The organism is Candidatus Sulfotelmatobacter sp. (assembly GCA_035504415.1).
Classification (GTDB): domain Bacteria; phylum Vulcanimicrobiota; class Vulcanimicrobiia; order Vulcanimicrobiales; family Vulcanimicrobiaceae; genus Vulcanimicrobium.
The window spans coordinates 1-57671 of the sequence record DATJRY010000008.1; the positions used below are offsets into that span (position 1 = coordinate 1).

Consider the following 57671-nt stretch of genomic DNA (forward strand, 5'->3'; position numbering starts at 1 on the left):
GACGCCGTAGGGCCCCTCGCCTACGCGATCAAGGCGCGCGTGCAGCTCCTGCGCGACGTGGGGGCGGCGCTCTCGCCGTTCAACGCGTGGCTTCTGCTGCAGGGGCTCGAGACGCTGGGTCTGCGGGTCGAGCGGCACAGCAGCAACGCGCTGCGCGTCGCGGAGTTCTTGCGCGACCATCCGAAGGTGCTCTGGGTGCGGTATCCAGGGCTGCCCGGCGACCCTGCCTACGACAAGGCGCGGAAGTACTTGCCCGCGGGCGCCGGCGCGATCGTGACGTTCGGCGTGAAAGGCGGCGGCGAGGCGGCCCGCGCGCTGATCGACCGGCTCCAGCTCTTCTCGCTGCTCGCGAACGACGGCGATGCGAAGTCGCTGGTGATCCATCCCGCGTCGACGACGCACCAGCAGCTCACGCCGGCCGATCAGATCGCCAGCGGTGTGAGCGACGACCTGGTGCGCCTCTCGGTCGGGATCGAGTCGATCGACGATATCCTGGCCGACCTCGCGCGGGCGCTCGAGGCGGCGTGAGCGCAGCGGTCCGGATCGACGAGCGCGACGTCGCGATCGGCGCGCTGGAGCTGGCCTCGGGGACGGTGCTTCCCGAGGTCGTCCAGCGCGTCACGCGCTACGGCGTCGCGCCGGCCGCCGACGGTTCGAACGTCGTGCTGGTGCCGCACGCGCTGACGGGCTCGTCGCGCGTCTTCGAGTGGTGGGACGGCATCGTCGGCACCGCCGCGCTGTTCGATCCCGATCGCTGGTGCATCGTCGGCGTCAACGCGCTGGGTGGCTGCTACGGGTCGACCGGGCCGACGACGCCGGCGCCCGACGGCCGGCGCTGGGGACCGCGCTTCCCGGTCGTGACGGTCGGCGATCTGGTCGAAGCGCAGCGCCGCGCGCTGGCGCAACTGGGCATCGAACGGCTCGGCGTCGTGATCGGCGGGTCGCTCGGCGGGTTCCAAGCGCTGCAGTGGGCGCACGCGCACCGCGAGCGCGTCGGGCACGCGATCGTCGTCGGCGCGTTCGATCATCTGCGCGCGCAAGGCATCGCGCAGAACGGCGCCGCGCGCGACGCGATCGCGCTCGACCCCGCGTTCGCGGACGGCTGGTACGACGAGCAGCCCGTCGCGGGGCTCAAGCTCGCGCGCGCGATCGCGACGCTGACCTACAAGTCGGAGCACCTCTTCGAGGAACGCTTCCGCAACCGCCCCGATCGCGCGGGCGGCGATCCCTCGCGCGACCTGCTGCACCGCTTCGACGTCGAGGGCTATCTCTCGCACCAGGGCGAGCTGTTCGCCAAGCGCATCGACGCCAACAGCTATCGCACGCTGACGCGCGCGATGGACTTGTTCGACCTGCGCGGTGCGGAGCGCCCCGCCGGCCCGACGCGGTTGACGTTCGTCGGCATCGCCGGCGACCAGCTGTATCCGCCGGAGTACGTCTGGGCGTGCACCGCGCGCTGGGCCGAAGCCGGCTGGGATGCGGCCTACCGCCATCTGCCGAGCGACCACGGGCACGACGCGTTCCTGGCCGAAGCGGGAAACCTCGCCGACCTCCTGCGAGCCGACCTCGAGTCGGGCCGGCTCGCGGTGGCGCGCGGTTAGGGCGTCGCCGAGGGAAGCGGGGTCGGCGTCGGGCTCGGCGCGGTCGGGAAGATCACGTGGCGAATGACGTCGCCGGCCGCGATCGTGCCGTCGTCGTCCTTGGCGAAGGCGTAGAGCAGCTCGGCCTTGGGCGTCTTCACCAGGAACAGGTACGAGGTCGCCGGCGGGCGCCGGTCCGTGTCGATCAGGACGTACGTCCGCGGTCCCAGCTCGGCGAGCGCGCGCAGCGCGGCGCGGTGCGCGGGGATGAGGTGCGCGCGGAAATCAGGGCGCAGCTTCGCGTCGTCGATCCTGCCCGCGATCGCGTTCTCGAGCCAGGCTTTCGCCGCGGCGACGTCGGCCGGATTCGCCTTCGGTCCTTGCGGCGTGGGCGCTTTGGCCGCTGGCTTGCCGGTGGGCCCAGGCGTGGCCGGCGGGGCCGGGACGAGGATGCCGTAGATCGCCTTGACGGCTTCGTCGTAACTGTAGGCGCCGGAGTTCGCGAGCACGATGATCTGGAGGTGATCGTCCGGAAAGCGTGCGTCCTGTGTCGCCGCACCCATCGTGTTGCCACCGTGATAGATCTCGCGGTGTCCGTTGGGCAGCTTCGAGACCATGATCGCGAAGCCGTAGTCGGGGAAGGTCGCGTCGACCTTGACCGGCGTCATCATCTCGCGTTGCGAGCGCGGTGAGAGGAGCTTCCCACCGTCGAGCGCGGCGTTCCACTTCGCGAGGTCCTCGGGGTCGGTGATGATCGAGCCGGCGCCTCCGAACCACGTGTAGCTGATGTGGTCGGCATGCTCCCACGGGCCCAGCGCGTAGTCGTCGTACTCGGTGGCGACGTCGGGTCGCGTGTCGTCGTAGGTGCGCACGAAGCTGTGCGTCATCCCCAGCGGCTCGAAGATGTGCGTGCGGATGAAATCGCCGTAGGACTGGTGGCTGAGCCGCTCGATGACCATCGTGAGCAGCATGTAGCCGGTGTTGGAGTACTCGCGCTTGGTACCGGGCTTGAACGCCAGCGGCTCCTTCACCGACGCGGCGACGACTTGCGCCGGCGTCGCCGGCCGTGCCCCGACCTCGTCGAAGTCCTCACGCGCGGTGAACTCGGCGTAGCCGCCCGTGTGCATGAGCAGGTTGCGCAGCGTCACCTGCTTGGCATGCGGAATCTCGGGCAAATAGGTCGCGAGCGGCGCGTCGACGTTCAGCTTCCCCCGATCCTGCAGCATGAGAATCGCGACCGCGGTGAACTGTTTGGTGTTCGAGCCGATGGGATAGCGGGTCTGGTCGTCGGGCACGACGGCGTCCTCGACGTTGCTCACCCCGAACTGCTTGCGGTAGACGAACGTGCCGCCGCGCAAGACGGCGATCGAGACGCTCGGCGCGCCTCCTTGGTCGATCGAGGCGCGGCCGATCGCGTCGATGGCGGCGGTTTGCGCGGCGCTCAGCGCGCCGGGCGCGGGTTGGGCGAGCGCCGGCGGCCCGGCGCAGAGTGTGGCGGCCGCCGCGAGGGCGAGCGCGGAAAAGAGCGTGTGGTTCATCGTCCTCGTGCGGGTGGAGAAGGGCGAGTTGGAGGCGTTCACTGGCCGAAGTGACGGCGCAGCGAGAGGCGCACCGTCGGCGGCCCGTAGTTACCGGTCGTGCTGGCGCCGAGCATCCCGTTGACGAGCGGGACCGGAACGCCGCCGAAGTAGAGCCCGTACGGCTGCGCGTACGCGCCGAGCAAGTTGTCGCCGCTGATCGTCAGGCTCGTATCCTTGGCGAGCGCGATCCGCAAGCCGGCGGAAAGCACCGCGAACGGTGGCAGGTTATAGCCGTTGTTCGGCCCATAGTAGGTGGCGCCGATGGTGAAATAGGAGCCGTTGCGGGCCCGCCAGTTCAGCTCGCCGTATCCCATCGCGTACGGGATGCGACCACCCACGGTGCCGTTGTAGAAGCCGTTGCTCCCGTAGAAGTTGACGTTCGGAACGACGGCCAGGTTCGCCGTATCCGGGCCCACGGCGGTGTCGTAGAAGCCGGGCGGGAGATCGTAGGTGAACGCGCGTTCGAGCGAGCCTTGGAGGCGGAATCCGAAGCCGGCCGCCGGCGCGCGCTGCAACGCGAGCTCGATGCCTTCGTAGCGCGCCTGCGCCAAGTTCGTCGTTTGGGTGACATAGAGCGTTTGCGTGTTGCCGACGTCGGCGCCGCTGGTCGGCGTGTACGTGCCGTCGGCGAACGTGGTGGGGAGGAACAGGTTGTGCAAGCTGGTGAGGTAGACGTCCCCGGAGAGCGTCGTCGCGCGGTCGATGCGCTTGTCGGTACCGAGGTCGTAGCCGAACGCGGTTTCGGGGGCCAGGTCGCCGTTGTTCTGGTTGAGCAGGTACGCCGTCGCGGCGCCGGAGACGTTCGGAATCGGCGCGCCGCCGGGCGAGGAGAGGATGTCGATGTACGGCGGCGCGACCGACTCACCGGCCGAGAATCGCACGGCGAGATCGGATGACGGGCGCCACGCGAGTCCGAGCCGGGGCGCGTTGAGGCTGTGCGAGGCGTCGTGCCACGTCAGCGCGCCGTCGTCGGTGTAGTGGCTGGCGTACTGAATGAAGTAGTCGCCGATCGAGGCGTTCAGCGTCGGGGCGAGGACGAGCTGTCCGCGCAGGGCGATCGTGCTGAACGTCTGACTCGAGCCGGGGTAGAGCTGATAGCCGACCTCGCCGCCGACCGGGTCGTCCACGTATTCCTCGCCGTCATGGTACGAGCGGTCGTACGAGACGGAGTACACGTTGGACCCCGACGTGTGGTCGAGCTCGACGGAATACCCGCGCAGGTGGTCCTGCACGTCGGCCGAGTTGGGAACGGCCGCGTACGAGAAGACCGCCGGCGTCCCGCTGAAGTAGGTCAACGTCGGCGCCGTCGTCGGCAATCCCGGTCCGCCGCAGTTCCCGTTCGCCAGCACCCCGGCGCCGGCCGGACACAGGTACAGGCCGCCCCACGCGTTGCCCTCGTACGAATCCGTGGCGCCGGTGTTGCTTTGATAGACGTAGTTGTTGGTGGCGCCGGAGTAGAGGCGCGCCAGGATGCCGTTGTCGGCGCCGAGCGTCGTGCGAAACTCGGCTTGCAGGAGGTCTTGCTGTTGCGCCTGGTACTGGTTCGACCAGGCCAGCGTGTCGAATGGGATCGGCGTCCCGCTCGCGACCGAGCCGGTGTAGCCGGGCGGCGGCGCGAAGATCGAGAACGACTGGTTCGTGTTCCCGATCGGAAGCAGTGAGACGTCCTCGTTCGGATCGTTGAAAGCCGCCTGGCCGCCGAGATAGCTCAGCGTCAGCGCCGTCTGCTGCGAGAAGTTGATCCGAATCTTCGCCAGCTCCGAGTCGGAGTGGTAGCCCGAGCTCACGCTGTCGCAACAGGCGTAGATCGGTTCCTGATATTGCAGCGCGCCCGGCGTGGAGTAGAAGTACGGCACGTTGCTCGCGCCGAAGCCGATCGGGAGCCCGGACGGCGGCGCGACGACCCGGCCATTCACCGTCCACGGGGGCGAGCCGTAGAGGAACGGGAGCGCCGAGCCGGCGACCTTGTAGTTGTTCAGGCCGCTCGGCGTGCCGTCCGTCGCGGCGGCGAACGCGTAGTCGATGACGTGACTCGGCAGCGACCCGGTCGCCTGCATCGACGAGAACTGGCCGCCGAAGCCGTCGACGCCGTACTCGAGGTTCTCTTGCGGCGTACGCGTCGGCTCGAGCGTGCGGTAGTTCACGCTGCCGTTGATCGCATAGTTGATCTCGGTGGTCGACGAACCGGGGCCCTTGACGACCTCCACGTCCTGCAACAGCGCCGGGTTCAGCAGCGTCGGCGAAAACGAACCGTCGAGCCCGACCGAAACCGGATGGCCGTCGATCAGCGATTCCGTTTCGTACGGCAGCGCACCGCGAATCTGCGTGGTCTGCGGCGATCCTTGCGAGGTCCCGCTCGCGTTGCTGTTCGATGCCCCGGGCGTCGTGATGATCCCCGGCGTCTGGTTGAGCGCCTGGATCACTTGGACGGCGTTCTGCTCGCTGAAGACTTGCTGCGAGAGGATGTCGACCGAGGCCGGCGTGGTGTTGATCGTCGCGCGGCCGGAGCCGGTCGTCGAGACGCTGCCGATCGAGCGCAGCGAGGAGAACGACGAGGGCGCCAGCACGGGGCGGAGCGTGATCGCGGCGCCGTCGGTGACGAACACTTCTTCGACCTGCGTCGGGGTGAAGCCGGCCTTGGTGATGACCAGCGTGTACGTACCGGCCGGCACGCCCGCGAAGCGGAAGCGACCCTGCGCGTCCGAGGTCGCGCTGCGGTTGCCCGCGCCTTGCAGCGTGAGCGCGGCGCCGGCGATCGGCGAGCCGTCGGTGCCGTCCACCGTCCCCGCGACGACGCCGCCGGCAGCCGGCTGCGCGGCGCCCGTCACCGGCGCGGCGAAGAAAGCGGTCACGAGTGCAGCCGCCGCGAGCCGCTTCGCCAACAACGGGAGATTCACGGGCCGGCCCTCCTGGATGTGCGCGTCCACGCACGGTGAAGACGTGATGTGAACGTTATATCGTACAGTGTACGAGATTTCGGTCAGCAGCCGTTCTCTCAACCCGTGCGCCGTCCTGCTTCACAAGCGGCGCATCGGTATGATATGAGATTGTCCGAAGTGCGAAATATCGCGCCCTGTGCGATATAACGTACCGCCGCCGCAGCGCCTCCCTGGGAGCCCATGACGACCGTTCCGACCGCCCTGCGCTATGCCGTCCTGGCCGACGGCTTCCTGACGACCGTTTCGGGGAAGACCGCGCACGGTGTGCTGCGCTACCGTCCGGAGTGCGTCGCGGCCGTTATCGACGCGACCCATGCCGGCCGCACCGTGCGCGACGTGCTGCCGCACGTCGGCAGCGACGCACCGATCGTGGCGACCCTGGCCCAGGCGGTCTCGCACGGCGCGAACGCGCTGCTGGTCGGTGTCGCGACCGACGGAGGCCGCTTGCCGCCCGCGCTTCGCGGAACGGTTCTCGAAGCGGTATCGGCCGGCCTCAACGTCGCCAGCGGCTTGCACGAGCTGCTCGGCGAGGATCCGGAGGTCGCCGCCCGCGCGCGCTCGTCGGGTGCGACGATTCACGACGTGCGCGTGCCGCCGCGCGATCAGGCCACCTTCACGGGAGCGGCGTACGACGTGCCCGCGTTCGTCGTTCTCGCGGTCGGCAGCGACTGCGCGGTCGGCAAGATGACGGCGATGTTCGAGATCGAGGCGGCCGCGCGCGCCGACGGTGCGCGCGCCGTGCTGGCGGCGACCGGTCAGACCGGAATCCTGATCGCGGGCGACGGCGTCGCGCTCGACGCCGTCGTCGCGGACTTCGCCGGTGGTGCCGTGGAGCGGCTGGTGCTCGAGGTCGGTGCGAGCGCCGACGTCGTCCTGCTCGAAGGCCAGGGCGCGATCTCGCACCCCGCGTACGCGCCGGTGACGTTCGCGTTGCTCTACGGCGGCGCACCCGACGCGCTCGTCCTGTGTCACCGGCCAGGCACGACGCGCGTCGCCGGTTTCGCCGTTCCCATCCCGCCGCTCGCCGAGCTGGTGCGCGACCACGAAGCGCTGCTCGCACGGGTGAAGCCGGCCCGCGTCTGCGCCGTCGCGCTCGACACCTCGGCGCTCACGCCGGCCGCGGCCGCGGCCGCGATCGACAGCGCACGCGCCGAGACCGGGCTGCCCGCCGACGATCCGGTCCGGAACGGCGGCGCGGCCCTCTGGCACGCGATCGCGGCCGCGCTGCCGTCGACGGCAAAGGCTGCGCTGCGGCGCGCGGCGGTGACGGCACCATGATCGAGCTGCAGGTCACGGCGGTCGAGCTGCCGCTGCGCGAACCGTTCCGCGTCGCCGGGTTCACGCTGACCGCGGCGCAGACCGTCGTCGTCGAGCTCCGCTCCGACGAACACGTCGGCTACGGCGAGTCGGCGCCGCTGGCGCGCTACGGCGACTCGGTCGCGGCGATCCTCGACACCTTCGCGCTATACCGGTTGCCCGCAGGCGTGGGGCCGTTCTCCGGCGAGCGCATCACGGCGGGGCTGCCGCGGGCTGCGCGCTGCGCGCTCGACATCGCGGTCTACGACCTCCAGGCGAAGACGCTGGGCGTCTCGGTGACCGAGTTGCTCGGACTGGAAGGCCTCGCACGCCCGCGCACGTCGCTCACGATTCCGATCGCCGGCTTGGAGAAGATGCTCGCCGACGTGCGCGCGGTCCGCGACACGCCGATCATCAAGGTCAAGGTCGGCGCGCCGGGCGGCGACGATCTCGCGCTGATCGAGGCGATTCGCTCGGTCTACACCGGCACGATCCGCCTCGACGCCAACGAAGGCTGGACGCCCGAACAGACCGTCGCACTGCTGCGCGAGATGGACCGCTTCGAGATCGAGCTGTGCGAACAACCGATCCCGGCCGGCACGCCGGAGCGCCTGCGCTGGATCGCGGAGCGGTCGCCGATCCCGATCATGGCCGACGAGGACGCCGTCGTGGCCTCGGATCTGGGTCCGCTGCGGGGCTGCGTCGCCAGCGTCAACGTCAAGCTCGCCAAATGCGGCGGTATCGGACCGGCATACCGTATGATCGCGACCGCCCGCGCGCTGGGCTTCGGGGTGATGATCGGCTGCATGGCCGAGAGCAGCATCCTGACCACGGCCGCCGCGCACTTGGGGCCGCTGGTCGATCAGCTCGACATCGACGCGCCGCTGTTCCTCGCGCACGATCCGTTCAGCGGCGTGCGGTACGACAACGCGGCGCTGATCATGCCGGCGGGACCGGGCTTGGGCGTGCAGGCGAATGTATCGTCGCACTAGCAGAAGACCCTCCGATGCCAGCTCGGAGCCGAACCGCCCGTTCCAACGGCGAGCGCGCACCCGCCTTTACCGGCATGCCCGACATCGGCCCGATTCTCAAACGCATGCGCATGCAGCGCAAGCTTTCGATTCGCGACGTGGCCGACGGCAGCGGCCTGTCGGCCTCGTTCCTGAGCGCGCTGGAACGCGGGGAGTCCGACGTCTCGATCGGCCGGCTCGCGCGGATCGCCGAGTTCTTCGACGAGGACCTGGGCTCGATGCTCGGCTTCGGCACGCGCCTGGCGCGGCCGACGTTCGTCGGCAAGGCCGACCGCACGATCCGCAACCGCGGCCGCGGGATCCGCTACGAGCTGTTGCGGCTGCCGGGGCTGAACCTCGAGCTGGCGGTGATCACCTTCGAGCCGCGCTCCGCGATGCGCGACCAGCTCACGCATGAGGGAATCGACACCCTGTACGTCGTCTCCGGCGAGATCGTGTTGCGCGTCAACGAGGTCGACTACCCGATGCAGGCGGGTGCCTGCGCCATCTATTCGGCGGCGTACGCGCACACGTTTCGCAACGACTCGGCGCGTCCGGCGTCGGTCGTCGGCGTCACCACCGCGCGCATGTAGCGAGGCCGTGCGATGAGGGCGCTGGTGCGAGCGCTGGCGCTCGCCCTGGCGGTCGCTGCGGCCGCCGGGTGCACGCGTGCGGGCTCCGGCAACGGCCGCCCCGCCGACGTGCTCGTGCTCGGAGAGACCAGCGAGCCCAGCACGCTCAACCCGTTGCTGCTCGAAGGTCCGGCCGCGACGATGGTCGCGCCGCTGATCTACTCGTACCTGGTGACGTACGCACCCGACGGCCGGCCCATTGCCGACGTCGCGCGCACCGTGCCGACCGTCGCGAACGGGGGGATCGCGCGCGACGGATTGACGGTGACCTATCATCTGCGGCCCGGCGTGCGCTGGCAGGACGGCCGCCCGCTGACCGCGCGCGACTGCGTCTTCACCTTCCACGCGATCATGGACCCGCGCACGCTGGCGCCCGACCGGCACGGTTACGACCAGATCGCGAGCGTGCGTGCCCCCGACGACGCGACGCTGGTGGTGCGGCTCAAACGGCCGTACGCGCCGCTGGTGACGACCTTTCTGGCGCCCAACGCGAACTATCCGATCATGCCGGCGCATCTGCTGGCCGGACTGCCCGACATCAACCATCTCGATCCGGAGCGCTACACGGTGGGCAGCGGACCGTATCGGTTCGTGCGCTGGGACCGCGGCGACCAACTGGTGCTCGCGGCGAACGCCGGCTACTTTCGGGGCCGCCCGCGTATCGCGCGGCTGGTGATTCGGTTCGTCCCGGACGGGACGACGATCGTCGAGCAGCTGCGCACGCACGAGCTCGACGGCGCGCTCGACCTGATCGATCCGGGGCTCCTCGCCTCGCTGCGTGACTTGGCCGACACGGACGTCGTGACGACGCCGGCTTGGGGCGTCGCGATCGTGTACTTCAATGCACAACGCGGGCCGACGGCGGATCCCGCGGTGCGGCGCGCGCTCAGCGAAGCGGTCGACGCCGAGCGCGTGATCCGGCGCGCGACGCAGGGCGCGTACGGTGCCGCGCACGCCTGGCGCGGACTGTTCGGCGCGGACGCCGTGAGCGCGGCGCTTCCGCGTTACGATCCGACCGCCGCGCGAGCGGCGCTTGCGGGACGGCACCTCGCGCTCACGCTGGTGTACTCGACGGCGCTCCCGCTCTACCGCGTCATCGCGACCGAGGTGCAGGCGCAGCTGCGTGCCGCCGGTGTCGACCTCGCGCTGCACGCCTACGCGCCGGGCCAGTTTCGTGCGCCGGCCGCGAACGGCGGCCCGATGTTCGGCGGCAAGTTCGACCTCGTCCTGAGCGACATCTACTCGACCGGCGACGAAGACACCGCCGCGTTCTTCGCCTGCGACGAGCGCGCACCGGCGGGGTTCAACATCGCGCGCTTGTGCGACCCGCGCTTCGACGCGGCGGCTGCGCGCGCCATGCACGCGACCGATCCGGGCGCCCTGCGCACCGCCGAGACGGCGTTCGAGACGCAGCTCGCTCGCGACGTACCGGCGATCGCGCTCTGCCAGCTGCGCTTCATCAGCGCCTTCGACGATCGATTGCGAGGCGTCGCGCCGATTCCGGCGACCCCGTATGCCGGTGCCTGGGCATGGTCGCTGCGAGGGCCGTCGTAACCGGGCGTCGCACGGGTCTGGCACGCATGGACAGCCCGGTCGTCGCCCCGCACCACGTGCAGGTCACCCGTTCCAGCGGATCCCGCGCGTGATCCCCGGCCTGCTGCTGGCGAGCACGGTGACGGTCATCGTGCACGTCGTGCTCGACGTTCCGCAACCGGGCCGCCATCTCGCGTCGTACGAACGCACGCTGCGACGGCTCGGCCCGGTACGCGATCGCTTCGGACTGGGGACGTGGACCGTCGGTGCGGGCGGGGCCGACGTTGCCTTCGAGCCGGTCGATCACGTCGTCGTCGTGCGCGCGCGCAGCGAGGCGGTGGCGCCGGTGCTGGCGCCGCTGCTCGACCGCATCCGCACCGAGCTGCATCAGCAGGAGGTGCTGGCCGAGATCGTCGGCGTCGCGGACGCGGCGGTGGGGACGCCGGCGCGCGACCTCGAGGTGGTTCTGCCGTTCTCCGCGGGCGCCGAGAGGATCGAGCAGGTGCACCGCATCTTCGGCGACGGCGGCCGGTCGGGGGCCTCGCAGTGGACGGACGCGGCCGGGATCCACGTCGCTTCGAGCGTGGCGCTCCCCTCGCTCGCGCGGATCGAACGCCGCCTGCGGGCGGCGGGCCTGCACTGGAGGAGCACGCCCGCGACGCTCGAGGTCTCCGTTCGGACGGCGGCTGCATCGTGAGAACCCCTAGCGAGGGAGGGTCCTCCTCCCGGCTCCAGTCTTGACATGGGGCCCCTTGCATCCACCCCGAGCTCGTGCTAGGGTGAAGCCCTCATGACCCGCTGTCGCATGATGACGACGACGACGATGACGACTACCCTCGGCGAGGGCAGGTCTCGGTCGACGTACGCATAGCGCGAACAGCGACAGAAGACACGGCCCTCGCCACTGCGGCGAGGGCCGTTTTCGTTTCCGACCTCTTTCAACCGACCTGGAGGATCCCGTGTACACACTCCCGCGCGTCCACTGCTCGTCCGACCCCGTCTCGCTTGCGATGACGGCGACGACGACGCGCACGCGCGGCGTGGGTCTGCTGGGCTGCGGCACCGTCGGTTCGGGCGTTGCGCGCCGGCTCGTCGCCTCGCACCCGGGCCTGATCCGCTCGATCGTGGTGCGCGACCCGAACAAAGCGCGCGACGTCGTGTGGGAAGACTTCGACGTCGATCCGTTCGAGGTCATCGACGATCCGAACATCCGCGTCGTCGTCGAGTGCATCGGCGGCCTGGGCTTGGCGCGCGAGCTAGTGCTGCGGGCGATCGCGCGCGGCAAAGACGTCGTCACGGCCAACAAAGATTTGATCGCGACCGAAGGCCCGTGGCTGGCGGCATTCGCGGCCCGCACCGGCGCCTCGCTGCGCTACGAAGCCGCGGTCGGCGGCGCGATCCCGATCGTGCGCGCGCTGGCGGGCGCGTTGGCCGCCGAAGAGGTGATCGAAGTCGGCGGCGTGCTCAACGGCACCACCAACTTCGTCCTCTCGGCGATGGAGGACGGCGCCGAGTACGACGAGGCGCTGGCCGAAGCGCAACGGCTCGGCTTCGCCGAGGCCGATCCGCGCGCCGACGTCGAGGGCCATGACGCCGCGCACAAGCTGGCGATCCTGGCCGGCCTGGCGTTCCACCGGCCTTCGGTCTCGCCGGCGCTGGCGCGGCGGGGCATCGCCGGCCTCTCGCGGGCCGACGTCCAGGCCGGCGTCGAGCGCGGACTGCGCCTCAAGCTGCTGGCGATCGCGCGCCGGTCCGCCGAGGGCGTCATCGAGGCCGGCGTGACCCCCGCCTACGTTCCGGCCGACCACGCCTTCGCGCGTCCGCGCGGCGCGCAGAACGTGGTGCGGGTGCTGGGCCGTGGCTGCGGCGAGCTGACCTTCGCCGGCACCGGCGCCGGCGGTGACGCGACGGCGTCGGCGGTCGTGGCCGACGTCATGGCGGCGCTCGACGAACGCGGCGGCGCGGTCCCGGCGCACGACGGTGAGGACTTGGTAGCCGCTCCGCTGCGCGGTTCGGTGCTGGTACGTTTCGGCGACGGGCGGATCGTGGAGCGAGAGGGAATCGCTCTGAACGCACCCGCCGGGGCACTGGATCAGCTAGGCGACGTTCGCTCGGTGATCCCGCTCTGGCGAGACGCGGCCTAAGGACCTACCCTCCATCGACCGACGACCCGAGAGTACCCCGCGTTTGGCCGCGACCGGACGGGAGGTACAAAGGGAGGCAGAATGAGCGCACGGACCCTGCGCTATGTGCCCCGTCACCCGCTCGCGTGCAGCATGGCCGTGATCGTCGCGATCGGCTGCACGTTCTCGCTCACCACGGCACGCGCAAGCACCAGCCCCGCCCCGGACGGAACCGCGATCGACGCCGACCGCGTCGTCGCGCTGGTCACCGCCGGCAGCGGACAGCTCGACTCGTACATCGTGCCGTTGCACATCGACGCGCGCGTTCGCAAGCTGTTCACGTTCCACGTCAAGCTCGACGGCACGGTCTATTTCAAGCGGCCCGAACGGGTCAAGCTCGAGATGGGCCTGGTGCCCGCGCAATACCGGCACTTGTTCGCGGCGCTCGGCTCGCCGCTGACCTGGTCGCAGCGGTTCGACTTCAGCACCGAATCGGTCACCATGGACGGTGCACGCAAGATGTATCATCTGCGCGGCACGCCGCGGACGACCGACCCGCAGATCGCGTCGGTGGCGCTCGACGTCCCCGAAGAGCACCTCGGCGCGATGCATGTGCGCTGGACGTGCGTCGACGGCACCGCGATCGACGAACACGTGTACCCGGGCAACGACGGCACCTACGATCTGCCCAAGCGCGCGGAGATCGAGATGACGGCGCAAGGTTTCCACGTCGACGCCGACCTGCTGTACGGCGACTACGCCCTCAACGAGGGCTTCCCGGACTCCGTCTTCACCGGCGGTTCCTGAGGCTCGTCGAGGACGACCCGTTCGAGCGGCACGAGTACGCGACGAACGAGTCGGGGCTGCCTCGCGGGGCCGAGGAAGGGCCGTCCGGGCCGAGGGAGAAGGTGCGGGCCTGACTGTGCGCGGGTGAACAGGGGGTGTGAAGGGTGCAGTCGCCTACGGTTCGCCGTGCGTTTCGCGACGACGGCTTGCAGAGCCGTTTTGACGCGGCCGGTTTCGTGATCATTCCATGTCTGGACGCGAACCGGGTCGCACGGTTGCGGGCGGCGTACGACGCCGCCGACACGAAGATCATCAATCGCGCCTTCTCGGCGAGCCTGATGAGCGACGAGCCGGAATACCGCGCGCGCGTCAACACCGCGATCTTCGAGGCGTGTACCGAGCCGCTTGCCGAGATCCTCGACGATTACCGGATCTCATACGTGCAGTTCTTCACCAAACGGTCGGGCACCGCGCACACCCTGCCGCTGCACCAAGACCCGACGTTCTTGGACGAGAGCCGCTTCGAGTCGCTCAACTTCTGGATCCCGCTGGTCGACGTGTCGCCCGCGAACTCGTGTTTGCGCGTCGTACCCGGCAGCCACCGGCTCAACCGGCAGCTGCGCTCGCAGCTCCCGCGTTTTCCGTACCCCGAGCTGGTCGAGGTGATCGAGCGGCGCTTCCTGTACGACTGCACGATGCCGGCCGGATATGCGTGCGTGATGAGCGCGCGACTCATCCACGGCTCGCACGCCAACATGACGCCCCACCACCGGATGGCGGCCTCGGCCGTGGCCGTCCCGGTCGAGAGCGACGCGTACTACATCTTTCAGCGCCGGGAAAAGGGCCCGTTCGAAGCGTACGCGGTCGCCCCTGACTTTCACCGCACGCACCCCTTCGGCACGCCGCCGCCGGATTCGATGGTGCCGTTCCTCGAGTGCCCGTACGCGTTCGATCCGATCGACGAGGGCGCACTCGAACGCGTCGTCGCCGAGGCGGGGTTGGCGACCGCCGTTTGATCGCGATGTCGATGTTCCGCGATCCGCAAGTTCAACGCGCGTACGACCGCACCGGGTACGCGGTGGTGCCGTTTCTCGACGGGGACGAGGTCGAGCGGCTGAACCGGACTTGGGCGGCCCTCGACGAGGCGGTCCACGCGCGGCCCTTCTCCGCCAGCATCATGAGCGGCGACCCGGCGTACCGCCGGGCCGTCAACGAGGCGATCGGCGAGGTGTTCGCGCGACGTCTCAACGAGATCATGATCGACTATCGATTCAGCTTCGGGAGCTTCGTCGCGAAGCTCGCCGGCAGCACGGGCCGGCTGCCGGTGCACCAAGACCCGCAATTCGTCGAGGAGCCGCGCCACGAAGCCGTCAACTTCTGGGTACCGCTGGTCGACGTCGACACGCGAAACGCGTGTTTGCGCGTGATGCCCGGCAGCCACCGCCTCAATCGCGGGCCGCGCGGCACCTCGCGCGCGTTCCCCTATCCCGACTTGATCGAGCTGGTCGAAGCGCAGTACCTGGTCGACGTGCCGATGCGCGCCGGCGAAGCGTGTCTGACGAGCCACCGCACGTTCCACGGCTCCGGCCCTAACCTGGCCGCGCAGCACCGCGTCGTCGCCGCGGCGATCGTCGTGCCCGCCGACGCCGAGATGCGCTACCTCTATCAGGGCGCGGGCACGCCGCCCGGCACGATCGACGTGTTCGCGGTCGACGACGGCTTCTTCCGGCGCCACGTCTTCGGCGCCCCGCCGCCCGGCCTGCCGCTGCTCGAGCGGATTCCGGCGCGGGTCGATCCGTTGACCCGCGAACAGCTTGCACGCGCCTTCGCCGATTCGACCGCGCGGGCACTGGTATGACGGCGTCGGCCGAGCGCGCGTTGGCCGACGGGACGCGGTTCCTGCTGGAGATGCAAGCGCCCGCGGGGTGCTGGCGCGACTTCGAGGTCGATCGCGCCGACGAGTCCGACGCCTGGGTCACCGGATACGTCGGGACCGCGCTGGCCGCCGTCGCCGCGGCAACGGGTTGGGATCTCGGCGGCGCGGTCGCCGCCGCGCGTGCCTTCCTCCTCTGCGCCGCGGCAGAACGGCCGGGCTGGGGCTTCAACGGCGACGCGCCGCCCGACGCGGACTCGACGGCGTGGGCGACGCTGATGTTGGCTGCCAGCGGCGGCGCACCGGCGTTGGCGTACGGCGCGCTGCGCACGCATCGACGCCCGGACGGTGGCTTCTCGACCTACGTGCGCTTCTCCGATCCCTCGATGTGGGAGCAGAGCCAGGCCGACGTCTCGGCGGCCGCGCTGCAAGCGCTGGCGCAGGAGCGGGGCGCCGATCGGGCCGACCTCGCGGCGACCGGCGACTACCTGCGCGCGGCCCAGCGCCCCGACGGGTCCTGGCCGTCGTATTGGTACGCGACGCCGCTGTATGCGCTCGTGCACGCCCTGCACGCGCTGGCTGCGAGTGACGCGTCCGCCGCCGGCGCGCCCGCCGCCGCCGCGTTGTCGTTCGCGCGCGCGCAAGGCGTGCCGGACGACGACGCGTTCGCGCTGGCGCTCCTGGCGGAGCTCGAGGCGTGCTTCGGCGACGGCCGCGCCGGCCAGCTGCGCGACGCGTTGATCGCCTTGCAGCGCGCGGACGGGCGGTGGACCGCCGGCCGCCCGTTCATGCGCCCCGACCCATGGAAGTACGCGCCCGGGGACCCCGATGCCGCGATCGTCGACAAATACGGGCTCTTCACGACCGCGACGGTGCTGCGGGCGCTGTGCCGTGCCTGACGTCGAGGAGCAAACGCTGCGCGCGCTCGCGCGGCGAACGGAGAACGACGAGCTGGCCCGCCAGGCCGATTGGCCGGCGCGCGTGCAATTGCGCGCGCCCGAGCGCGAGAAGACGTTCGCCGCCCTGCCGTACGCCTTCGCCGGTGCTTTTCGTCCGATCGACGCCGAGGCGCTGCGCGCGCTGGCGCTGGTGTGCAAGCTGCTGCGCGGAGCGGAGTCGCTGGTGGACGCGCCGCCGGCCGCCTCCGAGCGCCTCGCCGATCCGACGCTGCGCGTCTTCGCGGCGCAGAACGAGGCGCTGACCGCCCTGGCGCGGCTCGGCCCGGCGCCCGCGGTCTGGACGGCCGTCCACACGGCCCAGACGCGCCTCGCCCACGCGCTCTGCGCCGAAGAGGCGTACCGTAGCGGGCGGCGGCCGCTGATGGAGCTCAGCGACGACGAGGCGAGTGGGTACGCCGCCGCGCGCGGCGGCGCAATCCGCGTCGCTCTGGCCGGCGTGGCCGCGTTCGCCGGCGAGGCGCCGCCCGCGGGGTTGGCGACGTCGGTCGAGCGGTATTGCGAGGCGCGTCAAGTGGCGAGCGATCTCGCGGGCTGGCGCGCGGATCTCGATGCCGGCCGCCCGACGATGGTGCTGGCGCGCCTGGCGCGCGCGGCGCCGGACGCGTTCCGCGCCGCCCCGTCTGCTCGTCCCCAGGCGCTTGCCCGCGCGTTGTTCGCGGGCGGCGTCGCCGCCGACGTCGCGGGTTTGGTGGCCGCGCGCGCCGACGAGGCGCTGGCGGAGGCGGCGGCGTTCCCGCGCGCGCGGCCGTGGGCGGGGATCGTCGAGCTCGTGGCTCGGCCCGCGCGCGCGTTGTTCGCCGAGCTCGCCGAGACGGTCGCGGTGACGGGATGAGTCCGCTCGCGACGGTTGGGGCGGGCTGTTGGCGCTGGATCGCCGCCAACGTCGACGACTTCCTGGTGCGGCCCGGCGACGACGTGCCGACGCGCTCGGCGCGGATCGTCGCATTCGCCGAGTTGCTCATCTTCACGACCGCGTCGCTGCGGGTGGGCGGCGGCTCGGCCGTGCCGCCCGCGATCGTGCGCGCCGCGCGCGACTGGCTGCCCGCCTTCGACTGGGAGTCGCAGTTGATCCGCGATCCCGGCTTCCTGGTCGCGATCGCGACCGTCGTCGAGTTCCTCGACGCGTGCGGAGGCGACGCCGCGCCGTATCGCGCTCTGGTACGAGCGGCGCTCGCGCGCGGGATCGTCGAGCGGCTGCAGCTGCGCCCGTATCGCGAAGCCGAGCTCGACCGGCTGTTGGTGCGCAGCGGCTTTCGCCGCTACGACGCGGCGGCGTTCGCGGCGTGCGTGCGGCGCGCGTTTCGCGCGCTCGACGTGCCGCTGCCGGGTTACGCCGTCGCCGATCTCTTCGCGCTCTCCCATTTGGTGTGTTACGTGTGCGACGACGGCGAACGCGCGGCACACGACGTGGTCGGCACGGAGGGCGAGGCGCGACTGCGCTGGCTCGTGAGCTGCGCCGGCCGAATCGCCCTGATCGACGGCGACCTCGATTTGGCGGCGGAGTTCGTGCTGTGCGAGCGCTACTTGGGCGGGTTCGATCCGGCCTTGACACGGGAGGCGATCCGACGCGCGGCGGCCGAGCAAGAGCCGACGGGTGCCGTCGTGGCGCCCGATCCCGGCGGCATGCGCTCACCCTTCGTGCGCCGCTATCACTCCTCGCTGCTGTGGGCGTATGCGAGCCTGCTGGTGCGGCAAGGCCGCACGCCGATGGCGGCGTGAGCGTGATCGAGCTCGTCGCGCCGACCGGATCGCTCGACGACGCGTTCGCGCGGGCGGCTGCCTGGCTACGCGCGCTCGGCGACGAGCTCGATGGGGCCGCCGCGCCGAGCGCGGCCCTGTGGCTCGCGCTCGGCGCGGCGCTGTGCGATGATCGCATGACGGCGAACGCGATGCTGGCGCGCGCGGAGGCGGGCGCCGGCGCCGATCGCTCCCCCGGCGACGTGCTCGCGGCGGCACTCGCGTTCGCGCTGGCGGACCGCAGGCCGAGCGCGGCGATGCGCGCGCTGCTGCTCCGCGGCGCGGGGGCGACGCCGGCGCGCCGTAGCGCGGTCGGCATGCTGCTCGGCGTGGGCGGCGCCGCGCCCGTGCGGCTTCGGTCCGCCGAGGCGGCCGCGGTCCTGCTCGGCGGCGGGCCGGCGGCGAGCGTCGCCGACGTCGCCGACGCCCTGGAAGCCTTCGGCGCCGATGACGACGCGCTCGCGTCCGCGGCGTTCGCACGCGGTTTCGCCGAGCTGCGCGGACACCGCGCCTTCACGCTGGGGACGAGCCTGTTGCGGGGCGCCCTCGCGCTCCGTGGCGACGCGATCGGCGCGGGCTACGTGACGGCCTACGTGCTCGGGCAGCAGCGCCTCGACGGTGCGTTCGGCCATTTGCCGCCGCGGGCCCCGCAGGTCGGCGACATTCGGCTCGCGTTCCACCTGCCGCGCACCGTGCGCAGTCTGTGGACGTTGCGCGACGCGAGCGCCGGTTTTGCAATCGTGGCGCGGGAGGTGGCACGTGCCGGTCGTGCAGTCTGAGCCGGCCGCGCCGCCGCGGGGCTGGGTCGAGGCGCTCGACGAGGAGTTCTTCGCCCACGCCTTCGAGCGGCGACCGTACGTCGCGCGCGGCGTGCACGCCGGCGACCTCGACGAGCTCGTCGCGCTCGACACGCTCGAGTATCTGCTGATCTCGCCGCCGGGTGCCCAGTTCTCGTACGTACGACTGGGCAAAGTCTTGCCGGACGGAACGTGGGACGTCACCAAGCTCGCCGCCGACCTCAGCCTGGCACGCTTGGTGCAGGGGTACCGCGACGGATACTCGATCCTGGTCGACGAGGCACAGGCGCGCTGGCCCTCGCTCGCGGCGCAGTGCGCGGCGCTGCAGGAACGGATCGCGCGCCGCGGCGGCGTCATCGCTCACAACCGCGCGACCTGCGGGCTGTTCCTGACCCCGCCCCGCGCGCAGGGCAGCGCGCCGCATTACGATTGCAAGGACGTGTTCGCAGTGCAGGTCGCCGGGTCGAAGACGTGGCGGCTGCACGCGCCGCCCGTCGAGGCGCCGCTGCACAACAGCGCCGACGGCGAGATCGACGCCCCCCGGCTCGGCGAGCCGGTGCTCGAAGTGACGCTCGGACCCGGCGATCTGTTGTACGTTCCGCGCGGCTTCGTCCACGCGCCGCTCACCCGCGACGAGCGTTCGCTGCACCTCTCGTTCGGCGTCGCGACGATCACCTGGACCGAGATTCTCCGGCCGATGCTCGAGGCGCGCGCGGAGCTGCGCCAGAGCGTTCCGGCGCGCTTGCTCGAGCCCGGTGCGGAGGAGGCGCTGCGCGGCGCGCTCGCCTCATTGCTCGCGGCGCTCGACGACGCGCCCGAAGCGGCGCAGCGGCTGCGACTGCTGGCGCTCGCGAGTCTCGTCGGCGAGACGCAGGTTGCCGCGGGCCGGCTCGCCGACGCCACGGCGGAGCGCAGCGAGGAGCTCGACGACGACGTCGCGCTCGAGAAGCGGTACGGCGCGCGGTGTTTGGTCGACCGCACCGGTCGAGAGTTGGCACTGGCGTTTCCGGGCCGCCTCCTGGGTGTGCCTCTCGCGTGGCAGCCCGCGGTCGAACGCGTGATCGCTTCCGACCGGGTGACGGTCGGTGAGGTCGGCCGCGACGTCGCGGCGCACCTGCTGGACGCCGGCTTCCTGCGACGAGCCCGGCCAAATGGAGCTTGACTTGTCGACATGCATATGCAAACGTAAGGCCGACGACCGTTTGGCCAAGGGTGTGGTGTGAGCTCATTAGTAGTTGCGCAGGTCCGAACGAGCAATTACACGGTGTACGTCGATCTGCCCGACGATCGTGCGCACGTGTTGTTGGTGCACGGGTACAGCGGAGCGTTCGACAAGGTACCCGCGTCCGTCGCGTCCTATCTGCGGTCGCTCGACGAGCGTCCGCCGAAGCCGCTCTACGGCGATTGGACGGATACCGGAAACAACGGCGACGCTGAGGCGACGCGGCCGTCGGACGAGCTGCTGGCACTGCTGACGAAGCGCGGGTATCTCACCTCGCTGACGCGGGCCGAGGAGCGCGCGCGCTTCGACCGTTTGGTCCAAATGCGCCACGAGAAATGGTCGGCGTTGCCGCCCGCGTACACGCTGATGCCGACGTACGACTGCAACTTGCGCTGCGGGTACTGCTTCCAGGACCACATGCGCACCGACGCGCGCTACGAGCACCTGCTGCGCTTCATGACGCCGCAAGTCGTCGACCGTATCGTCGCCGCGATGCCGGCCATCGAGGAGCGCCACGGGCTCACGCAGCCCGGGGCGCCGCGCAACGTCATGTTCTTCGGGGGCGAGCCGCTGCTCGCGCGCAGCCGGCCGCTCATCGACTATCTCATGGCCGCGATCCGTCGCGCGGGCCCGGCGACGTTCACGGCGGTCTCGAACGGGACGCAGCTGGACGCCTACGAGGATGTGCTCGGCCCCGAGGGCATCACGGTGCTGCAGATCACCATCGACGGCACCCCGGAGTTGCACGATACGCGCCGCGTCCACGCGGACGGGACAGGGTCGTTCGCGGCGATCGCGCGCAACATCGATCTCGCGCTCGGCCGCGGCGCGAAGATCGACGTCCGCATGAACGTCGATCGCAGCAACGTGGACGTGCTGCCGCGTCTGGCCTCGCTCTTCGAAGAGCGCGGCTGGTTCCGCGATGCCGGCTTTTCCGCCTACGTCGCGCCGGTGCACGGCACCAAAGGCAACCTCGAGCGGAAGACCACCTTCAACTCGCACGAGCTCGGCGTGACGATCAACGCGATGAAGCGCGAGCACCCACAGCTGGGCAAGTTCGACCTTCCCGACGACGACTTGGCCCGGAACCTGCGTTCGCTCTTCCGCGAGCACGGCGACGCGCTCCCGCAGATGAAGGCCGCCTACTGCGGGGCCCACACCAGCATGTACGTCATCGATCCCTTCGGCGACATCTACGCGTGCTGGGAGCGAACCGGCGACAAGAACCTGCGGGTCGGCTGGATCGAGGCGGACGGAACGCCGCAGTTCGTCGCCGACCGGCTCGCGACGTGGCGCAAGCGCAACGTCAGCAGCAACGAGACGTGCGGGCAGTGCCGCTACTCGATGTATTGCGGCGGCGGCTGCGCCGTGCTGGCCGAGGACGTGCACGGCACGATCTTCGGCAACTACTGCGATGCCTTCGGGCGCCGTTTTCGCGAGACGGTCGGTCGCGCGTACGGCGAACGCCACCTCGCGAACACCGTCGACGAGAGGGTCGCGAGCCTACGCGCGCTGTGAGCGCGCTGCAGTCTTCCAAGGCCGGGTGACGGCGGATGCGTTCGCGCATCCCAACCAAACTAACGCAAGTCAGGAGAAACGATGGAAGATAAAATCGAGAAACTGACCACGGAGGAGGTCGACGTCGAAGCGCTGGAAGCGCGCCTCGAGCTGCTCGACCCAGGGATGACCCCAGGTTACTACTGCTACGGTGACGGCTGATCGCCGTAACCGATAGCCGCTTCTTCACTCGCGAGTGATCGAAAGGATATCACCATGGAAGACAACGTGGAACGGCTGAGTTCGGACGACGTCGACGTGGAAGCCCTCGAAGCGCGTCTCGAATTGATCCAGCCGTCGCTGAGCGACGGGTACTACTGCTACGGCGACAACTGAGCGTCAGCCGAGTCTGAACGCTTTGCTCGATTAGGTCCTGCGCCCGTGATCCGGCCTTGGAAGAGTCAAAACCTCGCGCAGGTGTGGCGCGAAGCGCTCGACGACGCCTTTTTTTCGGACGCCTTCGAGCGCAAGCCGGTCCTCGTTCGGGGTGCCTACGTCGATCGTGAACCGGCGATCACGCTCGACGATCTCGAGCGCCTGCTCATCTGCCCACCGGGCGCGCGATTCTCGGACGTGCGCGTCTCGCGCGTGGGCGCCGACGGCCGCGTCGACGCGCAGTCGATGCCGCCGGACTTCAAGCTTGCGACCGTGCTCGAACGCTACCGGGCCGGCTATTCGGTCATGCTCGATCAGATCAACTACCGCTGGCCGCCGATCTACGCACTGTGCATGGCCCTACAAGAGCGGTTGGCGGCGGCGGCGCCGTCGATCATGCGCGGCCGCGCCACCTGCTCGGCGTTCCTCACCCCGCCCCACGCTCAGGGGCATCCGCGTCACTACGATCGTGACGACGCATACGCGCTGCAGGTCGAGGGACGCAAGACCTGGCGCTTCTGGGCTCCCGTTCGCGAGGCGCCGCTGCACAATAGTTCGCAGGAGGCCGTCGACCTGACCGCGCTGGGAGAACCGGACTACGAGTTCGTGCTCGAGCCGGGCGACGTACTGTATTTCCCACGCGGGTTCGTCCACGAACCGTTCACCGGCGATCTGCACTCGCTGCACCTGAGCTTCGGCGTCATCCCGGTGAACTGGAGCCAGTTGCTGGGCGAGATGCTCGAGTCCCACCCGGCCTTCCGACGTTCGGTGCCGCGCGCGTTCCTCGCCGAGGACGGCGCCGAGTTGCTCCGCGCGGACCTTTCCGCCATGCTCGCGCTGCTCGACGATCCGCAGGCCGTGCGCGCATGGATCGCGCGCGCGCGCCGCTCGCAGCTGGAGGGCGAAAATCAGACCGCCGCCGGGCGCCTGGCCGAGGCCGCGTCGGCGGCCGGCGCGCGGGGACCCGGAAGCGCCCGCGATTCCGTCCTCACGAAGCGGTACGGCGCGCGTTACCATGTCGAGCCCAGCGACGGAATGCACGCGCTGGCGTTCCCCGGGATGTCGATCCGTATCCCGAGCGGGTGCAGCGCAGCGCTCGAGGTAATGCTGCGCACCGTGCGCTTCACTGCCGAAGACGTGCGGGCCGGCCTGAGCGATCACGATCTCGACGCGCTGATCTCCCAGTTGCTCGACGCGGGATTCCTGTGCGTGGTCGGCGACGATGGCGAAACCTAGCGCCGGCGTCATCGCGGTCCTCGACGAGCACGTCGCGCGCTGGCGAGGTCGTTTGCCGGTCTTCGCCGGCGGCGCGTTCGACGAGCGGGCGACGATCACCGAGCTCCCGCAGCGAGTCGCGGAGATCTATCCGCCGGTCCCACGGCGCCGCCTCGACGAGTTGACGGTCGCGCTGAGCCTCTTCAGCGACGCGATCGTCGCCTGTGACGACATCATGGACTACGCGCGCGAGCGCCCCGAGGAGACGCGGCGCCTTCCGCGCATCGGGGTGCTCTTCGCCCAAACGTATCGGACGTTCGCCGAGCTGCTCGGCCCGGCGCCGCACTTCTGGAACCGCCTCGAGCGGTATTACGCCGACTTCGTGGATGCGATGGATGCCGAGGTTCGCTACGCGACCGGTGCGACGCCCTGGTCTGCCTGCTCCGAGGAAGAGTGCCTAGCGATCGAGCGCGGCAAGAACGGCTTGGTGCGCCTGGTCGACGCGAGCGTCGCGGCGCTGGCGGGGAACGATCGCGCGGAAGACGGCGCGGCGGAGTCGATGCTCGACCTGTTCGTCGCGAACCAGATGGTCGACGATCTGCGCGACTGGCGCGAAGACATTCGCGACGGCGCGCTTTCGCTCGTCTTGCTGCGGGCGGCGGGCGGCACGAAGCCCGCGCCGGACGCCGCGCGCGAGCTCGGCGCCCGTATCTATCTCGACGGCCACGCGGCCCACGTGCTCGCCGTCGCCGACGCGCACTGCCGTCGCGCGCTCGAGCACGCGCGGGCGCTCGGCGGCGAGGCGCTCGCCGCGTCGGCCCTCGGGTACCAACGGCGCATCGGCGAGTTGCGCGAGCGCCTCGACCGCGAGGTCGACGCGCTGCGCGCCGGTCTCAGCGTCCCTCGCTGAACGCGTCCATGCCGAGCGTGCCGAAGCGCAGCGCCGCGGCGTACGTTCCGTCGATCGCGACCAGTTCGTCGTGCGTTCCTTGCTCGACGATGCGGCCCTCGCGCATGACGAAGATGCGATCGGCGTTACGGATAGTCGAGAGCCGGTGAGCGATGATAATCGTGGTCGTGCGCTGGAGCGTGCCGCGCAGGTCGCGAAAGAAGCGCGCCTCGGTTTCGTTGTCGACCGCCGAGGTCGCCTCGTCCAGCACCAAGATGCGCGGCCGCTTAACCAGGGCGCGCGCGATCGAAAGCCGTTGCCGCTGGCCGCCCGAGAGCGTGGTGCCGCGCTCGCCCACGACGGTGTCGAGGCCGTCGTGCTCGGCGGCGATGAAGTCGGTCGCCTGGGCGACGGCGATCGCCGCTTCGAGCTGCTGGTCGTCGGCGCCGGGCGCGCCGAAGAGGACGTTGTCTCGGATCGTCCCGGCGAAGACGTACGGTTCCTGGCTGACCAACCCGATAGCGCCGCGAAGGTCGGCGACGCGCAGCGCGTCGATCGGCGTCTCGTCGACGGTGATCCGGCCCTCGTAGCCTGCGTAAAAGCGCATCAAGAGCTTGGCCAGCGTCGTCTTGCCCGAGCCGGTCGGGCCGACGATCGCGACCGTGCTGCCGGCCGGAATGCGCATCGAGAAGTCCTCGAGTACCGCCTGATCCGGCTCGTAGCCGAAGGTGACGTGCTCGAAGGCGATGTCGCCCTGCATCGTGCCCAGATCGAGCGGTTCGGTGCCGCCGTCGTCCTCGAGCGGAACGTCGAGCAGCGCGTAAACGCGACCGATCGCGCCGAGGCTGCTCTGCATGCGCTCGAGCTCCGGCGCCAGCCCCATCAGGGGATAGAGCAGCTGACCAGTCATCATCATCATCGAGGCGAACGCGCCCGGGCTCAGCTCGCCGGCGGCGACGAAGCCGCGTGCCGCGAGCAAGGTGGTGATCGTGCCCCCCATCACGATGAACTCGAGAACCGGCGAGAACAGCAGCGCGACGGACGCGGCGTCCTCTTTTGCCGCGCGTACGTTCTCGGAGGCGGCCGACACGAGGGCCAGCTCGCGCGCCTCGGCGGAAAAGCTCTTGATCGTCGCGATGCCTTCCACGTCAGCGGTGATCCGCGCGCCGAGCTGCGCCGATCGCGCGCCCGTGCGCGCCAGCCGCGGCTTGAGGCGTCGCTGCAGCTCCTCGACCGCTAGGCCGACGAACGGGATCGGCAACAACGCGAAGAGCGCGATCTTGGGCGCCATGACCGCCAGCGCGAGGCCGACGACCGTCGCCGTCGAGGCGATGCGGAGAATCTCGTATGAGGCGTTGAATGCGGTCGCGACCTGGTTCACGTCGTCTCCGACCACGGCCAGCACGCGGCCCGCGTTCGCGCGCTCGAAGTAGCGCAGGGCCAGCCGCTCGACGTGCGCGAACGCCTCGCGCCGCAACTGGTGCTCGTAGGCCACCGCGACGCGCCGCCAGCGCAGGCGGCCGCGATAGTCGAGGAACGCCTGGACTGCGGTGATGGCGAGTCCGCCGATAGTGAGGACGGCGAACGCGAACGGACTGGCCGAAAGCGTCCAGATGCCGAAGAAGCTGGCGCTCCCGCTGACGACCAGATCGATCGCCATGCGCACGACCGCGAAGCGCGAGAGTGAGGCGATCATTGCCAGCACCGTGTCGACCGCCGAGCGCGTGAGCTCGCGCCGATAGGGCTGCAGCTGCTCTATGAGGCGCGCGGTCGTCCCCGTCCCGATCCGCGGTGCTGCGGCGGGTACCGCCGCCGCGGGCGCGTGCTCGGGAAGCCGGGCGAAGACGTCGTTGACCAGGCGGCGGAACCTCGCCTCGAACGCGCTGGACTCGAGTTCCGGGTCGTAGACGACCAGGACGCGGCCGGTTACGGCGTTGGCGCGCCCGTCCCATACCTGGGGTTCGTCCCGGAGCGCGAGCACGAGAGCCTCGGCGGCGTCGTCTCGTCCTTCGAGCCCCGCGACTTCCCAGCGTTCACGGCCCGGAATAGCGGACCGCCGGTGCACCAGAGCGACGCTACACCGCCGCCTTCGTCGTCGGCTTGGGATTCGAAGCGGCGGCGGCTTTTGCGGCAGCGGCTTTCTCGGCGCGCAACTTCGCGATTTCCGCGCGTTCGGCGGCTTCTTCGGCCGCGCGCTGCGCCTCTTCGAGATCCATCTCGGCGGCCACGTCCTCGACGTCTTCCCGGGCCTCTTCGTAGAGCTTCTTCACGCTACGGGTCACGACGATGCCGCCGCGAGCCACCGTGCGGAAGCCCTTTTTGATCTGCCGCTGTCCGAGGATGCCCGCAGCCCCTCCGACGATGAACGGTAAAATGAAAGACATCATGCCCTCCGGGATCGGTGCGGTTTGAAAAGCTCGGCGCGTATCGGTGCTCGTACCGACAGGCACAGGCACACCGCAAGCTCCCAACGTGCACGCCGCCGATCGCGACGACCACCGTCCGGTCGGGAGGACCATCCATCCCACACCCTCGCCGAGCCCGCGCCCACCCCTGTCTCCTACCGTTCGGATAGAGCCGTCACGTCCCTTAGCGAGGTTACCCTTGCGTGAGACGCGACCGGTTTTCCTCTCGACGAATGGCGGACTTCCCGGCCCTCCCGAACCTCACCGCTGCGCCGGGAGTGACTGCATGACGGCGAGCCGCTCACCCGCTCGAGGTCCTGCCGTCAGGCTCCGGCGAGACCACGCTTCCGACGCGGTTTTTCTGGATTCCGCGACATCCGTCCATTCGGTAAGAATCCTTACAGACCCGGCCTCGAGCGCGAACTATGTTGTGCGCCTGGTCGCCACAAGCTCGAATCCGGAGAACATTTACAATGATCAACAGGCCATGGCGTCAAGGAGCGTTCGCGGTTACCGTGATCGCCGGCTTGCTCACCGCCGCGGTACGGTACTTTCCCGCGCACGAGGCTTCGGCTGCGTCACCGTATCTGCCGGAGAGCCATCTCGTGCTCAAGAGTGCCCGCGACGTCAACGTCGCCGCGAGCACCGTCGTCATTCCGATCCATCGCGGCATCGCCAACGGGAAGACGGTCTGGTACATCATCACCGACGCTTCCGACTATGGCGTGGCGCACGACCTCAACGTCCTCTACGCGCCCAAGCTGAACAATATTGCGATCAACTGTCCCGAGTGCTTGCAGACGGTAACGTTGGGCAAGCCGAGCGGGAAGTTCAACAACGACGCGATCGTGCACTTCCAAGGCGCGCCGGACTTCAGCCCGACGCGCGTCTATGAACCCTCGGCGACCGGTTTTCCGCCGGTGAAGGCCGCACCGGGCGCCGTCGGCGGCCCGCACTACAGCCCCTTCGTGCGCATCGCCGGTTCGAACATCGTCTACAACATGTCGATCGTCGCGACGGGTGACGGTCCGTACGACGTCGTTCACCACACGAACACGGCGGACCGCGTCCTGGCCATCGACACCAAGCAGGACAACGACGGTCCGGAAGTGACGATGCTGCTGGCGCACGGATTCGATTCGGGCCAGCCGATCGTGTATCTGAGCACCGAAGCCTCCGATCCGGGCGCGGCAACGGTCGAGCGCGCGATCTACGTGCCGCTGCTCAATCACGCGCCGTTCGCGAACGGCGACGACAATCTCGGCTCGGCTCGCGAGCGCATCTTCGTGTTCCTCAACGGCCAGACGTCGGGCGAAAACAGTCAAGGGCTGATGTACCTCGGCCTGCGCTGTCACCTCGGCGAAGACGCGACGATGGCGAATTCCGCGCAGCTCTGCTCGCCGCTCAACGCGCAGGGCGACTTCCCCTCGCTCGACGATCCGCGTCACGCCAACGCCTACAGCCCGCTGTGGGACGTCCAGTTGGGCGTGTGGACGCCGGCGGCCGTGAAAGCCGGCAAGAACACGCGCCAGACCGACGAGAACCAGATTCTCAATCTGGTCGGTCAAGGCTATCTGACCGGACCAGGCGGTGCGCCCTACGGCTCCGTGTTCGTCGTCAATTGTCCCCCGGTGGCGTTCGTCGACCAGCGTCCCGACAAAGACTTGGCGAACAACGTCTTCAACCGATGAACCGATTGCACGTCGTGCTGCTCGCCGGCCTCGTTCTGAGGCCGGCGGCGGCCGCTGCTGCCGGCGCGCCGCCGCCGGTGCAGGTCATCATCCACGATCACGCATTCCGGCCGCCGGTCGTTCACGTGAAGGCGGGTCAGCGAATCGTTTGGACCAATACCGACCAAGACCCGCACACCGTGACCAGCGGAGGCGCGAACGTCGACGACGGCCGTTGGAAGAGCTCGCCCCTCATTCCGGACGGCGCCACGTTCACGTTACGCCTCACCAAGCCCGGCGTGTACCCGTACTTTTGCAAGCCGCACGAGTTCGAAGCGTCGATGCACGGTAAGATCATCGTCGCTCCGTAACCGGCCGCCCGGTGTCCGCGGATACCGGTTCGTCGAGCACGACGCGATTGCGCCCCATCGCCTTGGCGATGAAGAGCGCGGCGTCGGCGCGCCGCGTCAATGCGTCGGGCGACGTGGTTGGGTCGGGGACGCCGCTCGCGACGCCGACGCTCGCGCACAGTCGGCCGAGCGGGACCTGCGCGTGCGGGATGTCGAGCGCGGCGATCGCGTCGTGCATCCGTTGGCCGAGCGCGAACGCCCCGCCGTCGTCGTAGACGGGCGCGAGCACGGCGAAGCCGTCGCCGTCGGCGCGCGCGACCAGCGCGCCGGGGACGTCGGCGCACGCGGCGGTCAATGCGGCCGCGCAACTGCGCAGCGCGTCGTCGCCGGCGGCGTAGCCGCAGGTCGCATCGTAGCGGCGGAAGTGGTCGAGGTCCACGAGCAGTAGCGCCAGCGGAGCACCTTCGTTCGCGCGCCAGGCGGCGTCCATCGCGCGGGTGAGCGCGACGCGGCTCGCGAGCCCGGTCAGCTCGTCGCGCTCGTCCCGCTCGGGCGCGCGCGTCCGCGTCGCGAGCAGCGCCGTCAGCAGCAGCAGCTCGGCCAACGGACCCGCGGTAATCGTCAGATGCGCGATCTGCGCGCCCGTCTCGGTCGGCGTGAAGGCGGACGCGGCGCCGAGCGCCGAGGCGATGGCGGCCGCGGCGGTGGCGGCGATGAGCAGCGGGCCGTCCGGCGTTCGCCGCGCGGCGAGGGCCAGCGCGAGCGTGGCCAGCGCGAACGCGAGCGGGAACGCGTGATCGAGCGCGCGCAAGAGCGCGATGTTGCCGCCTAGCCACAGATCCTGCGCGACGTCGGCGCCGGCCACGTAGACGACGCTCGCGAGCGCGACGACGAGGGCAAGCACGATCACCGTGCGCGGCGGCCGCGCCGCCGCCGTGCGATCGAGCAGGACGCCGAGCACGCCCGCCAGCGCGAGCGCGAAGGCGAGCGCGTGCAGGGGCTGGCTGAGCTCCGGCGGCGGGCGCACGATGCCGACGAACGGCAGCGCCAGAAGACAATTCGCGGCCGCCGCGACCGTTAGCGCGACGAGCGCGCGCCTGCGGCGCACGGTCAGCAGCAGCGCCGCGAGCAGGGTCAGCGCGAAGAACGCGCCGCACGCGACGACGTCCCAGCGGCCGCCGGCGAGCGAACGCGCGAGGATGTCGTCGGTCACCAGCAGCGGCGTCGCCTCCTGGCTGACGATCGAGCCGGTCAGGTCGATCCGCGTCGCGCGGTAGGCGTCGTCCGGCAGGCGGACTCCCAAGATCTCGCCGGGCAGGCTCGGCGCGGCGGCGATCACCTCGTGGCGCCCGTCGGGATACGTCAGCGTGACCGTGAAGCCGCGCGCAAGCCACGTGCTCACGATCGAAAGCCCCGGTATCGGGGGGACCCGGAAGGTCGCCTGCAGCGCGCTCGGCTGCAGCAGCGACGCCGGCGCGGCGTCGCCGAGCGGCGCGCCGGGCGGGAGCAGGGGGACGTCGGCGCGCGCAGCGCTCGGCCCGAGCGCGCTGAGCACCAGCAGGGCCGCCAGGACCCAGAGCCGTCCGAGCACGCCGTGGGCTTCGCTTGCCAGGCTGCCCTTCACCCGCACCGAATCCTGACGCGGCCCGAGAGGGTCGTCGAGGGAGCACGCGAACCTAAGGCGGTCGCCCCGCCGGGTCCCACGGCCGCGGGCGAAATGCCGACGTAGCTCAGTTGGTAGAGCAGCTGATTCGTAATCAGCAGGTCGCCGGTTCGAGTCCGGCCGTCGGCTCCAGGAAAACTGCGTTGCGGCGCGGTTTTCGCGTTTTCGGATGGCTCCCGCGGAGTTCGCCGGCCAGTCCAATGGCACAGACCCAGTTCTGATCCGCGACTGCTGAGCGATGCCAGTGCGTTCGCGATGCGGCCCGTGGCTCGCTTAACGAAGCTAACAGCGTGACCCCGGGGTGCGAAAGGAGCTGGCGCCGCGCGACGACGCTTCGCTCCACACCAGCAGATCGAGTGTGTGCGAGGCGCGAGGAATGGACACGAAGCGGCAGTTGCAGACGGTCATCGCTGCCTATGGGCGTGACGTCGTTGATTCCTTGAACGTCACCGGATATCGGCACGAGGGGATGAGTTGGTTGCCCCTGCAGCGCAGCGCCCTTGAGCGGACGGAGTACCTGCTGGCGAACTACGATCTCTAGGATACACCGGGAACGACATCGTCTATTTACTGCTAGAGTGCGCTGACGACTATCTAGTCGACGTGTTGGTCGATCCCGATCGAGTCGATCTTGAACGCGTCAAGGAAGTCATTAGAAGCACGTCCCCTGCCAACGTGAGCGGTTAACTAACCTAGACATGCCGCCGCCCCTCGCTTGCCTTCCGCCTGGAGCTCTCTCGGACCGTCACGCGTTGCCTCTACTCGTCGCTTACTTCGGCTCACCGACCCCTAGCGTCAGAAAATTCCTTGCTCAATTTCGTTGTCGCGAAGCGAAGCGCGCTTCCGCTCCGCATCAAGATGCGATCGCAGCTCATCCTTCCAGATTTCGATGCGGGGGCTCCCAAACGTCGGCATGCCATCGACGAGTGCCATTCGCATCGCGTAGTAATCAGCCCCTGGCCCAACGCTTGCGAAGCTATGAATGTTTGCTTCCAGCGAACGAAGCACGTCGTCTCTTTCGCCAAAATTCTCAAGGAGCGCCATCATAAGCGGCGTGATGCGTAATGGCTCATCAGGCGAAGACTGGATCATCAGCCCGTATTGTGCAAGAAATGCCGGGACGTCATCAACGTAGTCGTGTCCAAAGGCGATTAGATCATCGATCGATCTACCTTCAACAGCGAGGCGATCATCGGCGAGAGAGAATGAATCATGCTGCGTCGCGATGAGCAATCGCCACCTATCAGCTCGATCCAGCGACGCGTACCGTCTCTTGAACCGGTCCCACACGGTATCGTGGGCAAGGAGCATCGGCCACAAATCAGCGACACGTCGACGCTCTGCAAAGCCTCCTTTGTCCGAAAGTGCCTCGGTCATAAGCTGCTCTCCGACGTCAGTGGCGAAGCGAACGTTCGATTTGATCAGTCGCTTCGCGACCTCGAGCAAGCTCCATTCATGAACGTCGTCCAGAGGCTTCTTGAGAAAGCCACTCTGTACGATGACCGCTTCAAAAACATCGTCTAGACCCTCTCGATCCGAAACCCCGAACATCAGGAGATTGACGACGCTAGAGTACCAGCCGTGATCGAGGAAGACGGCGGCGAGGGCGCGCAACTGCTCCCGGTCAACGTGTGCATATGCGTTGCCCATGAAGAGGTTCCGTCGAGGAGGTGCCGTAAGGCGACGCTCCTTGTAGGCTTGAAGCAGAAGTTCTATGTCACGCGATTCCACGCGCGGCCACACGATGACAGCCGGCAATGCTTGAACCAGGTGATCGTCTTTTGAGATCCGTACCAGAACCGACCACCGGTAGTCCGGATCGGCTTCGCCGAGCGTTCCGACGATGCTCATTAGAGCGAGATCGTTCCGGGGTTCGGGTGCGTCTACGTAGGCAGCGAGTGCATCCTCCACGAGCTGCTCCCGATCACCAGTGTGCTTTGCGGCGGCTTGCCCGTAACCATGCGGCAGTCGGTGCGACCAACCCGTGCTCACCACGTCGAGAACCGCACGTACGCGGCCCGCTTCCGTCGTCTCACGCGCAAACCGGTCGACATTCTCAAGCGATCGATCGACGATACCGGATCCCGGGACCTCGTCAAGATCGAGCGGCGGATCCGTCACGTACAGAGTGATCTGTTCGAGAAGGTCCGTCGGCAGCAATGACTGCAGAATGCCGCGCGCCCGCTCGCGATCTGCGTCATTTTCGCACACATGGCGAATTGCCCATTTTAGCCGATCAACTGCCTTCGGCCAGGCTGGCCCGGCAAGCGATGTCGCTGCCCTTTCCAGATCATCCCAAAGGCGGTAGCGAGCGAGCAACGGGATTCCGTCTGCGATTACGTCGCGGGAAAGGGCGAACGCCTGTGGACCGCGAGAACTCAGTGTCAGGGCACGATCGACGGCAGCTCTAACATAATCAAAGATATCCTTCCATATCGTTGGGCACCACTCAATGAGAATAGGACGCCCGCCTTGAGATTCGACGCCCAGGACCACATAGTTCTGGTTTAGGGACAGCACGCGCCCGAGTGCCTCGGCGACCAGCGTATGGCTTCGAGAATCGGTGCGCTCCAACATTTCGTCGACAATCGCGATGCGCTCGTTTGGATGCGCTTCGGTTTGAGATCCCTGCACGGCAAAGAACTTACTCAACGTCCCCGTAGCGTTGTTCGCATTCGAAGCATTCTCGTTACGAGCAAGCGCAAAAATCAGACGCACCGCAGCTTTGAAGTGAGCAGCGTGAAAGGCAATGCCCTCGAGAGCCCACACCAGGTTCTGCCGTCCGCTCGGCTCATCGATGTCGCTGAGGTCCTCGTCGCTCAACGCCGAGAGCGCACGGGTCATCGCCTTGATCGCGGCGTCGGGGTTCACTTGCGCAAGTGATCGTAGCATCCTCGAATTCGTTGGGCCGAGAATACCGGCGAGGTTCCCGAACCGGCCGGACGGCGAAAGCAGTCCAGCAGCAAGTTCGAGTGAGGTGCCCGTCGTCACGTCGCCAAAACGTCGGGCAAGCGCTATCGTCAGGCTGTCGGGTAGCTCGGCGAAGAGTCGCTCCCGTGTTTCAGGCGCGACGTCGTCGAGCCAGCGCCGTGTAAGGCGAAGCGCCAGAGGTGGCGGCGTGACACGCCAGTAGCGACCAATGGCAACGATCAGACCCTTTCGTTCGAAGTTCTTCACGATGCGGTGGAAAGCGTCGCGTGAGACATTCGGTAGGAACGTTGCCCGCAATATTTCCCACTCCAATGCTACACGTTCGCTGTAACCGACGTGGTCAAAGAGGGCAAGGAGGGACAGGACGGCGTACTCGTCAGAATCATCGAAGTAGCCGATGAGTCGCTGGGTGATTTGGTCGTTCGTAAGATCAGTGATCATCACACTGTCATTGCTAATCGCCTTCAGTACGAGGATCGCCATTAATGGCCAACCTTGCGCATACTCGACGATCCGCAGAAAATTCGGGCCTGTAAGCTGAGGCTCAAGCCCTTTGACGATCCGCGTGATCGTCTCGGAGTTTGTCTGCCGAAGCGTTGCGTCGCCGCTTAGCTCGTGACGGTGGTCGATCGAAATGACCGAGAGGGCGCTACCCGCGATCGCTTGAGCAAGCTGCTGGTGAAGTTCGGCCTCACAATCGTCTACGACAATGGTTCCGCCAACACCGAGTCGACGCCAGTCGGGGATTGTACTCAGTAGCTGCAGGCCGCTGCCGGGGTAGCGAGCATCGAAATAGACGATGCCGACGCCCTCAGCCGCCATTGGTCGCAGAGCCTCCAGCGCCAAGCGCGTTTTTCCTAGACCCGACGCGCCGTTGAGTCGAAAGACTCCGCCGATCTTTTTAGCTGCTGCTCTCAATTGCTCGGCGATGCGACCGGTCACGTCGTCCCAGACGTACGGGTTATCGAGACCGGGCAGGCGCGACCATTCGTCGAAGGTAGCTAGTAGTGCTGTATGCTCACGCCCGGCGGCACGAATAAGGAACGTACGAGACCAAAGATCTTGGGCTGCCCAGGCCGCAATTTCGTCCGCGGCCATGATGTAGATCTTCGGGTCAGTGCCCGGAAGATGCGGACGAGCAGCAGCGACCATTGCGTGAGTACGCGCTAATTTTTGGTCAGCGGTCATATCGATTCCGCTGAAGACGATGTAGGCGCCATCGGCGGCAAGCACGTCGCGAATTCGGGGTTTGATCGCGGTCCCGTCGCGCCGCATGATCTCGCGAACCAAATCGGACGGACCGAGACGCCGACCGGACTTTGACTGCCATATTACGCTTCGGGCAGGCAGTCTGGCGGTCCGAGCGGGCCCGCCGGACCACACCATCATGCCATCGATGCCACCATCGGCATCGCTGTTGCGGCATGTCGTGTCCGGAACGCCCGGGATTTCATGCTGCCGGACCTCGAGCCGCACGAGGTGGTTGATCAGCGTGGCAAAGTCGGCTGGTGTGAGTGCTTCGACATCCCCCGCCCCGACCGTGAATGGATTACTGGCCTGAGATCGGGCCCGCTGGGTCTTCCACCGGGCAAGATGACGGCTGATTAGCGCCAAAGAGCCGGCACCCAACAGCTCTTGAACCGAGCGTAAGGTGGGGCGCGCCCCGCTGCTCGCTATCTTAAGTGCCGCTTCCTCAACCTGTTGGTAGGTGACTTGGCCGGGCCGTCCCCGCGTCTGCATGTGCTTGTATTTCGAATCATTTCGGTACGAAACCTCGTCACCAACGGAGCCGCGTCGGACATGCGGCTTGAAGCCGTGCGTGGGCGTCGGCCGATGGGGTAGGCCTCGACAAATGTCAGGTTTTCGGTGTAATATACTGACATGAGCGTAGCGGCAGCCATCCGGAGGCAGGTAGAGGGGCTTCCTGATCGGACACCAGTTCGCGTGGCCGAGGTTCGAGCCAAACTACCCCAGGCTACTAATGCGGCAATTGAGCAAGCCTTCGCTCGTTTAGCGAAGGACGGCACACTTCTTCGAATTAGTAAGGGCGTTTATTGGAAAGCACGCCGGACGCGATTTGGAATGGTCAGGCCCGACGCATTTGAGACCGCGTTTGCCATCGCTGGTGATCATGCTCCAGGTCCTGCCGGTCCAGCCGCTGCCGCCTTCCTTGGGCTGACGACGCAAATTCCACCGGTCCAGGATTATGCCGTCCTGGTGAAGCCAGCGGTTAGTCTGCCGAACGTCGCTTTCCACGAGCGTACAAACACCCGTCGCAAGGAATTGAATCCCGCGGAGATCGCGGTCCTGGAGATTGCTCGGGATCGCTGCCGCTTTTGCGAGTTGCCACAGCGGAGGATCTTTGCCCACTTAAGAGAGCTTGCGGAACAGGGAAAGATCAGTGTACCTGCCGTGCGCGAAGCGGCAATCGGTGAGACGCGCATGGTCCAAGAGTTCGTGACATCGCTCTCGTAGGGAGAGCTAGCCTTCGCACGGAGCCTGAGGAACGAGCGGCGCTTGTAGGCCTGGCGAGTGACGCATTTGGCCTGAGCCCCGAGCTGGTCGAGAAGGATTTCTGGGTTACGGAAGTCTTGCGCGTTCTATCTCGACCGCGCCAGGGCGTGCGGATCATTTTTAAGGGGGGAACTAGTCTTTCCAAAGGGTTCCGCTTGATCCATAGGATGTCTGAAGACGTCGACATCTTGCTGATCTCGGAAAATCTGTCAATCCGGCAGCGGACATTGCAACTCGACGCGATCATGCGTGATGTCGCGACCTATCTTGGTATTCCGCCGGTCGAGCAGCGGCGCGAGGAAGGCCGCAAGCTCGTGTCGCGTTTTCCTTACAGCGACCGAGAGACGGCGATTGTCAGTCCGAGCGTCCTGCTCGAATTGAGTTTTCGCGGTTACCCGGAGCCATCGCTTGAGCGCGTAGTGGAATCCTATGTGGCTCAATACATGCGTGACGCCGGCATGCCGGAGGACTTCATTGAGCGAGATAATGTCACGCTTTCAGTTCTCGCTCCAGTGCGCACGCTCATGGAGAAAATCTTCGCCCTGCACGTAGCTGCGTCCAATTCGCCACCTCGGCTTGATGAGCTGCGCCTCATGGCACGTTACTACTACGACATCAAGATGCTTCTGGACGACCACGCAACGCGGTACGCACTCGGATCGCTCGGGGATATGGCGGCCTATTGCGAAAAAGAGTTACGCAATGCGGGAGTGGGCCAACCGTTTCACGGAGCGACGCGACCAACTGGCGGTTACGCCGAGAGCCCGGCGTTCCGGCTCTCGGCCCAGCTCCGAGAGGTCCTGGACGACGCCTACACCGCCGCGATGAGTTTTCTGTTCGCGCACGCGGAAAAACCGTCGCTTGACGAATGTCTCGAATGCATCATACGCCACGGCGGCATTTTGTAGTGGGCCGCCCATTGGGCGCTCGCGGTTATTCGGGCCCTTTGCCAACTGGCGCACATCATGGATCTGGGGGATCCGTGAGGGCTCCCTCCGGGTAGCGATCCCGGGAGCGCCGAAGTTACGGAGTATGGCACCGGGTGAACAACCGTACGTCGTCGGACTACCGGACGAGTTTGACCTAACCGAAGATCAAGCGCGTGCGCTAAACGTGGATGCACTCGTCGCCGATGCGTCGCTGGAGCACGGCCAGTTCGACTGCCAGCGTCGCCTTGCTGCTGCTCGAGACGAAGCGCAGGAGCGCGGCGATGAGGCTGCAGCTATTGCGTATCAGTTGCTCGTGGTTGCGACCGGAATGATGTTATCGGACGATCGCCGAGCGCCTTTCGGTAGGTACGTTTCAGGCCACGACGGAGAAAACCGGCGTTGGCACAGCCCGCTTCCCGCGGACCTCCGTGATCGTCACGTCGGGGCGCTCTTGGCGATTAACGAAACCATCACGACCCCAGTGCTGCGGGGCCATCTGGCCGATATCCTCTGGCACCGATTGTACCCAAGGAAAGCCGAGCACGCCCAGACGGCTGTGGCCGCTCACCTCCAGGTTGCCGAAGCAACGTTCGCCCCGGACCACTGGACCATCTCGGAACGCTATCTCTCTCGGGCATATCGCCTTTCACGGCTGCTCGGAACACGCAGCTCCGCATTCGCCGCAACGCTGAGAATGGCATGGGCGTTCTTGGATAGGCTGGACGCAACCGATCCTCTATTCTACACGCATAGGATTATCTCGCGCATCTTCGACACGCTTACGGAAGCGCAAAGTGAAGCGCTCCTCGAACGGGTTAAAAGGATCGCCGAATCGTCCGATGCCAACTATGCGTTCGAGCGAGCACGCCAATACTATGACGTCGCGGTTCGATTAGCGCGTCGCCTCCGGCAGAAGGGCCCGGTCGACGCGTTGCGGTTCGCGCGTGCCGAAACCTATACTCGACAGGCCGACCTTGCGGCGAACGAGGTGATGCGCGCCCACTATCTGCGCCTTGGCAGGAGAGCGTTACTGGATGCGGGCGCGTCACGGGACCAGATCGAGCGCATCAGCGCCGCGCTCGATGACGCGCAAATTCTATCGGTCAGCGAGATGACCGAAATTGCGACAGAGATTCGTACAGAACCAGCGCCGGATGGCATCCTTGAGCGCATTCGGGGCAAGGAGCCCATGGAGGCGCTCTGGATTCTTGCTGGCAGCAGCATTCTTCTCAGAAAGAAGACGGCAGTTCGCGTAGCCGCCGACTACATCTCACGGTTCCACTTCCGGTATGGCTTCGGAAGAGCCAAAGTGAACCGGGACGGGAGGCTGCAAGGGACCTTCGCTGGTTCACTCGGTGCATCAGATGAAGAGCGGCGCAACGCACTTCGTGGTGCAATGCACGATCAGGCCGCCCAGGCTCGCTTGGCCAGCGTCCTCGGCACCATTGAGCCCGCTAGGCAGATCCTCGTCATCGAGCACGAGTACACGCTCGCGGATATCTATGAGGGAATCCAGAATCGGCCGTTGATTCCCCAAGGCCACTCCCTGCTCTGGGCCAAGGGCGTTTACGCAGGCCTTATGGGCGAATTCGACATCGCGGTTCACATACTGGCACCGCAGATTGAGAACGCGCTTCGCGAAGTCTTGCGAAGACGGCGCGTTGTCGTCATTGAGGAGCTCGACGGCTACCAGCGAGTGCAGTCCGTCGCCGACGTGCTTCGGCATCCGGTTGCCCCAGCGGCGTTCGGCGAGGACTACGTCTTCACGTTGGACTCCGTGCTCGGAGATCGCATGGGGGCGAATGTACGTAACGAAGTCGCGCACGGCCTCGTGAACGACGCTGCCGCTGGCGGAGTGGAGTCCGCGTTCCTTTGGTGGTTGGCGCTCAGGCTACTGAGAGCATATGGCCCGGATCCCCTTGCAAGACCACCGACGACCGGCGACGACGCTCGCCCGGATGTTTCAGGAGGTTGATGCCGACGCGGCCTCTCGCCGTCGCCAACTCGCTGCTCGCGGCGGTGCGCCTAGGAGATCGTGCCGACGAGGCGCTGAGTACCTGGTCGCAGGCCGGTGGCGGCCTTGCTGCGTGGTCCGCCTGCGAAGGGTGGGGCAGGCAGGTGCCACCACCTGGTACCACCACGGACATCCGTTTGTCCGCCTTCCCCGTGTCTATCCCGGGTCGATCAGTGCCCAGTGATGAGGCGACGAGGGGGCTGCAGCTGATTCGTAATCAGCAGGTCGCCGGTTCGAGTCCGGCCGTCGGCTCCATCGCGCAGCGAGGCGCCGCGCCCCCTTCTCAGAGAAGAGAGGGCCGCATGAGCGGGTCCGGCTCGGGTGCGGAGGCATTTGGAGACGTGCTTCTTCCTCCAATTGACGGAGGATTACGCGTCGAGGTCACGATCCCAGCCGGAGGGGGCGGGGCATTCATCGTTCCCGCGCATGGGTTGCATTACGTGAAGGCGGGCCGCGTGCGTGCGGTGGTCGACGGGATCGACCGCGTCGTCGAGGCGGGAGCGCTCATGACCGTTCCGCCGGGACCGCGGCGGATGCGGACGTTGGCGGAGACGGTCGTACAGACGGTGGCGGTACCGGACGCTGCCTTCATCGGGCGCTTCGGCGCGGAACCGGCGATTCTCGATCTCTCGCGGCGAGAGAAGCGCGAGTGGGCGGAACGGATGGAGTCGCTGGTTGCGACGACGGACGAAGCTTCCCGGCTCGAAGCGGCGAGGAGCGCGCTCGCGTTGCGCGAGGAGCGCGCCGAGGAGCGCGCACGGCAACATTTCGATCTGGTGCAGCGCGTCCTCGCGTTTCTCGGCGAGACGCTCGACCGCGCACCGACGCTGCACGAGCTCAGCGATCGTTTCGGCTTCGCGCCGAACTACTTGAACGACGTCCTGAGTGCGAGCACCGGCCGTTCGATACGACAGTGGACGATCGCGTTTCGCCTCGAGGCGGCGCGCTCCGCGCTGCGGCGGCGATCGGCGTCGATCACCGCCGTCGCGAGCCAGTTCGGCTTCGAGCCGGCGTACTTCGCGCGCCGCTTCGCCGGCCGGTACGGCATCTCGCCGGCGGCCTGGCGCGCACTGACCGGGCGCACGCAGGCCGGGCTCGACGAGGCGATCCGGCGCGTCTCGCCGCACGGCGTGCGGCTGGACGTCCCGGAGGCTACGTCGAGGGAGTGAAGCCGACCACCTGGAGGGTGAACCCGCTGAAATTGGCGCTGGGCAGCTCCGTGATGGTGCCGTTGCCGCCACCGTCGAGCGTGATCGTCGCGACCGTGGTCGGGTGCGCGCTCGAGACGCCCGAGACGACGACCCCGGTGAAGCCGCTCGTGTTGTTGCCGGCGAGGCTCGCCGCCTCGTCGCGCGACGGATTCGCCGCGTTGATCGCAAGCGACAAGAGCGATTGGCCCGGACCGAATTCCACCACGATCGTGATGGTGCCACTCGTCAGATAATCGAAGCCGTCGAGTGCGTACGTCTCGGGCGGGCCGCCCGGCTGCAGGATGCTCAGCGACGCACCCGAGTCGAAGGTCAGAACGCCGGCGGTCGAGACCGGGGCGTTCGTGGTCGAGTAGGTGCTCAATCCGGGTACGGTGACGATTTTGACCGGCGTCGGGCCGATCGACGCGCCGATCTGCGCGAAGGGAAAGACCGCAAAGGTATGAGCGATGAACGCCGCTCCGCAGTACCAGAGCGATCCGGAGTTCAGATCGCACGTGGTCTGCATCTCGTTGCCGTGCGCATCAGCGATTTGGGCGCTGAAGATTTCATCGCCGAGGCTCCCCTCCTGGCCGGTCTTGTTCTGTTCGGTCTCGATCGCGATGTTCTGGACCGCGCTCACGCTTCCGCCGGCCGTGTAGTGCGCTATCGTGCCGGTGGCGTTCACCAGCGAACCGGAGGCCGTCACGTTCTCCGCGAGATCCACGACGAGGGACGGGTGCACGCACGCGGAGTCGTAGAAGTACGAGTAGGTAACGTCGTCTTGGAGGTTGCTCGGCCCCGGATCGACGACTTCCGAATCGTTGCTACACGTCGAGGCGGACCGCGGAGCACGAGCCCGCGACGCGGACGTTTGTATCTGCGCGATGATGCCCTGCAGGGTCTGCATCAGCGATGTGCTCTGCACCATCCCGAGCATCGTATGAGCGCCGGACGCTGCACCCTCGGGCGACGCGGACGGAGTGCCCACGGGCCTCGGTGCGACGGCCGACCTCGTCGTGCCGCACGCGCTCAGGAGCGCCGCTGAGAAGAGGATGAGAAGGGTTACGAGGGCCCTCGTGCGTTGGTGCACCCGTTCGTCTCCTGACGAGAGAAGCGCTGAAACACCAACGAATGTAGCCGCTGCCGGCTGGTGCAGCTTGCATTTTCGACCGAGCTTCGTGAAGCGCCGGTTCGCCCAGATAGAGCGACCGCTCGCTTGCTGATTCGTGTCTAGGGCGTGAGGGCCTCGACGTAATCGACGGGACCGTATTCGTCGCCGCCTCCGAGCACGTAGAACACGTTGTTGGCGACGGCCCCGGCCGCTTCGTCTTGGGGTTGCAGCAGCGAGGAGATCGTCGTCCACGTGTTGCTGGTCGGGTTGTACGCGGCCGCGGTGGTGAGCCAGCCCTGATTGTAGTTGTCGCCGCCCGCCTCATAGATCGTATTGTTGACGACGCCGACCGCGACCGACTCGCGTCCTTGCCCCGGCATCGAGGCTTCCGTCGCCCACGTGTTGTTCGACGGATTGTACGCCTCGACCGTCGTCAGGTAGTTGCCGTTGTCGCCGCCGATCGCGTAGAGCGTGTTGTTCGCGACTGCGACGGCAACCGACTCGCGCGCGGTCGGGAGGGCCGCCTCCATCGTCCAGGCGTTCGTCGAGGGGTTGTAGGCCTGCACGTAGTTGACGGGACCGGAGCTGTTGCCGCCGCCGACGACGTAGAGGATTCCGTTGACGACGCCGACGCCGGCTCCGCTGACCGCTTGCGGCAGCGACGCCTTGGTCGACCAGGTGTTGCTCGACGGATCGTACGCCTCGACGGTCGTCAGAATGGTGTAGCTCGTATTGAAGCCGCCGACCGCGTAGAGGATCCCGTTGACGACACCGACGCCCATTCCTTCGCGCGTCGTCGGCATCGTCGCCTCTTCGGTCCACGTGTTCGTCGACGGATTGTAGGCCTCGTTGGCGTTCGAGTCGGCGTAAGCGGTCAGCATGCCGCCGACGACGTAGATGATGTTGTTGATCGTCCCGGCAGCGAGGTTTTCGCGCACGGTCGGAACCGTGCTGACGTCGGACCAGAACGGCGGGTACTCGACGCTGAAGGTGATCGACCGTTGCGCCACGCCGTCGCCGCTGCTCGCGCCGCTGGCCGTCAGCGTGACGGTCCCCGTGCCCGAGCCGGTCGGCGTCAGGGAGAGCTGATAGGGGTTCTGCGAGACGCTGACCGAGACGACGCCGCCGCTCTGCGTTGCCGAGAGTTTCGGTGCGCCCGGTGAGCTCGCCGCGATCGCCGTTCCATCGATCGTCGTGAGGTCGATCGGAAAGACCGCCGCGCCGGAGCTCGAGAGCGCGACGGCCCCCTGCCCGCTGCCGCTGCACAGCCCGCCGCTGGTCCCGCTCGGCAGCGAGCTGATCGCGATTGCCGGACCGGGACAGGTCGTGGTGCCGACCTGCGCGTCGAGCGCCACGGCGAAGCTGTTGCCGTTCCCTTCCACGACCGCGATCGTTTGCGTTTGCTGAGAGAGCGCGTTGCCGGCGCCGCCGGCCTGGTCGTATGCGACCAGCGTGACCTTGTCCGTCCCGATGGGGAAGACCGCGGTGAACGTGCACGTCCACGGACTCGAGCCCGGGCAGTTGCCCGAGCCGGGAGTCACGTTGAACGTCTGCACGCCGAACGCGGAGACCTGGCCCGGCGTGAGCCCGCTGGCGGTGTCCAGCGTGAACGCGAGCGATTCGGTTGCCGAGGACACGTATGCTGCACGGCGTGCGCGCGAAACGTCGTCGCGCGCCGGCACGACGATGGTGAACGTCGCGCGGCCCAGCGGAGCCGCCCCGCCGGAGGCAGGCGACGGCGACACCGGCACGGCGGCGCGGGACGCGCCCGTGCCGCCGCACGCCGTCAAGACGCCGAGCACCGCGAGCACGGTGAAACAACGAAACCCCATGGGATCAGGGTAGGAGAGCGACCGTCGCCGTTCCGTCGCATCCCCGTACGCTCGTCGCGGAACGTCAATGAGCGCACATTCTGGCCGACCCGACCGCCGCGATTTGCCCGAGCTGGGTCGGGAGGGGGCTATGGATTCAACCGGATACCTTCACGAGGTGTACGTTTGAGCGCCCAATAGTCCGTTCGCCGTCGCCGTGATGATCGTCGCGTCAGTCGGATCCCACGCAAGAGAAACGACTTCGGACCCGTAGTCCTGCCGCGCGAGTGGATTTGATGAACGCACGGGTGCCCAAACGATCACCGCGCCGCTCGCGTCGCTGCTTGCAAGCAGATCACCCCGATGCTGATATGCGAGCGCCGTGATGAGGTCGTCGTGCCCCTCGCAGGTGCGCGGTTTGGTGCCCTCCGGACTACGTTTGCAGTCCCAAATCGTCACTACATCGCTTCCGCCGGTGGCCAAATAGCGACTTGACGGATCCCATGCGAGTTGCAGCACCTTGGCCGGGTAGCCAGCCATCTGAAGATCGTCGCCGTTCTTTACGCGCCAGAAGTGTACGGTGCAGTCTTGGTCGCCCGTTGCGATGTATCGCCCGTCGCGGCTGCAAGCGACCGAGAGAATCGAGCCCTTCCAGCGAAAGCGGCGAACTGGGCGGTCACGTGAAGGCGACCATATCGTGAGCGCACCGTACGCAGCCGTTACCAACGCTTGCGCACCCGCCTGCCAGACACACGCGGAGACGGTGCTCGGGTGCGGCGCATAGGAACGCACGAGCTGTCCGTCCGCTGTCCACAGGCGAACGATGCGACCGGCTGCGGTTGCGAAGACCTGCGCGCTCGACGTGCCTGCCCCACGCGGGTCAAAGGCGACGTGCTCGACCCAGGCTGCACCGCCTTCGCACTCGGCGACCTGCTTGCCCGTGGCCACGTCCCAGATCCGGGCCCAGCCGTCCTGGCCACCGCTAACGAGCAGCGATTCGTCCGGGCTCCACGAAAGCGCGAGCGTGCCGTTCGCGTGTCCGCGGAAGCTCACGACGAAATCGCCGTTTCGTCCGTCCAGCACGACGATCCGACCGCTCGACGTGGCGGCAGCGACGAAAGTACCGCGACGCGAGCACGTGACGGCGATCGGATAGTCGTCCACATCGTACGACCACCGTTCGGCAAGCTGGTCCGGTGCGGCTATTGTCCCAGACACGCGCGAAAATCCCTGGTAAGCGCTTCGCGGTCGAGATTGCGCCCAATGAACACGAGCGTATTTCGGCGCGGCTCACTACCCCATTCGCGATCGGGCCGGCCGTCAAAGAGCATGTGGACACCTTGAAATACGAAGCGGCATGGGGAGTTCTCGATACTCAGCACGCCCTTCATGCGGAAAATATCCGGACCCAAGTTCTGTAGGACGTTTCGGAAGAAGACGTCGAGTCGCGCCTCGACGCAGTCTCCCTCCATCTCGATGCCGACGGACGTCACCGTCGCGTCATGTGTGTGGTTCGGCTTGTACGCAATCGTTTGTGCCGGCGCGACGGGCAGTCCGGTCGCCGCCGTGACCGTGACCGCGTATTCGACGCCGCCGTGCTGCGTGAAAACGGCGTACGTCCCCGGCTCCTCGACCGCGATGCGCACGAGCGTCGCTCGCTTTCCGTTCAGCGCGATACGCCAACGTCGCTCGCCCGGATGAATCCGATCGATCGAATGGCGTTCGATCGGCGGGCCGGAAAAGGCGAGCGTCGCTCGCTCCGCGACGTCGCCGAGGACAGCCGTGCCGTCTCCGCCTGCCGCCAACACGACGAGATCCATCGACTTGTCAGGACCGGCGGAGAGCTGCAAATCGTACGTGCCCGCTTTGAGCTGATAGGCACCCGCCCACTCGAACGGGTGCTCGGGTTCGAGGAACGCGGGGCGCACGTCGAGCGCACGGTCCAGATCGAAACCGCCGACGTCGAGGATGCGCTCCATCTCGATCGCTGCATTCGTGGTCCGAAAAATCTTCGCGGCGCCGTTCATCGACCGAATGCGAGCCTCGAGCACGTCGAGAGCCTGCGCGTCGACCAGGTCGACCTTGTTCAGCAAGATGACGTCCGCGAAGGCGATCTGCTCTTTGAGCTCTGTGCTCTCGTCGAAATGCTGCTCGAAGTGAAGCGCGTCGACGAGGGTCACGATCCCGTCGAGCCGCGTCTTCGACCGAACGTCCTGATCCACGAAGAACGTCTGAGCCACCGGTCCGGGATCGGCCAGGCCGGTCGTTTCGACCAAAATGTAATCGAATTTGTCTTTCCGTTTCATCAGTGTCCCGAGAATGCGGATCAAGTCACCGCGCACGGTGCAACAGATGCAGCCGTTGTTCATCTCGAACACTTCCTCGTCGGCGCCGATGACCAGGTCCTGGTCGACGCCGATCTCGCCGAACTCGTTCTCGATGACGGCGATACGCTTGCCGTGATTTTCGGTGAGAATGCGATTGAGTAAGGTCGTCTTGCCCGAACCGAGAAAGCCGGTCAAAACCGTAACCGGAACGGTGGAATCGCCGACGGTCGTCGTCACGTGAGCTCACTTCTTTCCGCGAGGGCGTTTTCACGCGCTCCCGCTTGCAGCATGAGGAAGGCGTAGGTCGTGAAGAGGGCCAGCATGAGGCTCGCGCTCACGATGACGTCCGAAAACGGCGGCTTCCAGCCGAGGAGCTGCGCGAGCTGATATGCGGCTACCGCAACCGCAAAAGCCGTGATCGCGATCAGCCAGATGCGTTTCGCGCGCCGAAGCGCCGATGCACGCAGCGAAATGAATCGGTGCACGAGAAAGCCGTCGAGCGCATCGGTGCAGAGAATGCCGCAGCAAAACGCGAGGCCGATCAGCACGGCCCCGATGACGCCGGCACCCGCGCTGAACGCGATCGCGTACGTCGCGAGTTGGCTCGACGTCTCGAATCCCAGGCCGAACAGCAGCCCGGTCGGGAGTGCGATCAGGACGTGGCTGCTGGCGCGCCAAGCCGCCGGGATGATGCGGGTTCGCGGCGAGCCGGTGACGTCGTCGCGCAGCGCGAGCTGAGTCAAATTCAGCGCTGCGACCGCCAGCAAAACGACCGTGCCGACCCAGCCGCCGATCTGCTCGACGAGCGCCCGGTACGGCGTGAACCACGTCCCGAGCAGACCGACCAACGCGGCAATGGCAAGAACCATGATCGAATGGCCGCCGGCAAAGAGCGCGCCCACGTAGCGGCTTCCGCGCGGCGCCCGCTCGTGCGAGTTCCGGGTGAGGTTGTCGATGATGGCGAGGTGGTCGGGATCGGCTCCATGGCGCAGGCCGAGGACGAAAACGCTGAGCGCGGCGACGAGCATGGGCGGTAGGTGTTGCAACTGAGTAGCATATTCCTGCGACTGAGTTGCAAATCACGGGCTGCCCAGCGGGTCGTAGCGAAGGCCATGACCGTGTTCGCTGAACGGCCGCTCTATCTCACCGCGACGCGTCGCAGAATCACCGCCCTGCTCGAACAAGAGCAGCGCTACCTCACGGCTGCCGCGGTTATGACGAAGCTCAAGGCGAGCATACCGACGCTCGCCAAGTCGACCGTGTACCGGACCTTAGAACGGCTCGAATCGAGCGGTTTCGTCACGAGCCGCACGGAGGCCGATGGCGAGACGAGCTACGTTTGGTGCCACAGCGCCCACCATCACCACGCGATCTGCCGCACCTGCGGCCGCGTGACCGACGTCGACTGCGAGGCGATCGACGCCCTCAAACAGCGTTTGCTCGACGAGGCCGGATTCGTCGTGGACGGCCACGCTATCGAATTGCTCGGCTACTGCGCCCAGTGCCGCGAGAAGCGCGAACCCGGCAGCCGGAAGTAGGCTGCCGGCGCGGTCAGGAGACCATGAAGCCGTGGACCAAAGATCGCACGGCAGCTGCGACGTGGCGATCTTGACCCTCGCCGACGATTGTGTACCTGAGGTGTCCGGCGCGGTCGAAGATGAGCTGCGTCGGCCAGGCAGAGACGCCATAGGCGTCCCAGATGCGATGTTCGTTGTCTAGCGCAATCGGCCACGGCAGCGCGGCGGCTTGGCGCTGTCTCGCTACGTAGCCGATGGCCTTCTGGTAACTCGGCACTTCCGGCGTGTGCACGGCCACGATCTCGAGCTCCGATCGTGGATAGGCCGCGTAGAGGTTCTTCAACGCCGGCGTGACGTTCGTGCAGTTGACGCACTCGAACGTGAAGACGTCGAGCAGGACGACCCGGCCCCTCAGGCTCGCGAGCGTGGGGTGTCCGCCCAACCATCCCGTGGCCAGCGCGAGAGAGCCGAGGCTCGGCGCCGCCTGGGCGCACTGCGCTCGCAGAATCGCCGCGCCGCCGAGTATCGTGGCGAGGAGCGCTGCGCGTTTCATTGCGGTCCCTCAGAGCGCGCGGTGATCGCGAGTGCTTGCGCAAGATGCCAAAGGCGTCAATGCGGCAACGGCGGCCAGTGTCTCTTCGGGATCCGGCCGATAACGATAATCCGCGTTGACCTGCGCATCGACGATGGTGCCGTTGCGGTCGATGACATACCGGGCCGGGATCGGCAGGCGCCATGTGCCGGCCGCATTGATGCGGCCGAGATCGTTACGGAAGACGTTCCGGTACAAGTCGCGCAGGTATGCCGGAAAGGAGTATGCGAGACCGAAACGTTCCGCTACGTCGGCATTGGGGTCCACCAGCATCGGAAAGGCGATGTCGTGCTTCGCGCGATAGGCACCGGCGGATGCGGCGGACTGCGGCGTGATGACGACGAGCGAGGCGCCTAGATGACGGAAGTGCTCGTACGAGTCGTTCAACGCCTTGAGCTCCTCGTTGCAGAACGGGCACCACGTGCCTCGGTAGAACGACACGACGAGCGGGCCCTTGGAGAGGAGCTCCGCGGACGAGACGCGATTGCCGTCGAGATCCAAGAGGGCAAACGCCGGCACTACGTCGCCGGCCGTGAGCGCGTGGTTTGCGGCACCGTCGGTGCGCAGTTCGCCGAGGTGGCGCTCGAGCAGCTGCGCGACCTCGGGCTTGAGCGTCGTCGCCGCCTTCTCGCGCATCATTGCGAGCCGGTCGTTCAACGTCGGCATGTTAGGGCTTCGGTGAGGCGTGGGGCTTCGAAGCATGCGCCATTGAGCCGCTATGGCTCATCGTGCTATGGCTCATCGTGCCGTGGGTCATCGTGCCGTGGGCCATCGAACTGCTGTGGCTCATGGCGTGGTGCGTCATCGCGCCGGTCGCTTTCGGTGCCGGGGCTCGAGCGGAGACGGCGAAGGGGATGGCAGCTAGTGCGAGGGTGAGCACTGCGGGGGCGAACCGATTCATGTGGTCCTCCAGAGAGAAGGTCCAGGGCATCATGGCACCGAGGCGCAGAAAGCGATGTAAGCGCCCTTACCGCTGAGCATGATTCAAGCGCTCGGTGGCTTCCAAGATCGGAGGCGAGGGGCTGTTTCGCCCGCGCGGTCGAGGTGCGGTAAGCCTCCTTACGGCGCGACGCCGCGCGCCGTATCACGCTCATGCGAAGACAAGACACATCGGTCGAACTGGAGGTAGAATGCGCATCGCTGTCATGGGCTCCGGCGGAGTGGGCGGATATTTCGGAGGCCGCCTGGCGGCTGCCGGCGCTGACGTGACCTTCATCGCGCGGGGCACACAGCTCGAAGCCCTCCGCGACCAAGGACTGCGCATTCAAAGCGAACTCGGCGATCTTACCATTGCCGTAACCGTCTGTGAGGAGCCACGCGAAGCCGGACCCGTCGATCTCGTGATTCTCAGCGTGAAGCTGTGGGACACAGAAGCCGCCATCACGGCAATCGCTCCCCTGATGACCGACCGAACTGCCGTGATGTCGCTTCAGAACGGCGTCACGAAGGACGATGCGCTACGCGCGGCGTTCGGCAGTGAGCGCGTCGTGGGCGCGTTGTGTTACATCGGAGCTGCGATCGCGGAGCCGGGCGTGATTCGGCACACGGGCAAGTTGCAGCGGCTGGTCGTGGGTGAGTACGGCGGTCGGTCATCCGAGCGCGTGGCGGCCTTCGCCGAACTGTGCCGACGAGCTGCCATCGACGTCGAAGTGAGCACGGACATCGAACGCGCCGTCTGGGAGAAGTTCGTGTTTCTCGTCGGCTTCAGCGGAGCGACGTCGGTCATTCGGCAACCGATCGGCCCGATCCGCGGTAACGCGGGCGCGCGAACGTTCCTCGCTGCGCTGTTCGCCGAGACGGCTACCGTCGGAAGGGCCGGCGGTGTCCAGCTACCGGACGACTTCGCAGAGAATCGGCTGGCGTTCTGCGACACACTGCATCCCGCGTTCACCTCCTCGATGCACGGAGATCTCGAGCGCGGGGGCCGTCTTGAAGTTCCTTGGCTTCATGGCGTCGTTTCCGACCTGGGCTCACGAGCCGGGATACCAACGCCGGCGAACGACTTCGTTCGTAACGTCCTCTCCGTCTACGTCGATGGTCCTCCGGTCGTCGGGCCGTGACGGTTACTGGGCTCTCCGTTCGCGCCGTCAGTGTGCCGATGCGACGTCCGCTCTCAACGAGTGCGTCGATCATTCGCGAAGCTCCGCTCCTCCTCATCGACCTGGCAACGGACGTTGGAGTGACGGGCCGTAGCTATGTGTTCTGCTACGACCGCGTGGGCCAGCAGCTCATGCAACGAGTCCTTCGCGACGCGGCGGGGCTCATTTCCGGTACGCCTTTGAGTCCGCGAAGCGCAGAGGCGCTCCTGGCACGCCGTTGGCGGCTGTTCGGCAATGCCGGGCCCGTGGCCATGGCGCTATCCGGAATCGACGTCGCGATGTACGATGCGCTCGCTCAGCACGCGGGGCAACCCCTGGTGCGCTACCTCGGCGGGGCCCCGACACCCGTCAATTGCTACAACAGCAACGGATTGGGGTTGATCGGGGCGGCGAAGGCCGCCGACGAAGCCCGCGAACTCGTTGAGGAAGGGTACGCGGCGATCAAGCTGCGGCTGGGATATCCCACGCTCGCCGAGGATGTGGCCGTCGTGCGCGCGGTCCGTGACGCGATCGGAAGCCACGTCGCCGTGCTCGTCGATTACAATCAAGTACTCGATCGCGACGAGGGACTGCGTCGGTGTACCGCTCTGGACACCGAAGGCACGCGGTGGATCGAAGAACCGATCGTTCACGACGACTATAGCGGCGCCGCGGCGATTGCGGCTCACGTGACGACTGCGATCCAAATCGGCGAGAATTTTTCCGGCGCGCACGCAGTCGCCGCGTCGATATCCGCCGGGGCCTCGGATTTGCTGATGTTCGACCTTCAACGAATCGGCGGGGTCAGCGGATGGCTCGAGGCGGCGGCGGTGGCCCAGGATTTGCCTCTTTCGTCACATCTGTTTCCCGAGGTCAGCGTGCATTTGCTGGCGCTTTCGCCGCACTGTGATCTGCTCGAAGTGGTAGACTGGGCGGCGCCCGTGCTGCTCGAACCCCTTACGATCCGAGACGGGACCGCTATCGCCCCCGAACGCCCCGGGACGGGCGTCGCGTGGAACGAGGATGCCGTGAGGCGCTACCGTATCTGACCGGCGCTTCACGTGAGACGCGGAACGCCTTTGCCCCAGGTGGCGGGCGGCGCGAGCGACGTTCTCAGCGGCGGCGGCGCAAGGTCGCGGGCGTCCGAAGTGAAGACGGAGTCGCCTGCCGAGACGAGGTAGTCCGCCGTTCGCGCGGCGAGTGCTTGGATCGTCAGGCCGGGGTTCGCCGAACCCTGCGTCGGCAGCACGCTGCCGTCGCAGACGAACAGGTTGGCGATGTCATGGGACCTGCCGAACGCGTCGACGACCGAGGTCGCGGGGTCGCTGCCCATTCGCGCGCCGCCAACCAGGTGCGCGTACCGCGCCTCCTGGACGACCTCGGTTGCACCAGCCGCCCACATGACGTCCATCGTCTTCTCCTTGGCGGCCTTGATCAGCTTCTTGTCGTTGTCGTGCAGGTTGAAGCTCACGTGTGCGACGGGGATGCCGAACCGATCCGTTTCCTGCGCCAGCGTCACGCGGTTGTCGTCCCATGGCAAGATTTCGCCGAGCACGCCGAAGGCCGCCCAATGATTGTAGTCCATCATCTCGCGACGTAACCCCCAGCCCCAGGCCTTCTTCGCCGCGATCATCTGCTTCGCGAAGGCGATCGGCAACGGACCCACGGTCTGAATCGCGAATCCGCGCGCGAAATCGTTGCGGGGATCCGTTTCGTAGAATTCCTCCGTGAGCGCGTGCGCCGGGGGCGCCTTGTACATCCGTACCGGCTCGTCGAACCGCCCCAAGACGACGTTCCCGGCCTGCGCCATCAGGTACTTGCCGACGGTACCGCTCGAGTTCGCCAAGCCGTTCTCGAAGCCGGCGCACGCGGAGTTCAGCAGCAAGCGCGGCGTTTCGATCGCGTACCCGCAGACGATGACCGCCTTGGTGCGCTGGACGTGCGGGTTCGCGTCGTCGTCGAAATAATGAACCGCCGTCACCCGCCGGTTCGGGCCGATCTCGATGCGGTACGCCATCGAGCGGTCGCGAATCTCGGCGCCGTTCGTGATCGCGTCGGGAACGTGCGTGATCAGTGTGCTCGCCTTCGCGCCGACCTTGCAGCCCTGGATGCAGAAGCCGCGATAGATGCAGTGCGGCCTATCGCCGTGCGCTCCGCTCAGGATTGCAACCGGGCCGCCGATGCTCACCGGAATGTCGAGCGCGCTGCACCCTTTGATGAGCGCGTTGCCGACGCCGCCCATCGGGTGCGGCCCGTACGCGTACCCGTGCGGGTGGCCCCAGGGGTAATACGCCGGCCCGGCGACCGGCATCTCGAGCTCGAGCTGCTCGTAGTAGGGCCGGATGTCGTCGTACGAGAGCGGCCAATCGATACCGACGCCGTCGCGCGTGTACGTTTCGAAGTCCGAGGGGTGCAGTCGCGGCGTGAACGACGCCCAGTGCACCGAGCCGCCGCCGACGCCTTTCCCGCTGTTGTTCGCGCCCAGTGCGAGCGGATCGCTGCCGCCGGTGATCCGCGGATCCTCCCAATAGAGCCGGTGTGATCCGGCTTCGTCGCTGACCCAATCGCGGTCGGTGTCCCAGAACGGACCGGCCTCGAGTCCGACCACGCGGAAGCCCGCGCGCGCCAAGCGCTGCACGAGCACGCCGCCGGCCGAGCCGACCCCGACCACGACGTAGTCGACGGGATCGTTCTCGGCATGACGACGCATCGGCGCCGGAAGGCGTTGGCGCGTCCCCAGTGCGTGCCGGCTCATCGACGGCCGGCGTTCTTGGCGTGCGAGCGGTGCTGCTCGGACTCCAGGAAAAACGCGTGCACGTTCTCGACCTCATCAGAGGCGGAGCCGGGCGGCGCGCTCCACGCGTACCGCCGTTCGCGCACCTCCCACGGTTCGGGCTCGCCGCGTTCGAGACGCGTGTAGCCGCGCGGATACGCGGGGCCGCCGAAGCCGATCTCGTCCCAGGCCCAGGGGTGGGCGTAATAGGCGTCGGCGGCGTCACCGACGATGAGCTGCCAGAAGCGGTGGACCGACATGCGCTCCCAAATCGCTCGCGCCGCTTGGGGCGCACCGTCGTGAATGCGTGCCAGGACGGCTTCGCGCTGCGCGTACGTCAGGTCGACGAACGCGGCGTCCTGCGCGCAGCGTGCTTCGGCGTCGATGGCTTCGCGCCCAAGCCGATACGCTTCGCGATCGGGCGGCATATCGGCGTACCGGTAGCCCACCGTACGATCGTCGTGCAGGCGTGCGTCGACGGCGTTCACGATGGGAATGCGCCGCTCGGGGGTCCGATCGCTCTGGGGGAGCAGATGCTCGAATACGGCCGTCCAAAACTGCGCAGCCGCCGCGTCGAAATACCGGATCGGCGGCGGCGCGTGGACGCGCGCGACGACGACCTCGCGCGTGGTGGGGTCCCACGCGTCGCTCTGGCCGAGCGTGCTGAACCCCGGATAATACCCTGGCTGATCGCGCTGCGACACCTCGACGTCGGCGGGCGCGTCACGCTCGGCGCTCATCGCTCGCTCCGGCGCAATTGGCTCGCGAGCAGTCCGAGCCCGCCGGCTGCACCGAAGAGCAGCGGGGCGAAAACCGGCGGCCCGTACATGACGTTGTACAGGACATATTTGGCGCCGCCGGGACGGCGCAGCACACCGCGCACGTGATAGAAGAAGCCGAGGCCGGCCACCGCGAGCGCGACCGCGGAAAGCAGCGGGACGGCCGTTACCGCGTAGCGGCGTTCGCGGACTCCGGCCGCACAAGCGATGGCCAGCAGCGGCGCCAGCGCGACCGGCCACCACTGCGATCGATAGCGAAAGCCGGACTTGTAGTGCGAGTACAGCGCCTCCACGCCGCTGAAGCTCGCGCTCAGCCCCGCCACGATCAGCATGTGCTGTTGAAAACGACCCTCGCGCACGTCCTGTTCGAGCGTGAGCGGTTCGCGCGTGGCCGCGCGCGAGGACGCCGGCGCGTCCTCCCGTCGCAGGAACGAGGCGATGAGGCCGAGATAGGCTGCGGTGCCGAACAGCAACGGCGCGAAGAGCGGCGGTCCCATGATGACGTTGGTGATCGGAAGTCGCCAGCCGCCCGGCTTGCGCGCGATGCCGCGGACGTGGAAGACGAACCCGAGCGCCGAATCGGCGAGCGTCACCGCCGACACGGCGCGAAAGATCGAGCGTGCGGCCGAGCGGCTGAAGAACGCCCACACACCGGCGCCGGTCAGCGCGGCACTCAGAACAACCGGCGTATACATGATGCGCTGACCGTAGCTGCCGCGGTAGTGCTCGTAGGCGACCTCCAACCCGCTGAGCGCGCTGGCGCCGGCCGCGAGCAGAGCGAGGGTGCGCTGAAAGCGTCCTTCACGTACGTGGTTACGAAGATTCTCGACGGCATCGTCGCCGTCATCGCCGTGCACGAGGCCGTACTCACTTTCCGGTGCTGCGGACGTGATGAGGAGACGTTCGCCTTGGAGTTGTATCCGAAAGCGAGAGCATTGTAACGATCGGCGAAACGGTTGCTTGGCGTGCGGCGCCGCGGGGAAAAGCTCGGAGGATGGCACCACGTCTCCTCGTCCGCACCGATCACTATACGGAGGGCGTCGTCGTCGCCCCCGATGGGACGGTGTTCTTTTCGATGACGAGCGTCAGCACGGTCATGCGCATGCGTGCGGATGGGTCCGCGTGCGCGGTGTGGGCGCACGTCCCGGCTGCGAACGGTCACGCCATCGACGTCGACGGCAGCCACCTGGTCATGTCGAGCGCCGGTTCCGTCCAACGCCTGGACGGGAGCGGCACGACGATCGACGTCCTCGCCACCCAGGTCGATGGGCGGTGGCTGACCTATCCCAACGACGTCGCGCTCGATACGAGTCGGGGAACGTGCTACGTCACGGATTCGGGATACAAGAAGACGCCTGCGACGGTGCCGCCCGATCCGCAAGGCCGCGTCTACCGATTCGACCGAGACGATACCGTGCGAGAGGTCGCGGCCGGCATCGCGTACGCGAACGGCATCGCCTTGGCGCGCGAGGGCGCATCGCTGTATGTCGGCGAGAGCGTGACCGGGACGATCTGGAGCTATCCGCTCGCCGACGACGGCTCGTTGGGCGAGCGCAGACTGTTCGCGCGCACCCCGCGAACGCCGGGGACGGTCACCGTACCGGACGGTTTCACCGTCGCGTCGGACGGACGGCTGTTCGTGGCGCACTACGGAGCCTGCGAGATCTTGGTCTACGCTCCGGACGGCGCGTTGATCGATCGGCTGGCGGCCGGGAACCGGGCGACCAGCCACGCCGCGTTCTCCCCGGACGAGCGCACGCTCTACGTCTCGGGCGGCATCGAAGACGAGTCCGGTCCGGGCGCGATCTTCGCGATCGCCGTCTGATCGAAGTCGAGTCGAGGCGCCTCAGCCGGCCCGCTCCGGGGGACCGCCCATGAGCGTGGCCAGAGCGTCGCGGCTGCGCTCGACGACCGCGTCGAGGTCGCCGTCATAAAGCGAGTCGGGAACGTCCTTCGAGAAGATCTCCAGCACCAAGGGACCCTCGTAGCGCGCGTCACGCAGGCCGTCGAGAAACGGCTGAAAGTCGATCGAGCCGTCGCCCACGGCCAGCCGGTCCAGAAACGAGCGCGGGCGACGATAGTCGGAGACCTGCGCCAGCGAAATCTTGCCCGCGCAGCGCGCGAGACGCGTGCGCAGATCGTGCTGGCCCGCCAGGTTCCAGACGTCGGCGCAGATGCCGAGCGCGTCCGCGCCGACCGCGTCGACGAGGTCGAGCGCGTCTTCGAGATTCCAGGCGAAAGAGTCCTCATTCATCGCTAGCGGATGGAGTGGTTCGAGCGCCAGCCGAACACCGAGCTCGGCGGCGTGATGCGCCAGTCCACGATAGGCTCGGACCGTCTGCTCGAAGGCGGCCTGCACGTCGCCGTCCGCCGCGACGCCGGTGTTGAGGACGAAGACCGTGCCGGGCATCAGCGGCGCGAGCGTATCGAGCGTCTTGACGAAAACGTCCCGTCGCGCATCTAGAGCGACCGGCGTCGGTGCGAGATGCGTCGGAAGCAGCGCGTGCACGTCCGCTTGGAACGACGACACCGAGAGGCCACGATCGCGCACGGACGAGAGCTGATCGCGGCGCTTGCGCGGATTCTCGTCGAGCTTGAACTCCCAGATTTCGATCGCCGCCGCGCCGAGCGCTTCGTAGCGCGAGGCGTCCTGCTCGAAGGACCATGGCCACGTCGTGACTTCGCTGACTCCGAAACGCCACATTGCATCGGGGTCATACCCAAAGCAGCGACCGCTGCAGCCGATGACGCGAGGAAAGCGGCTCGCGTGGGTAGGAGCGTAGTGATGCCGCAACTCTTCGGGCGAGGCTACTCCCGATCGGAGTTGGCCGCCTTCACCGGACGTCTCGACACACTCGCCGGCGTCACTCCCCTCGAACGCGCGGCCGGCCGCGGTCGGGGTGTACGCGAACTCTCGGTGCGGACCGGGAGCGGGTTTTCGTTCGTGTCGGTTGCGGACCGCGCGCTCGACGTCGCGCTCGCGTCGTACGGCGGCGTGCCGCTCTGCTGGCGCTCGTGCAACGACGTCGCCGCTCCCGCGTACGCCGACCACGAAGCCGACGGTTTCTTGCGCACGTTCGCCGGCGGATTGTTCACGACGTGCGGCCTGGCGAACTTCGGTCCGGCGGGCAGCGATGCGTGGGGCACGTTTGGGTTGCACGGCCGCATCAACCTGGCCCCGGCCGAAAGCGTGCGCTGCGAAACGAGCTGGCCTGACGAGCATACCTGCGTCTTCGAAGTCGCGGGGACGATGCGCGAAACCCAGGTCTTCGGCGAGAATTTTCGGCTCGAGCGCCGCCTGCGCGCGTTCGCCGGCGGCAGGAGCCTGCAGCTCCACGACACGGTGACCAACGAGGCCGGCACCCGACGCCCGCATATGATCCTGTACCACTGCAACGGCGGCTTCCCGATCCTCGCGCCGGATGCCCGGCTGTATGTGTCCCATGCGAGCGTTCGACCACGCGACGCGCAAGCGGCGCGCGGTCTCGCGGTATGGGACCGCGGAGCCGAACCGCGGCGAGATTTCGAGGAGCAGGTGTTCGTCCACGAGCCGATCGCGTGCGCCGATGGACGCGCCGCGGCGGTGCTGTGGAATCCGCAACTGTGCGAGGGGCGCGGGCTCGGCCTCGCGATTCGCTTCGACCCCGTCCAGTTGCCGGCGTTCTTCACGTGGCGCATGCTCGCGCACGGAACCTACGTCATGGGCATGGAGCCGGCCAACTGTCCGACGATCGAGGGGCGCGTCGAGGCGGGCAAACGCGGAACGCTGCCGTTCCTCGAACCGGGCGAATCGCGCAGCTACGACCTGGAGTTCAGCGTGCTCACCGGCACCGACGAGCTGGCCGTCATGCTGGGGCAGATCGGCCGTGCGAACGGAGCCGTGGATGCCTGAGAACGTGGTGATCCTCGGAGCGGGCTTCGCGGGGATGAACGTCGCCCGCCACCTCGAGCACGACGGCCGCCGAGGCGAGCTCGCGGTGACGATCGTCAACCGCGAGAACTACATGCTGTTCACGCCGATGCTGCCTGAGGTGGCGAGCGGATCGATCGAGCCGCGGCACATCACGCCGCCCCTGCGCGCGATCTTGCGCACGACCGCCTTCGAGTTGGGCGATTTGAAAGGTGTCGATCTCGACGCGCGTACGGTCGCCGTCACCAAGCGGCGCGAGGGTGGCGAAGCGACCCTGCCGTTCGATCACCTCGTCGTGGCGTTGGGAGCCGAGAGCTCGACGCACGGGGTTCCCGGCGCCGAGGAGCACTCGTTTCCGCTCAAGACCGTGCACGACGCGGTCGTCGTCCGGGACGTGACGATCACTTCGCTCGAAAACGCCGCCATCGCGATGGACGAGGACGAGCGGCGCAGCCGTACGACCTTCGTCGTGGTGGGCGGCGGCTTCACCGGCGTGGAGGCGGCGGGTGAGCTGCTCGCTTTCCTGCGCTCGGCGTCGCGCTTCTATCCCCACGTCGAGCGAACCGATATTCGGGTCGTGCTGGTCGCGGGTAGCGATCGTCTGCTCGAGCAATTGTCGCCCGCTCTCGGTCAGCGCGCCGCGACCATGCTGGCGTCTCGCGGAGTGGAAGTGGTGTTCTCCGATCAGGTCGCATCGGTCGACGCCGGCGGCCTCACGTTGGCGTCGGGGCGGCGCTTTGCCACCCGGTGTGTGATCTGGAGCGCCGGCGAGCGGCCTTCCCCCGCGCTCGAGCGCATCGCGCTCAAACGCTCCGAGCACGGGGCGATCGAGGTTCGTCCCGACCTGTCCGCGATCGGAGCGCCCGGCGTTTGGGCGCTGGGCGACTGCGCGCACATTCCCAAGCCCGGCGGGGGTGCCTATCCGCAAACGGCGCAGCATGCGGTGCACGAAGCGCGCCGGCTCGCGCGCAACCTGGTGGCGAAGGTGCGCGGCGAGGCGACCC

The 57671-nt window shown here is 67.5% G+C and carries 49 protein-coding genes and 2 tRNA genes (1 of these 51 running past the window's edge); 34 read left to right on the forward strand and 17 right to left on the reverse strand.

What is annotated here, in order from left to right; all coding sequences use genetic code 11:
• The coding region (locus VMD91_04495; GenBank protein ID HTW83317.1) for a PLP-dependent transferase at window positions 1–528 on the forward strand (528 nt) is incomplete at its 5' end.
• Window positions 525–1601 carry a homoserine O-acetyltransferase gene (gene metX / locus VMD91_04500; protein HTW83318.1) on the forward strand — a complete coding sequence of 359 codons (1077 nt, stop codon included), beginning with the start codon at window positions 525–527 and terminating at the stop codon, window positions 1599–1601. The genes VMD91_04495 and metX, both read left to right, overlap by 4 nt.
• On the opposite strand, the gene VMD91_04505 is transcribed toward metX, so the two are convergent.
• Both VMD91_04505 and VMD91_04510 read right to left on the reverse strand, forming a co-directional pair.
• On the reverse strand, window positions 1598–3118 hold the full coding sequence (locus VMD91_04505) for a serine hydrolase domain-containing protein (protein HTW83319.1): 1521 nt from the start codon (window positions 3116–3118) through the stop codon (window positions 1598–1600). The two genes, metX and VMD91_04505, sit on opposite strands and share 4 nt — an antisense overlap.
• A 38-nt stretch (window positions 3119–3156) precedes the next feature.
• On the reverse strand, window positions 3157–6057 hold the full coding sequence (locus VMD91_04510) for a TonB-dependent receptor (GenBank protein ID HTW83320.1): 2901 nt from the start codon (window positions 6055–6057) through the stop codon (window positions 3157–3159).
• A 222-nt stretch (window positions 6058–6279) separates the two neighbouring features.
• On the opposite strand from VMD91_04510, the gene VMD91_04515 reads away from it, so the two are divergent.
• From VMD91_04515 to VMD91_04595, 17 genes are all read left to right on the forward strand, one after another.
• Window positions 6280–7377 (forward strand): DUF1611 domain-containing protein, encoded by a 1098-nt coding sequence (locus tag VMD91_04515; protein ID HTW83321.1) that lies wholly within the window; start codon window positions 6280–6282, stop codon window positions 7375–7377.
• Complete coding sequence (locus VMD91_04520) at window positions 7374–8387, forward strand: dipeptide epimerase (protein HTW83322.1); 1014 nt, start codon at window positions 7374–7376, stop codon at window positions 8385–8387. Before VMD91_04515 ends, VMD91_04520 begins: the two co-directional genes overlap by 4 nt.
• 14 nt (window positions 8388–8401) lie before the next feature.
• Window positions 8402–8998 carry an XRE family transcriptional regulator gene (locus VMD91_04525; GenBank protein ID HTW83323.1) on the forward strand — a complete coding sequence of 199 codons (597 nt, stop codon included), beginning with the start codon at window positions 8402–8404 and terminating at the stop codon, window positions 8996–8998.
• Between the two features lie 12 nt (window positions 8999–9010).
• Window positions 9011–10591, forward strand: a complete 1581-nt coding sequence (locus VMD91_04530) for an ABC transporter substrate-binding protein (protein ID HTW83324.1) — start codon at window positions 9011–9013, stop codon at window positions 10589–10591.
• A gap of 88 nt (window positions 10592–10679) precedes the next feature.
• On the forward strand, window positions 10680–11267 hold the full coding sequence (locus tag VMD91_04535) for a hypothetical protein (protein ID HTW83325.1): 588 nt from the start codon (window positions 10680–10682) through the stop codon (window positions 11265–11267).
• 262 nt (window positions 11268–11529) lie between these two features.
• A complete protein-coding gene (locus VMD91_04540) occupies window positions 11530–12714 on the forward strand; it encodes a homoserine dehydrogenase (protein ID HTW83326.1) in 1185 nt (394 codons plus the stop codon).
• Between the two features lie 81 nt (window positions 12715–12795).
• Window positions 12796–13500: a hypothetical protein gene (locus tag VMD91_04545; protein ID HTW83327.1), complete on the forward strand. Its 705-nt coding sequence runs from the start codon at window positions 12796–12798 to the stop codon at window positions 13498–13500.
• Window positions 13501–13643: 143 nt separating this feature from the next.
• Window positions 13644–14495, forward strand: coding sequence for a phytanoyl-CoA dioxygenase family protein (locus VMD91_04550; GenBank protein ID HTW83328.1), 852 nt, complete (start codon window positions 13644–13646; stop codon window positions 14493–14495).
• A 5-nt stretch (window positions 14496–14500) separates the two neighbouring features.
• Complete coding sequence (locus tag VMD91_04555) at window positions 14501–15337, forward strand: phytanoyl-CoA dioxygenase family protein (protein ID HTW83329.1); 837 nt, start codon at window positions 14501–14503, stop codon at window positions 15335–15337.
• Window positions 15334–16251 carry a prenyltransferase/squalene oxidase repeat-containing protein gene (locus tag VMD91_04560; GenBank protein HTW83330.1) on the forward strand — a complete coding sequence of 306 codons (918 nt, stop codon included), beginning with the start codon at window positions 15334–15336 and terminating at the stop codon, window positions 16249–16251. Before VMD91_04555 ends, VMD91_04560 begins: the two co-directional genes overlap by 4 nt.
• Entirely contained in the window at window positions 16244–17143 is a 900-nt protein-coding gene (locus VMD91_04565; GenBank protein ID HTW83331.1) for a hypothetical protein, read from the forward strand. The genes VMD91_04560 and VMD91_04565 overlap by 8 nt, the downstream gene beginning before the upstream one ends.
• On the forward strand, window positions 17140–18030 hold the full coding sequence (locus VMD91_04570) for a hypothetical protein (GenBank protein HTW83332.1): 891 nt from the start codon (window positions 17140–17142) through the stop codon (window positions 18028–18030). The genes VMD91_04565 and VMD91_04570 overlap by 4 nt, the downstream gene beginning before the upstream one ends.
• Window positions 18031–18032: 2 nt before the next feature.
• Window positions 18033–18827, forward strand: coding sequence for a hypothetical protein (locus tag VMD91_04575; GenBank protein HTW83333.1), 795 nt, complete (start codon window positions 18033–18035; stop codon window positions 18825–18827).
• Window positions 18817–20007 carry a cupin domain-containing protein gene (locus tag VMD91_04580; protein ID HTW83334.1) on the forward strand — a complete coding sequence of 397 codons (1191 nt, stop codon included), beginning with the start codon at window positions 18817–18819 and terminating at the stop codon, window positions 20005–20007. The genes VMD91_04575 and VMD91_04580 overlap by 11 nt, the downstream gene beginning before the upstream one ends.
• 102 nt (window positions 20008–20109) lie before the next feature.
• Complete coding sequence (locus VMD91_04585) at window positions 20110–21585, forward strand: SPASM domain-containing protein (protein HTW83335.1); 1476 nt, start codon at window positions 20110–20112, stop codon at window positions 21583–21585.
• A 420-nt stretch (window positions 21586–22005) separates the two neighbouring features.
• Window positions 22006–23235: a cupin domain-containing protein gene (locus VMD91_04590; GenBank protein ID HTW83336.1), complete on the forward strand. Its 1230-nt coding sequence runs from the start codon at window positions 22006–22008 to the stop codon at window positions 23233–23235.
• Window positions 23222–24124 carry a class 1 isoprenoid biosynthesis enzyme gene (locus VMD91_04595; GenBank protein ID HTW83337.1) on the forward strand — a complete coding sequence of 301 codons (903 nt, stop codon included), beginning with the start codon at window positions 23222–23224 and terminating at the stop codon, window positions 24122–24124. Before VMD91_04590 ends, VMD91_04595 begins: the two co-directional genes overlap by 14 nt.
• On the opposite strand, the gene VMD91_04600 is transcribed toward VMD91_04595, so the two are convergent.
• Both VMD91_04600 and VMD91_04605 read right to left on the reverse strand, forming a co-directional pair.
• Window positions 24108–26084: an ABC transporter ATP-binding protein gene (locus VMD91_04600; protein ID HTW83338.1), complete on the reverse strand. Its 1977-nt coding sequence runs from the start codon at window positions 26082–26084 to the stop codon at window positions 24108–24110. The genes VMD91_04595 and VMD91_04600 overlap by 17 nt on opposite strands.
• Window positions 26085–26178: 94 nt before the next feature.
• Window positions 26179–26490: a hypothetical protein gene (locus VMD91_04605; GenBank protein HTW83339.1), complete on the reverse strand. Its 312-nt coding sequence runs from the start codon at window positions 26488–26490 to the stop codon at window positions 26179–26181.
• Between the two features lie 533 nt (window positions 26491–27023).
• On the opposite strand from VMD91_04605, the gene VMD91_04610 reads away from it, so the two are divergent.
• Both VMD91_04610 and VMD91_04615 read left to right on the forward strand, forming a co-directional pair.
• A complete protein-coding gene (locus tag VMD91_04610) occupies window positions 27024–28199 on the forward strand; it encodes a hypothetical protein (GenBank protein HTW83340.1) in 1176 nt (391 codons plus the stop codon).
• Entirely contained in the window at window positions 28196–28549 is a 354-nt protein-coding gene (locus tag VMD91_04615; protein HTW83341.1) for a cupredoxin domain-containing protein, read from the forward strand. Before VMD91_04610 ends, VMD91_04615 begins: the two co-directional genes overlap by 4 nt.
• Here VMD91_04615 and VMD91_04620 read toward each other — a convergent pair.
• A complete protein-coding gene (locus tag VMD91_04620) occupies window positions 28533–30119 on the reverse strand; it encodes a GGDEF domain-containing protein (protein HTW83342.1) in 1587 nt (528 codons plus the stop codon). The two genes, VMD91_04615 and VMD91_04620, sit on opposite strands and share 17 nt — an antisense overlap.
• Window positions 30120–30247: 128 nt before the next feature.
• On the opposite strand from VMD91_04620, the gene VMD91_04625 reads away from it, so the two are divergent.
• Both VMD91_04625 and VMD91_04630 read left to right on the forward strand, forming a co-directional pair.
• Window positions 30248–30323, forward strand: a tRNA-Thr gene (locus VMD91_04625).
• A gap of 244 nt (window positions 30324–30567) precedes the next feature.
• Window positions 30568–30732, forward strand: a complete 165-nt coding sequence (locus tag VMD91_04630) for a hypothetical protein (GenBank protein HTW83343.1) — start codon at window positions 30568–30570, stop codon at window positions 30730–30732.
• A 254-nt stretch (window positions 30733–30986) separates the two neighbouring features.
• Here VMD91_04630 and VMD91_04635 read toward each other — a convergent pair whose 3' ends face one another.
• Window positions 30987–34862: a DNA-binding protein gene (locus VMD91_04635; protein HTW83344.1), complete on the reverse strand. Its 3876-nt coding sequence runs from the start codon at window positions 34860–34862 to the stop codon at window positions 30987–30989.
• A gap of 204 nt (window positions 34863–35066) precedes the next feature.
• Here VMD91_04635 and VMD91_04640 point away from each other — a divergent pair, with 204 nt between their 5' ends.
• The 5 genes from VMD91_04640 to VMD91_04660 all read left to right on the forward strand — a co-directional run bounded on the left by VMD91_04640 (window position 35067) and on the right by VMD91_04660 (window position 39748).
• Complete coding sequence (locus tag VMD91_04640) at window positions 35067–35597, forward strand: DUF6088 family protein (protein ID HTW83345.1); 531 nt, start codon at window positions 35067–35069, stop codon at window positions 35595–35597.
• Between the two features lie 116 nt (window positions 35598–35713).
• Entirely contained in the window at window positions 35714–36544 is an 831-nt protein-coding gene (locus VMD91_04645; GenBank protein ID HTW83346.1) for a nucleotidyl transferase AbiEii/AbiGii toxin family protein, read from the forward strand.
• Between the two features lie 124 nt (window positions 36545–36668).
• Window positions 36669–38540, forward strand: coding sequence for a DUF4209 domain-containing protein (locus VMD91_04650; GenBank protein ID HTW83347.1), 1872 nt, complete (start codon window positions 36669–36671; stop codon window positions 38538–38540).
• 226 nt (window positions 38541–38766) lie between these two features.
• A tRNA-Ser gene (locus VMD91_04655) sits at window positions 38767–38834 on the forward strand.
• Window positions 38835–39034: 200 nt separating this feature from the next.
• Complete coding sequence (locus tag VMD91_04660; GenBank protein HTW83348.1) at window positions 39035–39748, forward strand: AraC family transcriptional regulator; 714 nt, start codon at window positions 39035–39037, stop codon at window positions 39746–39748.
• Here the strand turns inward: VMD91_04660 and VMD91_04665 are convergent.
• The 5 genes from VMD91_04665 to VMD91_04685 form a co-directional block, all read right to left on the reverse strand.
• Window positions 39732–40676 (reverse strand): hypothetical protein, encoded by a 945-nt coding sequence (locus VMD91_04665; GenBank protein ID HTW83349.1) that lies wholly within the window; start codon window positions 40674–40676, stop codon window positions 39732–39734. The two genes, VMD91_04660 and VMD91_04665, sit on opposite strands and share 17 nt — an antisense overlap.
• 323 nt (window positions 40677–40999) lie before the next feature.
• Window positions 41000–42712, reverse strand: a complete 1713-nt coding sequence (locus VMD91_04670; GenBank protein HTW83350.1) for a kelch repeat-containing protein — start codon at window positions 42710–42712, stop codon at window positions 41000–41002.
• A 150-nt stretch (window positions 42713–42862) separates the two neighbouring features.
• Complete coding sequence (locus tag VMD91_04675; protein HTW83351.1) at window positions 42863–43855, reverse strand: hypothetical protein; 993 nt, start codon at window positions 43853–43855, stop codon at window positions 42863–42865.
• Window positions 43856–43893: 38 nt separating this feature from the next.
• Window positions 43894–45255 (reverse strand): GTP-binding protein, encoded by a 1362-nt coding sequence (locus VMD91_04680; protein ID HTW83352.1) that lies wholly within the window; start codon window positions 45253–45255, stop codon window positions 43894–43896.
• Entirely contained in the window at window positions 45252–46046 is a 795-nt protein-coding gene (locus VMD91_04685; protein HTW83353.1) for a hypothetical protein, read from the reverse strand. The genes VMD91_04680 and VMD91_04685 overlap by 4 nt, the downstream gene beginning before the upstream one ends.
• Before the next feature lie 84 nt (window positions 46047–46130).
• On the opposite strand from VMD91_04685, the gene VMD91_04690 reads away from it, so the two are divergent.
• Window positions 46131–46556 carry a Fur family transcriptional regulator gene (locus VMD91_04690; GenBank protein ID HTW83354.1) on the forward strand — a complete coding sequence of 142 codons (426 nt, stop codon included), beginning with the start codon at window positions 46131–46133 and terminating at the stop codon, window positions 46554–46556.
• A gap of 13 nt (window positions 46557–46569) precedes the next feature.
• Here VMD91_04690 and VMD91_04695 read toward each other — a convergent pair whose 3' ends face one another.
• Together VMD91_04695 and VMD91_04700 are read right to left on the reverse strand one after the other, a co-directional pair.
• On the reverse strand, window positions 46570–47088 hold the full coding sequence (locus VMD91_04695; protein ID HTW83355.1) for a redoxin domain-containing protein: 519 nt from the start codon (window positions 47086–47088) through the stop codon (window positions 46570–46572).
• 9 nt (window positions 47089–47097) lie between these two features.
• Window positions 47098–47793 carry a peroxiredoxin-like family protein gene (locus tag VMD91_04700; GenBank protein HTW83356.1) on the reverse strand — a complete coding sequence of 232 codons (696 nt, stop codon included), beginning with the start codon at window positions 47791–47793 and terminating at the stop codon, window positions 47098–47100.
• Between the two features lie 479 nt (window positions 47794–48272).
• Here VMD91_04700 and VMD91_04705 point away from each other — a divergent pair, with 479 nt between their 5' ends.
• A complete protein-coding gene (locus tag VMD91_04705) occupies window positions 48273–49187 on the forward strand; it encodes a 2-dehydropantoate 2-reductase (protein ID HTW83357.1) in 915 nt (304 codons plus the stop codon).
• The gene (locus tag VMD91_04710; protein ID HTW83358.1) at window positions 49184–50254 is read left to right on the forward strand and encodes an enolase C-terminal domain-like protein; all 1071 of its coding nucleotides are present in this window, start codon (window positions 49184–49186) and stop codon (window positions 50252–50254) included. Before VMD91_04705 ends, VMD91_04710 begins: the two co-directional genes overlap by 4 nt.
• Before the next feature lie 8 nt (window positions 50255–50262).
• Here the strand turns inward: VMD91_04710 and VMD91_04715 are convergent, their stop codons facing one another.
• Genes VMD91_04715 through VMD91_04725 form a run of 3 tightly spaced genes read right to left on the reverse strand, consistent with a single transcriptional unit; the run spans window position 50263 to window position 53614 of the window.
• Window positions 50263–51960, reverse strand: coding sequence for a GMC family oxidoreductase (locus VMD91_04715; GenBank protein HTW83359.1), 1698 nt, complete (start codon window positions 51958–51960; stop codon window positions 50263–50265).
• A complete protein-coding gene (locus VMD91_04720; protein HTW83360.1) occupies window positions 51957–52718 on the reverse strand; it encodes a gluconate 2-dehydrogenase subunit 3 family protein in 762 nt (253 codons plus the stop codon). The genes VMD91_04715 and VMD91_04720 overlap by 4 nt, the downstream gene beginning before the upstream one ends.
• Complete coding sequence (locus VMD91_04725; protein HTW83361.1) at window positions 52715–53614, reverse strand: hypothetical protein; 900 nt, start codon at window positions 53612–53614, stop codon at window positions 52715–52717. Before VMD91_04725 ends, VMD91_04720 begins: the two co-directional genes overlap by 4 nt.
• A 137-nt stretch (window positions 53615–53751) precedes the next feature.
• On the opposite strand from VMD91_04725, the gene VMD91_04730 reads away from it, so the two are divergent.
• Window positions 53752–54582 carry an SMP-30/gluconolactonase/LRE family protein gene (locus VMD91_04730; protein HTW83362.1) on the forward strand — a complete coding sequence of 277 codons (831 nt, stop codon included), beginning with the start codon at window positions 53752–53754 and terminating at the stop codon, window positions 54580–54582.
• Between the two features lie 21 nt (window positions 54583–54603).
• On the opposite strand, the gene VMD91_04735 is transcribed toward VMD91_04730, so the two are convergent.
• The gene (locus VMD91_04735) at window positions 54604–55461 is read right to left on the reverse strand and encodes a sugar phosphate isomerase/epimerase (GenBank protein ID HTW83363.1); all 858 of its coding nucleotides are present in this window, start codon (window positions 55459–55461) and stop codon (window positions 54604–54606) included.
• A gap of 81 nt (window positions 55462–55542) precedes the next feature.
• Between VMD91_04735 and VMD91_04740 the strand changes: the two genes are divergently transcribed.
• The gene (locus tag VMD91_04740) at window positions 55543–56649 is read left to right on the forward strand and encodes an aldose 1-epimerase family protein (protein ID HTW83364.1); all 1107 of its coding nucleotides are present in this window, start codon (window positions 55543–55545) and stop codon (window positions 56647–56649) included.
• Window positions 56642–57671 carry the 5' portion of an NAD(P)/FAD-dependent oxidoreductase gene (locus tag VMD91_04745; GenBank protein HTW83365.1) on the forward strand. It continues 221 nt past the right edge of the window, so only the first 1030 of its 1251 coding nucleotides appear in the window; its start codon is at window positions 56642–56644; its stop codon lies beyond the right edge, outside the window. Before VMD91_04740 ends, VMD91_04745 begins: the two co-directional genes overlap by 8 nt.

What these genes read in the sequence shown, in the direction of transcription:
- VMD91_04505 (HTW83319.1), bottom strand. Translation starts at nt 3,118, where the DNA reads ATGAACCACACGCTCTTTTCCGCGCTCGCCCTCGCGGCGGCCGCCACA.
- VMD91_04515 (HTW83321.1), top strand. Translation starts at nt 6,280, where the DNA reads ATGACGACCGTTCCGACCGCCCTGCGCTATGCCGTCCTGGCCGACGGC.
- VMD91_04520 (HTW83322.1), top strand. Translation starts at nt 7,374, where the DNA reads ATGATCGAGCTGCAGGTCACGGCGGTCGAGCTGCCGCTGCGCGAACCG.
- VMD91_04525 (HTW83323.1), top strand. Translation starts at nt 8,402, where the DNA reads ATGCCAGCTCGGAGCCGAACCGCCCGTTCCAACGGCGAGCGCGCACCC.
- VMD91_04530 (HTW83324.1), top strand. Translation starts at nt 9,011, where the DNA reads ATGAGGGCGCTGGTGCGAGCGCTGGCGCTCGCCCTGGCGGTCGCTGCG.
- VMD91_04545 (HTW83327.1), top strand. Translation starts at nt 12,796, where the DNA reads ATGAGCGCACGGACCCTGCGCTATGTGCCCCGTCACCCGCTCGCGTGC.
- VMD91_04555 (HTW83329.1), top strand. Translation starts at nt 14,501, where the DNA reads ATGTCGATGTTCCGCGATCCGCAAGTTCAACGCGCGTACGACCGCACC.
- VMD91_04560 (HTW83330.1), top strand. Translation starts at nt 15,334, where the DNA reads ATGACGGCGTCGGCCGAGCGCGCGTTGGCCGACGGGACGCGGTTCCTG.
- VMD91_04570 (HTW83332.1), top strand. Translation starts at nt 17,140, where the DNA reads ATGAGTCCGCTCGCGACGGTTGGGGCGGGCTGTTGGCGCTGGATCGCC.
- VMD91_04595 (HTW83337.1), top strand. Translation starts at nt 23,222, where the DNA reads ATGGCGAAACCTAGCGCCGGCGTCATCGCGGTCCTCGACGAGCACGTC.
- VMD91_04605 (HTW83339.1), bottom strand. Translation starts at nt 26,490, where the DNA reads ATGATGTCTTTCATTTTACCGTTCATCGTCGGAGGGGCTGCGGGCATC.
- VMD91_04615 (HTW83341.1), top strand. Translation starts at nt 28,196, where the DNA reads ATGAACCGATTGCACGTCGTGCTGCTCGCCGGCCTCGTTCTGAGGCCG.
- VMD91_04630 (HTW83343.1), top strand. Translation starts at nt 30,568, where the DNA reads ATGGACACGAAGCGGCAGTTGCAGACGGTCATCGCTGCCTATGGGCGT.
- VMD91_04635 (HTW83344.1), bottom strand. Translation starts at nt 34,862, where the DNA reads ATGCAGACGCGGGGACGGCCCGGCCAAGTCACCTACCAACAGGTTGAG.
- VMD91_04650 (HTW83347.1), top strand. Translation starts at nt 36,669, where the DNA reads ATGGCACCGGGTGAACAACCGTACGTCGTCGGACTACCGGACGAGTTT.
- VMD91_04665 (HTW83349.1), bottom strand. Translation starts at nt 40,676, where the DNA reads ATGCAGACCCTGCAGGGCATCATCGCGCAGATACAAACGTCCGCGTCG.
- VMD91_04670 (HTW83350.1), bottom strand. Translation starts at nt 42,712, where the DNA reads ATGGGGTTTCGTTGTTTCACCGTGCTCGCGGTGCTCGGCGTCTTGACG.
- VMD91_04685 (HTW83353.1), bottom strand. Translation starts at nt 46,046, where the DNA reads ATGCTCGTCGCCGCGCTCAGCGTTTTCGTCCTCGGCCTGCGCCATGGA.
- VMD91_04690 (HTW83354.1), top strand. Translation starts at nt 46,131, where the DNA reads ATGACCGTGTTCGCTGAACGGCCGCTCTATCTCACCGCGACGCGTCGC.
- VMD91_04695 (HTW83355.1), bottom strand. Translation starts at nt 47,088, where the DNA reads ATGAAACGCGCAGCGCTCCTCGCCACGATACTCGGCGGCGCGGCGATT.
- VMD91_04700 (HTW83356.1), bottom strand. Translation starts at nt 47,793, where the DNA reads ATGCCGACGTTGAACGACCGGCTCGCAATGATGCGCGAGAAGGCGGCG.
- VMD91_04705 (HTW83357.1), top strand. Translation starts at nt 48,273, where the DNA reads ATGGGCTCCGGCGGAGTGGGCGGATATTTCGGAGGCCGCCTGGCGGCT.
- VMD91_04715 (HTW83359.1), bottom strand. Translation starts at nt 51,960, where the DNA reads ATGAGCCGGCACGCACTGGGGACGCGCCAACGCCTTCCGGCGCCGATG.
- VMD91_04720 (HTW83360.1), bottom strand. Translation starts at nt 52,718, where the DNA reads ATGAGCGCCGAGCGTGACGCGCCCGCCGACGTCGAGGTGTCGCAGCGC.
- VMD91_04730 (HTW83362.1), top strand. Translation starts at nt 53,752, where the DNA reads ATGGCACCACGTCTCCTCGTCCGCACCGATCACTATACGGAGGGCGTC.
- VMD91_04735 (HTW83363.1), bottom strand. Translation starts at nt 55,461, where the DNA reads ATGTGGCGTTTCGGAGTCAGCGAAGTCACGACGTGGCCATGGTCCTTC.
- VMD91_04740 (HTW83364.1), top strand. Translation starts at nt 55,543, where the DNA reads ATGCCGCAACTCTTCGGGCGAGGCTACTCCCGATCGGAGTTGGCCGCC.